57 protein-coding genes (2 of these 57 only partly in view) are annotated in these 55,582 nt (G+C 61.6%); 24 read left to right on the forward strand and 33 right to left on the reverse strand.

All coding sequences use genetic code 11. The features are described from left to right. The 5 genes from PRZ01_RS12520 to PRZ01_RS19265 form a co-directional block, all read left to right on the forward strand. Window positions 1-521, forward strand: the 3' portion of a protein-coding gene (locus PRZ01_RS12520; RefSeq protein ID WP_273597130.1) for a TVP38/TMEM64 family protein. 250 nt of this gene lie to the left of the window's left edge; 521 of the gene's 771 nt are visible here — the last part of the coding sequence; the start codon falls outside the window, past its left edge; its stop codon occupies window positions 519-521. A 112-nt stretch (window positions 522-633) separates the two neighbouring features. Beyond that, on the forward strand, window positions 634-1,155 hold the full coding sequence (locus tag PRZ01_RS12525; protein ID WP_273597131.1) for a protein-tyrosine phosphatase family protein: 522 nt from the start codon (window positions 634-636) through the stop codon (window positions 1,153-1,155). Between the two features lie 15 nt (window positions 1,156-1,170). Continuing rightward, entirely contained in the window at window positions 1,171-1,785 is a 615-nt protein-coding gene (locus tag PRZ01_RS12530; RefSeq protein WP_273597132.1) for an RluA family pseudouridine synthase, read from the forward strand. Window positions 1,786-1,834: 49 nt separating this feature from the next. Next, window positions 1,835-2,599: an SDR family NAD(P)-dependent oxidoreductase gene (locus PRZ01_RS12535; protein ID WP_273597133.1), complete on the forward strand. Its 765-nt coding sequence runs from the start codon at window positions 1,835-1,837 to the stop codon at window positions 2,597-2,599. Between the two features lie 163 nt (window positions 2,600-2,762). After that, a complete protein-coding gene (locus tag PRZ01_RS19265; protein ID WP_273597134.1) occupies window positions 2,763-3,719 on the forward strand; it encodes a Tim44 domain-containing protein in 957 nt (318 codons plus the stop codon). Between the two features lie 85 nt (window positions 3,720-3,804). On the opposite strand, the gene PRZ01_RS12545 is transcribed toward PRZ01_RS19265, so the two are convergent. From PRZ01_RS12545 to rpsP, 7 genes are all read right to left on the reverse strand, one after another. Continuing rightward, a complete protein-coding gene (locus PRZ01_RS12545; RefSeq protein WP_273597135.1) occupies window positions 3,805-4,419 on the reverse strand; it encodes a hypothetical protein in 615 nt (204 codons plus the stop codon). Between the two features lie 236 nt (window positions 4,420-4,655). Then, on the reverse strand, window positions 4,656-5,645 hold the full coding sequence (locus PRZ01_RS12550) for a CobD/CbiB family protein (RefSeq protein WP_273597136.1): 990 nt from the start codon (window positions 5,643-5,645) through the stop codon (window positions 4,656-4,658). A 28-nt stretch (window positions 5,646-5,673) separates the two neighbouring features. After that, on the reverse strand, window positions 5,674-6,375 hold the full coding sequence (locus PRZ01_RS12555) for a CoA pyrophosphatase (RefSeq protein ID WP_273597137.1): 702 nt from the start codon (window positions 6,373-6,375) through the stop codon (window positions 5,674-5,676). Between the two features lie 111 nt (window positions 6,376-6,486). Then, window positions 6,487-6,840, reverse strand: coding sequence for a 50S ribosomal protein L19 (rplS, locus tag PRZ01_RS12560; RefSeq protein WP_273597138.1), 354 nt, complete (start codon window positions 6,838-6,840; stop codon window positions 6,487-6,489). Window positions 6,841-7,032: 192 nt separating this feature from the next. Further along, entirely contained in the window at window positions 7,033-7,839 is an 807-nt protein-coding gene (gene trmD, locus PRZ01_RS12565; protein ID WP_273597200.1) for a tRNA (guanosine(37)-N1)-methyltransferase TrmD, read from the reverse strand. Between the two features lie 24 nt (window positions 7,840-7,863). Continuing rightward, window positions 7,864-8,481, reverse strand: coding sequence for a ribosome maturation factor RimM (gene rimM, locus PRZ01_RS12570; RefSeq protein ID WP_273597139.1), 618 nt, complete (start codon window positions 8,479-8,481; stop codon window positions 7,864-7,866). Between the two features lie 11 nt (window positions 8,482-8,492). Then, entirely contained in the window at window positions 8,493-8,750 is a 258-nt protein-coding gene (rpsP, locus tag PRZ01_RS12575; protein WP_273597140.1) for a 30S ribosomal protein S16, read from the reverse strand. 293 nt (window positions 8,751-9,043) lie between these two features. On the opposite strand from rpsP, the gene PRZ01_RS12580 reads away from it, so the two are divergent. Both PRZ01_RS12580 and PRZ01_RS12585 read left to right on the forward strand, forming a co-directional pair. After that, complete coding sequence (locus PRZ01_RS12580; RefSeq protein ID WP_273597141.1) at window positions 9,044-9,613, forward strand: GNAT family N-acetyltransferase; 570 nt, start codon at window positions 9,044-9,046, stop codon at window positions 9,611-9,613. Continuing rightward, entirely contained in the window at window positions 9,610-10,086 is a 477-nt protein-coding gene (locus PRZ01_RS12585) for a TM2 domain-containing protein (protein ID WP_273597142.1), read from the forward strand. Before PRZ01_RS12580 ends, PRZ01_RS12585 begins: the two co-directional genes overlap by 4 nt. Window positions 10,087-10,176: 90 nt before the next feature. Here PRZ01_RS12585 and PRZ01_RS12590 read toward each other — a convergent pair whose 3' ends face one another. From PRZ01_RS12590 to murJ, 8 genes are all read right to left on the reverse strand, one after another. After that, window positions 10,177-11,187: an inorganic phosphate transporter gene (locus tag PRZ01_RS12590; protein WP_273597143.1), complete on the reverse strand. Its 1,011-nt coding sequence runs from the start codon at window positions 11,185-11,187 to the stop codon at window positions 10,177-10,179. 11 nt (window positions 11,188-11,198) lie between these two features. Beyond that, window positions 11,199-11,849: a DUF47 domain-containing protein gene (locus PRZ01_RS12595; RefSeq protein ID WP_273597144.1), complete on the reverse strand. Its 651-nt coding sequence runs from the start codon at window positions 11,847-11,849 to the stop codon at window positions 11,199-11,201. Between the two features lie 187 nt (window positions 11,850-12,036). Next, a complete protein-coding gene (gene folK, locus PRZ01_RS12600) occupies window positions 12,037-12,555 on the reverse strand; it encodes a 2-amino-4-hydroxy-6-hydroxymethyldihydropteridine diphosphokinase (protein ID WP_273597145.1) in 519 nt (172 codons plus the stop codon). 60 nt (window positions 12,556-12,615) lie between these two features. Next, entirely contained in the window at window positions 12,616-14,313 is a 1,698-nt protein-coding gene (pcnB, locus tag PRZ01_RS12605) for a polynucleotide adenylyltransferase PcnB (RefSeq protein WP_273597146.1), read from the reverse strand. Continuing rightward, window positions 14,310-14,978 carry a histidinol-phosphatase gene (locus PRZ01_RS12610; protein WP_273597147.1) on the reverse strand — a complete coding sequence of 223 codons (669 nt, stop codon included), beginning with the start codon at window positions 14,976-14,978 and terminating at the stop codon, window positions 14,310-14,312. The genes pcnB and PRZ01_RS12610 overlap by 4 nt, the downstream gene beginning before the upstream one ends. Then, window positions 14,978-15,670, reverse strand: coding sequence for a DnaA regulatory inactivator Hda (gene hda / locus PRZ01_RS12615; RefSeq protein ID WP_273597148.1), 693 nt, complete (start codon window positions 15,668-15,670; stop codon window positions 14,978-14,980). Before hda ends, PRZ01_RS12610 begins: the two co-directional genes overlap by 1 nt. A gap of 91 nt (window positions 15,671-15,761) precedes the next feature. Beyond that, window positions 15,762-16,631 carry a SirB1 family protein gene (locus PRZ01_RS12620; protein WP_273597149.1) on the reverse strand — a complete coding sequence of 290 codons (870 nt, stop codon included), beginning with the start codon at window positions 16,629-16,631 and terminating at the stop codon, window positions 15,762-15,764. A gap of 83 nt (window positions 16,632-16,714) precedes the next feature. After that, window positions 16,715-18,277 carry a murein biosynthesis integral membrane protein MurJ gene (gene murJ, locus PRZ01_RS12625; RefSeq protein ID WP_273597150.1) on the reverse strand — a complete coding sequence of 521 codons (1,563 nt, stop codon included), beginning with the start codon at window positions 18,275-18,277 and terminating at the stop codon, window positions 16,715-16,717. A gap of 199 nt (window positions 18,278-18,476) precedes the next feature. Here murJ and rpsT point away from each other — a divergent pair, with 199 nt between their 5' ends. Further along, the gene (gene rpsT / locus PRZ01_RS12630; RefSeq protein WP_273597151.1) at window positions 18,477-18,770 is read left to right on the forward strand and encodes a 30S ribosomal protein S20; all 294 of its coding nucleotides are present in this window, start codon (window positions 18,477-18,479) and stop codon (window positions 18,768-18,770) included. Window positions 18,771-18,863: 93 nt separating this feature from the next. Here the strand turns inward: rpsT and PRZ01_RS12635 are convergent, their stop codons facing one another. The 3 genes from PRZ01_RS12635 to PRZ01_RS12645 form a co-directional block, all read right to left on the reverse strand. Further along, window positions 18,864-19,685, reverse strand: a complete 822-nt coding sequence (locus PRZ01_RS12635) for an alpha/beta fold hydrolase (RefSeq protein ID WP_273597152.1) — start codon at window positions 19,683-19,685, stop codon at window positions 18,864-18,866. Next, entirely contained in the window at window positions 19,682-20,713 is a 1,032-nt protein-coding gene (locus PRZ01_RS12640) for a M14 family zinc carboxypeptidase (RefSeq protein ID WP_273597153.1), read from the reverse strand. The genes PRZ01_RS12635 and PRZ01_RS12640 overlap by 4 nt, the downstream gene beginning before the upstream one ends. A gap of 344 nt (window positions 20,714-21,057) precedes the next feature. Then, window positions 21,058-21,399: a DUF3579 domain-containing protein gene (locus tag PRZ01_RS12645; protein ID WP_273597154.1), complete on the reverse strand. Its 342-nt coding sequence runs from the start codon at window positions 21,397-21,399 to the stop codon at window positions 21,058-21,060. A gap of 287 nt (window positions 21,400-21,686) precedes the next feature. Between PRZ01_RS12645 and PRZ01_RS12650 the strand changes: the two genes are divergently transcribed. From PRZ01_RS12650 to PRZ01_RS12670, 5 genes are all read left to right on the forward strand, one after another. Continuing rightward, window positions 21,687-22,904 carry an aspartate aminotransferase family protein gene (locus PRZ01_RS12650; RefSeq protein WP_273597155.1) on the forward strand — a complete coding sequence of 406 codons (1,218 nt, stop codon included), beginning with the start codon at window positions 21,687-21,689 and terminating at the stop codon, window positions 22,902-22,904. Beyond that, window positions 22,901-23,863 carry an ornithine carbamoyltransferase gene (gene argF / locus PRZ01_RS12655; RefSeq protein ID WP_273597156.1) on the forward strand — a complete coding sequence of 321 codons (963 nt, stop codon included), beginning with the start codon at window positions 22,901-22,903 and terminating at the stop codon, window positions 23,861-23,863. Before PRZ01_RS12650 ends, argF begins: the two co-directional genes overlap by 4 nt. A gap of 448 nt (window positions 23,864-24,311) precedes the next feature. Then, entirely contained in the window at window positions 24,312-25,055 is a 744-nt protein-coding gene (locus PRZ01_RS12660; RefSeq protein ID WP_273597157.1) for a metallophosphoesterase family protein, read from the forward strand. A gap of 62 nt (window positions 25,056-25,117) precedes the next feature. Then, window positions 25,118-26,641, forward strand: coding sequence for a serine/threonine protein kinase (locus PRZ01_RS12665; RefSeq protein ID WP_273597158.1), 1,524 nt, complete (start codon window positions 25,118-25,120; stop codon window positions 26,639-26,641). Window positions 26,642-26,647: 6 nt separating this feature from the next. Further along, window positions 26,648-26,986, forward strand: coding sequence for a YkgJ family cysteine cluster protein (locus PRZ01_RS12670; RefSeq protein WP_273597159.1), 339 nt, complete (start codon window positions 26,648-26,650; stop codon window positions 26,984-26,986). A gap of 21 nt (window positions 26,987-27,007) precedes the next feature. On the opposite strand, the gene PRZ01_RS12675 is transcribed toward PRZ01_RS12670, so the two are convergent. Further along, a complete protein-coding gene (locus tag PRZ01_RS12675; protein WP_273597160.1) occupies window positions 27,008-28,189 on the reverse strand; it encodes a tetratricopeptide repeat protein in 1,182 nt (393 codons plus the stop codon). Window positions 28,190-28,323: 134 nt separating this feature from the next. After that, entirely contained in the window at window positions 28,324-29,346 is a 1,023-nt protein-coding gene (gene glk, locus PRZ01_RS12680; protein WP_273597161.1) for a glucokinase, read from the reverse strand. Window positions 29,347-29,738: 392 nt separating this feature from the next. Here glk and PRZ01_RS12685 point away from each other — a divergent pair, with 392 nt between their 5' ends. The 3 genes from PRZ01_RS12685 to PRZ01_RS12695 all read left to right on the forward strand — a co-directional run bounded on the left by PRZ01_RS12685 (window position 29,739) and on the right by PRZ01_RS12695 (window position 32,864). Then, on the forward strand, window positions 29,739-31,682 hold the full coding sequence (locus PRZ01_RS12685; RefSeq protein ID WP_273597162.1) for a glucokinase: 1,944 nt from the start codon (window positions 29,739-29,741) through the stop codon (window positions 31,680-31,682). A gap of 162 nt (window positions 31,683-31,844) precedes the next feature. Then, a complete protein-coding gene (locus PRZ01_RS12690) occupies window positions 31,845-32,417 on the forward strand; it encodes a GGDEF domain-containing protein (protein WP_273597163.1) in 573 nt (190 codons plus the stop codon). Between the two features lie 108 nt (window positions 32,418-32,525). Next, window positions 32,526-32,864, forward strand: a complete 339-nt coding sequence (locus PRZ01_RS12695) for a DUF6172 family protein (RefSeq protein WP_273597164.1) — start codon at window positions 32,526-32,528, stop codon at window positions 32,862-32,864. 29 nt (window positions 32,865-32,893) lie between these two features. Here the strand turns inward: PRZ01_RS12695 and PRZ01_RS12700 are convergent, their stop codons facing one another. Beyond that, the gene (locus PRZ01_RS12700; protein WP_273597165.1) at window positions 32,894-33,340 is read right to left on the reverse strand and encodes an SRPBCC family protein; all 447 of its coding nucleotides are present in this window, start codon (window positions 33,338-33,340) and stop codon (window positions 32,894-32,896) included. Between the two features lie 78 nt (window positions 33,341-33,418). Beyond that, window positions 33,419-34,120 carry a type IV pili methyl-accepting chemotaxis transducer N-terminal domain-containing protein gene (locus PRZ01_RS12705; RefSeq protein WP_273597166.1) on the reverse strand — a complete coding sequence of 234 codons (702 nt, stop codon included), beginning with the start codon at window positions 34,118-34,120 and terminating at the stop codon, window positions 33,419-33,421. A gap of 520 nt (window positions 34,121-34,640) precedes the next feature. On the opposite strand from PRZ01_RS12705, the gene PRZ01_RS12710 reads away from it, so the two are divergent. From PRZ01_RS12710 to PRZ01_RS12725, 4 genes are all read left to right on the forward strand, one after another. After that, a complete protein-coding gene (locus PRZ01_RS12710; protein ID WP_273597167.1) occupies window positions 34,641-35,345 on the forward strand; it encodes a serine O-acetyltransferase in 705 nt (234 codons plus the stop codon). A gap of 33 nt (window positions 35,346-35,378) precedes the next feature. Next, window positions 35,379-36,137 carry an alanyl-tRNA editing protein gene (locus PRZ01_RS12715; RefSeq protein ID WP_273597168.1) on the forward strand — a complete coding sequence of 253 codons (759 nt, stop codon included), beginning with the start codon at window positions 35,379-35,381 and terminating at the stop codon, window positions 36,135-36,137. Between the two features lie 17 nt (window positions 36,138-36,154). Then, window positions 36,155-37,375: an MFS transporter gene (locus PRZ01_RS12720; RefSeq protein WP_273597169.1), complete on the forward strand. Its 1,221-nt coding sequence runs from the start codon at window positions 36,155-36,157 to the stop codon at window positions 37,373-37,375. A 93-nt stretch (window positions 37,376-37,468) separates the two neighbouring features. Beyond that, window positions 37,469-38,338, forward strand: coding sequence for a pyridoxal-phosphate dependent enzyme (locus PRZ01_RS12725; protein WP_273597170.1), 870 nt, complete (start codon window positions 37,469-37,471; stop codon window positions 38,336-38,338). Window positions 38,339-38,432: 94 nt separating this feature from the next. Here PRZ01_RS12725 and PRZ01_RS12730 read toward each other — a convergent pair whose 3' ends face one another. From PRZ01_RS12730 to PRZ01_RS12765, 8 genes are all read right to left on the reverse strand, one after another. Then, the gene (locus PRZ01_RS12730; RefSeq protein WP_273597171.1) at window positions 38,433-39,614 is read right to left on the reverse strand and encodes an acyl-CoA dehydrogenase; all 1,182 of its coding nucleotides are present in this window, start codon (window positions 39,612-39,614) and stop codon (window positions 38,433-38,435) included. A 110-nt stretch (window positions 39,615-39,724) separates the two neighbouring features. Continuing rightward, window positions 39,725-40,141: a RidA family protein gene (locus tag PRZ01_RS12735; RefSeq protein ID WP_273597172.1), complete on the reverse strand. Its 417-nt coding sequence runs from the start codon at window positions 40,139-40,141 to the stop codon at window positions 39,725-39,727. A 30-nt stretch (window positions 40,142-40,171) separates the two neighbouring features. Next, window positions 40,172-41,788 carry an AMP-binding protein gene (locus tag PRZ01_RS12740; RefSeq protein ID WP_273597173.1) on the reverse strand — a complete coding sequence of 539 codons (1,617 nt, stop codon included), beginning with the start codon at window positions 41,786-41,788 and terminating at the stop codon, window positions 40,172-40,174. Window positions 41,789-41,890: 102 nt separating this feature from the next. After that, on the reverse strand, window positions 41,891-43,051 hold the full coding sequence (locus tag PRZ01_RS12745) for an acyl-CoA dehydrogenase family protein (RefSeq protein ID WP_273597174.1): 1,161 nt from the start codon (window positions 43,049-43,051) through the stop codon (window positions 41,891-41,893). A 1-nt stretch (window position 43,052) separates the two neighbouring features. Then, window positions 43,053-43,898, reverse strand: a complete 846-nt coding sequence (locus PRZ01_RS12750; protein ID WP_273597175.1) for an enoyl-CoA hydratase family protein — start codon at window positions 43,896-43,898, stop codon at window positions 43,053-43,055. After that, complete coding sequence (locus PRZ01_RS12755) at window positions 43,895-44,506, reverse strand: MarR family winged helix-turn-helix transcriptional regulator (RefSeq protein ID WP_273597176.1); 612 nt, start codon at window positions 44,504-44,506, stop codon at window positions 43,895-43,897. The genes PRZ01_RS12750 and PRZ01_RS12755 overlap by 4 nt, the downstream gene beginning before the upstream one ends. After that, window positions 44,506-45,303: an SDR family NAD(P)-dependent oxidoreductase gene (locus tag PRZ01_RS12760; RefSeq protein ID WP_273597177.1), complete on the reverse strand. Its 798-nt coding sequence runs from the start codon at window positions 45,301-45,303 to the stop codon at window positions 44,506-44,508. The genes PRZ01_RS12755 and PRZ01_RS12760 overlap by 1 nt, the downstream gene beginning before the upstream one ends. Before the next feature lie 22 nt (window positions 45,304-45,325). Next, entirely contained in the window at window positions 45,326-47,698 is a 2,373-nt protein-coding gene (locus PRZ01_RS12765; RefSeq protein WP_273597178.1) for a bifunctional salicylyl-CoA 5-hydroxylase/oxidoreductase, read from the reverse strand. A gap of 201 nt (window positions 47,699-47,899) precedes the next feature. Between PRZ01_RS12765 and kynB the strand changes: the two genes are divergently transcribed. The 4 genes from kynB to PRZ01_RS12785 all read left to right on the forward strand — a co-directional run bounded on the left by kynB (window position 47,900) and on the right by PRZ01_RS12785 (window position 52,711). After that, window positions 47,900-48,544 carry an arylformamidase gene (kynB, locus tag PRZ01_RS12770; protein ID WP_273597179.1) on the forward strand — a complete coding sequence of 215 codons (645 nt, stop codon included), beginning with the start codon at window positions 47,900-47,902 and terminating at the stop codon, window positions 48,542-48,544. A 17-nt stretch (window positions 48,545-48,561) separates the two neighbouring features. Next, a complete protein-coding gene (gene kynU / locus PRZ01_RS12775) occupies window positions 48,562-49,863 on the forward strand; it encodes a kynureninase (protein WP_273597180.1) in 1,302 nt (433 codons plus the stop codon). Then, entirely contained in the window at window positions 49,860-50,783 is a 924-nt protein-coding gene (kynA, locus tag PRZ01_RS12780; RefSeq protein ID WP_273597181.1) for a tryptophan 2,3-dioxygenase, read from the forward strand. The genes kynU and kynA overlap by 4 nt, the downstream gene beginning before the upstream one ends. Before the next feature lie 119 nt (window positions 50,784-50,902). Further along, window positions 50,903-52,711 carry an aminopeptidase P family protein gene (locus PRZ01_RS12785; RefSeq protein WP_273597182.1) on the forward strand — a complete coding sequence of 603 codons (1,809 nt, stop codon included), beginning with the start codon at window positions 50,903-50,905 and terminating at the stop codon, window positions 52,709-52,711. A gap of 32 nt (window positions 52,712-52,743) precedes the next feature. On the opposite strand, the gene PRZ01_RS12790 is transcribed toward PRZ01_RS12785, so the two are convergent. The 3 genes from PRZ01_RS12790 to PRZ01_RS12800 form a co-directional block, all read right to left on the reverse strand. Continuing rightward, a complete protein-coding gene (locus tag PRZ01_RS12790; RefSeq protein ID WP_273597183.1) occupies window positions 52,744-53,601 on the reverse strand; it encodes a LytR/AlgR family response regulator transcription factor in 858 nt (285 codons plus the stop codon). Further along, entirely contained in the window at window positions 53,598-54,701 is a 1,104-nt protein-coding gene (locus PRZ01_RS12795) for a sensor histidine kinase (protein WP_273597184.1), read from the reverse strand. Before PRZ01_RS12795 ends, PRZ01_RS12790 begins: the two co-directional genes overlap by 4 nt. Window positions 54,702-54,851: 150 nt before the next feature. Further along, window positions 54,852-55,582: the 3' portion of a carbonic anhydrase gene (locus PRZ01_RS12800; protein ID WP_273597185.1), read on the reverse strand. 55 nt of this gene lie beyond the right edge of the window; 731 of the gene's 786 nt are visible here — the last part of the coding sequence; its start codon lies off the right edge, out of view; the stop codon is at window positions 54,852-54,854.

Genomic DNA, 55,582 nt, shown 5'->3' on the forward strand with positions numbered 1-55,582 from the left:
TGCTCACCCTGCTGGTGATCGCCGCCATGGGGCCGCTGCCCGGCTGCTTGTACGCGCTGGCGGGCGCCTTGGCGGGTGCCACGATCAGCCACGGCATCGGGCGGCTGCTAGGGCATGAGGCCTTGCGCCGGCTCGGCGGGCCGCGTGTCAATCAGCTCAGCGACACCTTGGGCCGGCGCGGCCTGCTGGCCGTGATCGGTCTGCGGCTGATGCCAATCGCACCCTTTGCGGTGGTGAATATGGTGGCCGGCGCCACCCACATCCGCTTGCGCGACATGCTTTTGGGCACCGCCATCGGCATGTCGCCCTCCACCCTGGTGATGGCCTTTTTTCTGGACCGCATCACTGCGGCTCTGGCCCACCCCGGACCACTGGTCTGGGGCTTGGTGGTGCTGGGGCTGTGCCTCGTGCTCGCTGGCACATGGCTTTTTCGGCGTTGGCTGAGGCGCAACGACTTGCTGGCGTGTCCATCGGCCCCTGCCGTGAGTCAAGACACTGACCGGACCTCATCGACACAGTGATCAAAGGCTCCTTGTGCCGCAGACCGGCGCAGAGTCTTCAAACTGCTTGTCAATTCAACGCAGGCACAATCGGTTTCGACGTCCAAACAAGGTATAGCCCCACCTCACAACCATGCCTTTTCGCCCCCTCCCCCTCACGCTGATCCATGATGCGCCTGCGCCTGCGCCGGCGCCGTCGGTACCACCGGCATCAGCTGGCCGCCTGTACCTTCACTCCATGCCCGGGCGCCTGGAGTCATGGGGTGCTTTTCTCGATGAAGCCAGGTTGCATCAGCTGCATCTGGTGGTGTGCATGAATCCCTTGGAAGAGGTGGCGCAACTCTCGCCGCAGTACCACAAGGCGATTGCCGAGGGACGTTTGCCCTTTCGTTGGCAGCATTTGCCGATGCGGGATTTCGGCCTTGGCGCCGACCCTGCCGCTTTTACGCGCGGCGTCGAGCAAATTGCGCACAGCCTGCGCCTGGGTGAGCGGATCTTGCTGCATTGCGCGGCAGGTATTGGGCGTACCGGCACGGTTGCAGCGTGCGTACTCAAGAGCCTCGGGCAGTCGCGTGAACAGGCGTTGACGGCGGTGCGTGCGGCGGGCTCCAACCCGCAGTCGGCCTTGCAATCCGGTTGGGTCGATCGGTTCTGAACGGCATCGCCACGCATGCCCTCGTTCGCCCCCGTTTTCATCAACGACGATTTGCTCGTGATCAACAAGCCAAGCGGCTTGCTGTCGGTACCGGGTCGTGGCGAGGACAAGCAAGATTGCGCCATCCACCGTGTGCAGCTGCACTACCCCGAGGCCTTGATCGTCCACCGGCTGGACATGGCAACCTCGGGGCTGCTGTTGATGGCCCGAGGCCCGGCCATGCAGCGCCGCTTGAGTATGAGCTTCGAGGCCCGCAAGGTTCACAAACGCTATATAGCGCTGGTGGCCGGGCGGCTCGCCGCGTCAAACCTCGCCGACTGGCAAGAAATTGACCTGCCACTGATTGCAGATTGGCCCAATCGCCCTCGCCAGAAAATTGACTTTGAAACCGGCAAGCCCTCAATCACCCGCTACCGGGTGCTGTCAACTAACAACGAAACCACACGGGTCGAGTTGGAGCCCGTCACCGGCCGCACGCATCAACTGCGCGTGCATATGGCCACCCTGGGGCATCCCATTGTGGGGGACGGCCTGTATGGGACGTCAACGCAAGAATCCATGCGTTTGCATGCCTGGCAACTGACCCTGGCCGAGATGGACCTTCGATTTGAATGTGCGCCAGACTTTTAAAGCCTGGATACTTCTCCAACTACCCTGGCTCGTTGCCGAAGGAATCCCCATGAAACCTCACGCGCTGTACATCATCACCGGCGCCTCCCGTGGCATGGGCGAAGCCATTGCCGCGCAGTTGCTGGCCCCCGAACATTTGGTGATCGGCATCTCACGCAAGCACAGCGCGGCCTTGACAGAGGCCGCTGCCGCAACCGGCAGTGCGCTTGAACAATGGACCTGCGACTTGGCAGACCCGTTGCCCACGGCCCAACGCCTGCTGGCTTGGCTACAAGTTCAGGCGCCGGGTCAATTCAGCCACGCCACGCTGATCAACAACGCCGGCGTCGTGGCCACGCCGGGGCCCGTGGACGAAGTATCGCTGGAAGAGTTGTCTAGTGCCTTGCGCGTCGGCCTGGAGGCCTGCCTGCTGCTCAGCAGTGCGTTTTTGCGCGGCACTGCGGCGCTAGGCGGTGCTCGGCGCATCTTGAATATTTCCTCCGGCCTGGGGCGCCGCGCCATGGCAGGCTCGGCGGCCTATTGCGCGGCCAAGGCGGGGATGGACAACCTGTCTCGCGCCATGGCGCTCGATGAAGCCGCCAAACCCCAAGGCGGCGCGCGTATCGTGTCCCTGGCGCCCGGCATCATCGACACTGACATGCAATTGCAGCTGCGCAGCGGTGATCCCGCGAAATTCCCGGACGTGGCGGTGTTTGCCGATTTCAAGGCGACAGGCCAATTGACCAGCCCGGCAGAAGCGGCCGCCCGTGTCCTGCGCGTACTTCAACGCGAGAATTTCGGCATCGAGCCCCTGATGGATGTGCGGAGCGACTGAACGTCAGTATTCAAACACTCATGCATGGGCGATTTGCGCACCCTGCTGGCTTGAAAAACCAGGGCAAGCCCCCATCTCACTGCAGCGGCGAGTTCTTTGAACATCCGCGAAAGGCCCTTTCGGGGGCGAGAAACCAGGCCTAAAAGGCCATAGAGGAGAATCTGTGAAACGTGTTCTTGTGTCTGCCCTCATCGCGGTTTGCGCGCTCAGCGTCGCATCGTTCGACGCCCAGGCCAAGCGCTTGGGCGGTGGCGCCTCGTCCGGCATGAAGCGGGCCACGCCCACGCAAAGTCATGACGCCAGCAAAGCCACGCCTGCGCAACAAGCAGCGCCCGCCCCCCAGCAAGCTGCCCCCGCCACGCCGCCGCCTGCACCCGCCGCCGCGCCCAAGCGCAGTTGGGCCGGCCCCTTGGCTGGTTTGGCCGCTGGATTGGGCATTGCCGCACTGGCCAGTCATTTCGGCATGGGCGGGGCCCTGGCCAATGGCATGACGATGCTGCTGCTGGCAGGCTTGGCCTTTGTGGTCTTCGGTTTTGTCATGCGCCGTTTTGCAGCATCCAAGGCACAGGATGCAGGCTTGCAATATGCGGGCGCAGGTTCGGGTACAAGCATGGGCACGGGCGCGACGTTCAACACCGCAACGCCGCCTCAAACCGCTACCGCTTCGCCGGCACCCGCTGTACAGGCAGCTGCATCCACCCAAGCACCCACCGTGGCGGGTGCGGCCATCGCATCGGCACCCGCTGCTTCAGATGGGTTTGACGCCGCCGGGTTCGAGCAATTGGCCAAGCGCGTCTTCATCCGCCTGCAAGCGGCCAATGACGCGGGCGACCAAGCCGACTTGCGCCGTTTCACGACGCCGGAAATGTTCGGTGTCGTGCAACAAGAGTTGCTGGACCGCAAAGGCGCAGCCCAGCGCACCGATGTGCTGCAACTGGATGCCAAGGTGGTGGATCGCGCCCAAGAAAATGGCCAGCAGATCGTCAGCGTGCGTTTCTGGGGTTTGATCCGCGAGCAAAGTGAAGCAGCCGCCGAAAACTTTGATGAAATCTGGCACTTGGTACGCCCCCTGGATGAAAGCCGCGAGTGGGCCATCGCCGGGATTCAAATCGGCGGCTGAATGCTCAGCACCCGATAGTTCAAAACAAAGGCCCGCTGCTGCGGGCCTTGTTTATGCGAACGGCATGATGACCGTATTGACGGTTTCAGGCGCTGGAAGCCCCACTGGTCACCGCAGTGTTCGGGTTCGCGCCCTGATGTACGCCGTTTTTGGTGCTATTGGCGCTGTTTACGTTGTTTGCATGACTTTGGCCTGCTCGCGCCAACGCCTCATACACCTTCACCTCGGCATTGGCTGAACGGCCTTTTGCAGGCGCGCCGCCAAAATCGGGCGCCGGAATACTGGGGTGCTTGAAGTCGTAGGCCCGGGCTTCAAGCACACTGACCACGCCGTCATGGTTGGTGTCAGCGTCTTGGTACTGTTTGCTGCCGCCCGTGCTGGACGTGTTGTTGGTGGCCGTTGTTGCCGAAGCGGCCGATGCGGTTGCGGCAGACACCTGGATGGCTTGGCCCGACGATGCGGCCGAAGCAGAAGCGGCATCGGAAGAATCTGTCGCCGTCGCCCCGGCGCTCTGGGCCTTGATGGCTTGGGCGGCGCGCCTTGCGCCTTCGCTCGAAATTTCAACCACGGCCGAATTATTGCCCTCTGCCGACGGTGCGGTGGCGGGCGCGGTGTCTCGTCTGCGAATAGACTCGTCAACTGCAGGGCGCACAGACGAAGCCGCCACTGAGTCAGTCACATTGGAAATCGAAGCAATCATGGCAAACCTCCACGAGGAAGACTTTGCGAGTGCCGCCCACCTGACAAAGATGTCGACAACGACATCTGGCGGAAATTGATGGCGCTCGCCCAGTTTTCGACCAGTTCACAGCAAACTTTAGGCGCTAGGCAGGCCAGTGTCACGCTGACAGAGCTATGTTCGACATTGTGCACCTGCCGCAAGTCAATCCCAAGCTTTATAAAGGGTTTTTCAAGCGACTCCGGGGCAAATATCCGTCAACCCAGCAAATTGGCCAGCGTCAGCAAGGCCAGCAACAGCATCCAGAGCACCACCGAGCGCCAAATCAGGCCCACCACGCTCTGCAAGTGCCCCAGCTGAGGGGGTTGACCGGGTGTGGAGCCGTCCGCACCGGTGGCATCGGCGTCCACCCCTGATGAAAAGGTCTTGCTGCGGTCGGGTGTCACACCTGGTGCCGCCACGCCACCCAGTTGCAGCCCCAAAGCGCCAGCGGCAGAAGCCAAGATGATGCCTTCATTGGGGTGCAACCACAGGCGAGCGTCGCGCCGCCAGCCGTTCACCGCCTCCTCGAAATTGCCCACGATGGTGAACCCGGTTGCCGTCAGGCGGGCCGGCATATAGTCGATCAGGCCGAACAATCGGCGTGACAACTCCATCAAGCGCTGATTGGTGGGCGCATCCAGGGTGCGGCTCTTGAAGGCCCAATAGCGCCCAGCAAATTCAGCCATGCGGTACAAGACCGCGCCCGCCGGCCCCAAACCCAGGGTCGACAGCAAGATGAACCAGAAGAACACCCCAAACACATGGCGATGCGCCGCCAACAGCGAATGCTCAATGGCGTGCCGGACCAATTCTGTGCGCGGCAACTCGCTCGCATCCAAGTGACGCCATTCAGACAAAAGCCGGCGGGCCTCCAGGTCGTCGCCTCGCTCCAAGGCATCACGGATGTCTGTGAAGTAGTGGCTGAATTGGCGAAAGCCCAAGGTCAGGTACAACACCGCCACGTCGATCACCAAGGCCAGCAGCAGGCTGAAGTGTCGCACCGCGAGATATACCAGCGCGGTCAGCAGCGCGGGCCCCAGCACGGTGATGACCCACACCACTTTGGAGTGGTTTTCCCGGCCTGCGTCGAAGTTGCGCCCGGTCCAGCGGACCCAAGCAATCACGCCTTGATGGATGCCATTGCCATGGCGAAGGGGTTTCAGCTGCTCACACAGCAAGGCCAGAAGGACCGCGAAGAAGTTCATGGCCGGAGATGATAGCGGGCACTTCGCCCTACGCCGAAAGGAAGCGATAGAAGTTGCGCAAGATCGCCGCTGTGGCACCCCAAATGAAGTACTCACGCAACGCCCCCTGCGAGTCTTCTTGCGTCCACGGCATCGAGTAGAAAAATCGCTCGCCGCCCTCAAACACCATGCGATGGCGTTGATGGTGAGCGGGTGTCATCAAAAACGACAGCGGCACCTCAAAGGCCTCGGCCACCTCGAAGGCATCAAGCGTCAGCGTGAACTCCGGCTGAACCAGGGCCACGACCGGCGTCACTTGAAATGAAGTAACGGTGGTGTAGAGCGGCAGGCGCCCAATCACTTCGATGGCCGCGCGGTCCAACCCAATTTCTTCCTGGGTTTCACGCAAGGCGGCCGCCTCGACACCCGCATCCTCAGGCTCGATCCGCCCGCCGGGAAAACTGATCTGACCCGCGTGGGAGCGCAGATGTTCGGTACGTCGGGTCAGCAACAGTTGCAGACCCTGGGGCCGCATCACCAAAGGCACCAAGACCGCCGCGGAGGCGGCTTGGCGGCCCTCAAATCCAGGCACCGGGCCGTCGCCCTGGAATTCAGGCGCCCACTCCGGCGGTGCGGCAAACCGCGCGCGCACCGCATCGGCCTGCATTAACGCGGGCGCTACAGGGGGTAAATGGCTGTCCCGACTCAAGACGGGGACGACTTTAGGGTTCAGGATCGGGAGCCGGGACATAGAAATTCATGATGGCAGACAAACGAGCCATAAACCCAAGAAAAAACCGCCGGGAGCTTGCGCATCCGGCGGTCTTTTGCAGGGTTTGAAACGGGATCAAAGATCCGCGATTCAGCCCAATTTTTCCTTGATACGAGCCGACTTGCCCGAACGCTCGCGCAGGTAGTACAGCTTGGCGCGACGGACGTCACCGCGGCGCTTGACTTCGATCGAAGCGATCAAAGGGCTGTACAGCTGGAACGTACGCTCAACGCCTTCGCCGTTCGAAATTTTGCGAACGATGAAGCCGGAGTTCAGACCGCGATTGCGCTTGGCAATCACGACGCCTTCGAAAGCCTGAACGCGCTTGCGTGTGCCTTCAACAACGTTCACGCTCACGATGACGGTGTCACCAGGAGCGAAAGTCGGGTATGTCTTGTTCAGACGAGCAATTTCTTCTTGCTCAAGGGTTTGGATCAAATCCACAGGGTTCTCCTAATGATCGTGGCGGCGCCAGCGCCTTGGAACCGTCGACATTGACAGCCAAAGCCCAAAAAACCAACTTGTACAGGCTTGCAAGTTCGCGAAATTCGCAAAAACTCCCAAGCCAAACCAAGTCAATTTGACCCGCCAGAGGATCGGACAGCCCGCCAGTATAGCGCGCCTTGCAACACTTGCCTAGTCAGTTTGGGCTTTTTGGGCCAGTTCACCGAGAAAGCGTTCGTCGGCCTTGCTCAAAAGCCCCGCCGCCCGTGCAGCCGCGATCAACTCAGGCCGTCGCTGCCAAGTAATTTCCAGCGAACGCTCACGGCGCCAGCGGGCGATGTGCGCGTGATGCCCAGACAACAGCACCGCCGGCACCGGCAAGTCTTGCGTTTGCCCAGGCAGGCCGGTCAACACTTCGGGCCGGCTGAAATGCGGACAATCAAGCAAGCCGTCAGAGAAACTGTCCTGCTGGTGGCTTTCGGCCGTGTGCAGCACACCGTCCTGCAAGCGGGCGATGCCGTCCAGCAAAGCCAGTGCGGGCAATTCACCGCCCGACAACACAAAGTCACCCAGGCTCAACTCCAGCGTGACGTGGCGATCCAGAAAACGCTGGTCCATGCCCTCGTAGCGCCCGCACAACAAGACACCGCCCGCCCCTTGCGCCAACTCTTGCAGCAAGGCTTGATCAATGCGTCGCCCGGTCGGGCTGAAGTGGATCACAGCAGGAACACCCCCCGCCGCAGCCTGATCAGCCCCAACCACTTGGCGCTGCGTTTTGACGGCCGCCAACGCGCGCTCGAGAGGCTCAACCAGCATCACCATACCGGGGCCGCCGCCATAGGGTCGATCGTCCACACGGCGATAGTTGTCGTCGGCAAAGTCCCGCAACTGCCACAGCTGGGTTTCGACCTGGCCGCTCTCAAAAGCCCGGCGGGTAACGCCTTGGCTGAGATGTGGCCCGAACAGGTCGGGAAACAAGGTGATGATGTCGAAGCGCATGGTGCGCTGGCGGCTCAACGGACTTTAGAAGTCCAGGCCCCAGTCCACGGTGATGACGCGCTGATCGAGGTCAACGTCATCCACAAAGGCCGAAACAAAAGGCACCAGGCGCTCTTGATCCGGCTTAACGGGCGCGGTCAGGCCCGGCGGGATGATGCGCAGCACGCTGTGCGGACCTGCATCGATCAAGCCCTCGACCTGCCCCAGGGTCTCACCTTGGCGGTTGACGACGGACAGGCCGATCAGGTCTACCCAATAGTATTCATCGGGGTCAGCGGCCGGAAAAGCCGAACGGGAAATGAAGATGCGCGCGCCGCGCAAGCCTTCAGACCCGTTGCGATCCGCGATATCTTGTGCGTTGGCCACGAGGCCTTCGCCATGCTCGCGAATCGAGAGAATTTTCAGCACCCGCGGCAGCGCTTTCGCACCCGCCGCGGAGGCAACGCCACCCTCGGGCCACCGCAAAAACCAACGGCGGGACGAGAACAGCGCCTGGGGGTCGCTGGCGTAGGCTTGCACCTTGAACCAGCCCTTGACACCCCAGCCATCCACGATATTCCCGACCTCAATCGCGTCTTCGGGCCAAGCGAGATCTTCAGCAGCGCTTGGCGTCACGCGGGAATCAGCGGGAATACGTGTCATGGCCGAGTCACTCAGGCAGCGACGACAGCCTTCTTGGCCTGAACAACCAGGCGGTCAACCGTGGGCGACAACTGGGCGCCAACGCCAACCCAATAGTTCACACGGTCAACGGCAACGCGCAGCGATTCAGCAGCGCCGGAAGCCACGGGGTTGTAGAAACCGACTTTTTCGATGAAGCGACCGTCACGGCGCTGTTGGCTGTTGGCCACGACGATGTTGTAAAAGGGACGCTTTTTGGAGCCGCCGCGGGCCAGACGAATAACAACCATGATGTTTCCTAAGATGAATTTTGTTGTCCACCGCACCAGGAGACACTCAGGGCGAGTAGATCGGAATGTGGCGCTTGGCCTGATCAATGTGGCGGACAATGCCGTGCTGAAGTCCCATGGAATTCATGAGACGGCACACGAACTGCGACCCGCGTCGACTGTTCAAACCCAAGCACCCTGCTTGGCCCTGTAGATACGCCGGAAAAACCGAAGAATTCACAAGAACCCTTCCGCCCAACCGACCAGCGCCAAAACCCAGCATTATAAACTCGGCTGAGCGGATCACGACAAATATGCCAACAGAAAACCCAATAATCCTCAACAGCACCCTCATTCGGCCTAGCACGGAAGCCGATATGCCCGCCATTCAGGCCATTTACGCCATTGCGGTACAAGAAGGAACCGGTACTTTCGAGACCGAAGTGCCGGATATCGCTGAAATGGCGCGACGCCGGACCGAGGTGCTGGGTCGCCAGCTGCCTTGGCTCATCGCGGAGCAAGCCGGTGAAGTCATGGGTTATGCCTACGCCAACTACTTTCGCCCTCGCCTGGCCTACCGTTTCTGCGTGGAAGACTCCATCTATCTTGCCCCCCAAGCACAAGGCAAAGGTGTGGGCCGCCTGCTGTTGGCGGAACTGATCGCCCGGTGCGAGCAAGCCGGCGCACGACAAATGCTGGCCGTGATTGGCGACTCCGCGAATCTGGGCTCAATGGGCTTGCACAAGGCACTAGGCTTCGAGCACAAGTGCGTCTTGAGCGACGCGGGCTGGAAGTTCGGCCGCTGGCTCGACGTAGTGATGATGCAGCGCCAACTGGGCCTGGGCAACGCCGGCAACCCGGAAAACCTGGAGGGGCAGGCATGAGCAGGCAACCCGCATCTGCATCCCCGGCCCACGCACCGCTCAAATCCAAAACCGTCGCCACTTGGGCGGCACTCTTGCTCGGCAGCGTGGGCATGCACCGCTTTTACCTTTACGGCAGCTCTGACCGCCTGGCATGGCTGTTTCCATGGCCCACGCTGGTGGGGCTCTACGGCGTGCGTCGCATGGGCGAGTTGGGGCAGGATGACCGGTTGGCCTGGTTCTTGATGCCAATTTTGGGCGTGATGCTGGTCATCGCCATGGCCAGCGGCATCATCTACGGGCTGACCGCTGACGAAAAATGGGACGTTCAGCACAACGGCGGCAACAAGTCGCCCGCCAGCGGCTGGGCCGTCATCATCGGCGTGGTGTTGTGCTTGCTGATCGGCGGCACCTGCCTGATGAGCACGATTGCCTTCAGCGCCCAACGCTACTTTGAGTCCCAGGTCGAGGCCGCTCAGGCCATCAGCCAGTAAACTCCACACCCTTCAGGCCGCGGAATGAAAAAGGGCAACTGGATCCAGCTGCCTTTTTTTTGTTCATTGAACGTTTAACAAGCGCGCCAATCAGAACAGCATGAACCCCAGCCAGTAGAAAATGCCAGCCACCAACGCCGCCGCAGGAATGGTGAAGATCCAGGCCCAGATGATGTTGCCCGCCACACCCCAGCGCACGGAAGACGCCCGCTGAACCGAGCCGACCCCCACGATGGCACCCGTGATGGTGTGCGTGGTCGAAACCGGAATGCCCAGCGAGGTGGCCAGGAACAGCGTGATCGCCCCGCCGGTTTCTGCGCAAAACCCGCCAACCGGCTTGAGCTTGGTGATCTTCTGACCCATCGTGCGCACAATGCGCCAGCCGCCAAACATGGTGCCCATGCCGATGGCGACGTAGCACACAAAAATCACCCAGTTCGGGGGCGCCACAGCCTCAGCCGACAAAAAACCGGAAGCCACCAAGAGCATCCAGATCAAGCCGATGGTTTTCTGCGCGTCATTGCCGCCATGGCCCAGGCTGTACAGCCCGGCAGACACCAATTGGAGGCGCCTGAACCAGTTATCCACCCGAACCGGCGAGCTGCGGCGGAACAACCACGCCACCATCACCATCATCAAGGAGCCAAGCAAAAAACCCAGCAACGGCGAGACGAAAATAAAGGCCACCGTCTTCAAGATGCCGCCCATCTGCAGCGCGCCAAACCCGGCCTTGGCCAATACCGAACCGCAAATGCCGCCGATCAAAGCGTGCGAGGAGCTGGAAGGAATGCCGTACCACCAGGTGATTACGTTCCAGGCGATCGCGCCAATCAACGCGCCAAAAATGACGTGATGGTCCACCACACCAGGGTCAACAATGCCTTTGCCGATGGTCTTGGCCACCTGCAAATGGAAGATGCTGATCGCCACGATATTGAAGAAAGCGGCAAACATGACCGCCTGCTGGGGCTTCAAAACCCCGGTGGACACCACGGTTGCGATGGAGTTGGCGGCGTCATGAAATCCATTCATGAAGTCGAACAGAACCGCCAGCACCACCAACAAGGCAACCACCCAGAAAGAAACCTGAACTGCATCCATCTCGTTCAAACTCAGGCGTTTTCGAGGACGATGCCCTCGATCAGGTTGGCCACGTCTTCGCAGCGGTCGGAAATGGATTCCAGCTGTTCATAGATGGTTTTGAGCTTGATCAGTTCACGCACATCTTCCTGTTCACGGAACAGGCGTGACATGGCGGCGCGCATGACACGGTCGGCATCCGACTCCAGGCGGTCGATTTCCTCGCAGACCCGAATGGCAGCTTCGCCAGCCTCAGCCTCACGCAACTTGGGCAGCAAAGACACGGCATGTTGCACTCGCTCACAGCAACGCGAACTCAACTCACCCAGTCGCAATACTTCCTCGGGGATGCTGCGAACATCGTACAAAGACATGGTTTCGGTCGCGTCTTGCAGCAGGTCGAGAATGTCGTCCATGCTGTTGATCAAGCCGTGAATCTGCTCCCGGTCCAGTGGCGTAATGAAGGTCCGGTGCAGCATGCGGTTGACCTCGGCGGTCACACGGTCGGCATGGTGTTCGGCCTTGTTGACCTCATCGGCGTAACGCTCCCGCAACACGGGGTCGTTGTAGTTCTGGATCATCAACATGAAGGCACGAGCGCCCTCGCTGATCTGCCCAGCGTGCTCATTGAAGAGCTCGAAAAAATTTCCCTCGCGGGGCAGCAATTTTGAAAAGAAAGACACGCCAACTCCAATCGAGCCAAGACCCTGGATTCAGGGAAACTTCGCACAAATTTCATAAATAATTCATCGCTGCGACATTTGCAGCAGGCGCGAAGTGTAGTTGGAGTGCGCACACCCGGGAATTCGCAGCCACCCTCGGTCGGCAAGAATGCCGCAAAACCGAGGCGCTGTCGCCCAGGGAGGTGCCTCAGTCTTGCAGCCGCTCGATGGGCTGATCCTGCACCGCGGCGAGATGATCCCGCAAGGCCCCCAGGCCGGGCACGAACAGGTTTTCCTGCAACTCCAGCAACGGCCGTAAAACAAAGGCGCGTTGATGCAGGCGCGGATGCGGCAGGGTCAGCCGCTCGGTTGTTATGACCGTGTCGCCGTAAAGCAGCAGGTCCAGGTCCAGGGTACGCGGTGCGTTGACATAGGGGCGCAGCCGCCCATGTGCCTGCTCGATGCTTTGCAAGCGATCCAGCAGGTCCAGCGGGGCCAAGCCGGTTTCCAGGCGAGCCACTGTATTGAGGTAATCCGGCCCGCCGGCGTCCACCGGTGCACTGCGGTAGCGGCCAGAAACCGCCAGCAAGCGGGTGGCCGGCAGCGCCGCCAGGTCATGCAAGGCCAGCGCCAGGGTGCGGGGCAAATCGCCGAGATTGGCCCCCAGGCCCACATAGGCAAGGTGACTCCCCCCCCCTGCCTGAGCCGCAGCTTTAGCCGCAGCCACTGAGGCTGGAACCGGCGGGTTTGCATCGCCCCTGGACACGAATTCAGCGCACCCGCAATTTCAGGACGCGGCGCCGTTGCGCCCACCACCGCCATCAGCAGCGGCAACCGTCTCGGCGGAACCCGCTCCGGCCGAAGGTCCTGCCGATGCCCCGGCAGAAGCGCCCTTGCCCGCCGGCTTGCGGCGACGGCGGCGCTTCTTGGCGGGCGCCGCAACGGCGTCGAACTCCGGTTCGAATGAATCATCCTCGGTAGCCGCAATCGCGCCCTCAGCCGCCGGCTTGCGGGGCAGTTGATGAACCTTGCCACCCCGGCGCTGCGACTTTTCAGACTCGCGCACCTCGTCGATCAAGGCGGCGCGGTCGTCGTCGCTGCCCAGTGCAAAGTCTTCCCACCAGTCGGCCAGCACGGGGCTGATTTCACCCGCATCGGCCCGCAAACGCAGGAAGTCAAACCCCGCACGGTAACGAGGCTGCTCAATCAACGTGTAGACACCGCTGCCGGTGCGCCGCTCGAAACGAGGCTGCATCATCCAGATTTCGCGCATGTCCGTCGCCAACTTGCCACGACCGGAAATATCGCCAATGCGGGCATCAAACACCGCATCCACCGCCTGCGCCAAGGCTGGCACAGATCCCTCTCCGCTGTCGCGAATGCGCGCCCAGCGTTCACGCACCTCAAACCACAGCATGCAAGCCAGCATGAAGCTCGGAGACACGCCGCGGCCTTCGGACACCCTCAGGTCGGTATCTTCAAGCGCCATGCGCACGAAGTCGCCGCGCACGCCTTCATGCAATTCGCCGCGCTCATTCAGCATCGCGTCAAGAATGGGAAACACACCGCGCGCCAAGCCCTGCTTGCGCAACTCGGCCAGGCTGGCCAATGAGTGCCCCGTCTGCAACAGCTTGATCATTTCGTCGAACAAGCGCGAGGCCGGCACGTTGGCCAACAACTGCGCGCAGGCCTTGATCGGCGCACGGGTCTTGGCCTCCAACTCGAACCCTAACTTCGCGGCGAAGCGTACCGCGCGCACGATGCGAACCGGGTCTTCCTTGTAGCGGGTCTCGGGGTCGCCGATCATGCGCAGCACGCGCTTCTTGGCGTCAGCCAGGCCGCCGTGATAGTCGACCACCAGTTCTCGCTGCGGGTCGTAATACAGAGCGTTGACCGTGAAATCGCGGCGCGCCGCATCTTCAATCTGCGGCCCCCAGACGTTGTCGCGCAGGACGCGACCGCTGGCATCCACCACATGGCTTTTGCCGGCCAACTCTTCTTTGGAGGTCTTTTCGTTACCGGCCACCTGATCGGCATCGTCATTCACCAGCAAGGCGCGAAAGGTCGAAACCTCAATCACCTCATGCTCGCGCCCGCGCCCGTAAACCACGTGGACAATGCGAAAGCGACGGCCAATGATGAAGGCCCGGCGGAACAAGCCCTTGACCTGCTCCGGCGTGGCATCGGTGGCCACGTCAAAATCTTTGGGGCGCATGCCCAGCAACAGGTCCCGCACCGCGCCGCCCACAATGTAGGCCTCATAACCCGCGTCGCTCAACGTCTGAACCACGCGCACCGCACGCTCATCCAGTAGATTGGGATCAATGCGGTGTTCCCCGACCTGAACCTCCGATCGTTTGCCCAACGGACTGCCCGAAGTTTTACCCGCTTTGGCTGCGGCAGGTGCCTTGTGCGCCTTGGCGGCGCCAGCCACCTTCGCGACCGAAGGTTTGCCAAGCAGCTTGTCTAAGAATTTTTTGATCATGGGAACAACTTCAAGGTGGTCCAGCCGTGCGCCGAGGCGATCTCGGCCAAAGCTGGCGTGGGATTGGTGGCAACCGGATGGCTGACCAACTCCAGCAAGGGCAGATCATTGGTCGAGTCGCTGTAGAACGTGATGCGCTCGAAATCCTCCCATTGTCGCCCCAAGCCGGCCAACCAGTCCCGCACCCGCGTGATCTTGCCCGCCTGGAAGGACGGCACCCCTTGCACTGCGCCGGTATAGGCGCCTTGCGCGTCGCGCTGCAACTGGACGGCAATCAAATGCTCGACGCCAAACTCAGCGGCGATGGGTGTTGTCACGAATTCATTGGTGGCCGTGACGATCGCCACCAAGTCGCCTGCCCGCTGATGCTGCTGCACCAGTGCCCGCGCCACCTCCTGGATTTGAGGCTGCATCACCTCGTCCATGAAGCGCTGGCGGGCCGCATGGGCCTCGGGCAAGGGGCGATTGCGCCAGACCGAGGTGGCGAATTCGACATAAGCACCCAGATTCAGCTGACCCGCCTGGTATTGGGCAAAAAATTCGTCGTTGCGGGCCCGCCACTCATCGCCGTTGGCCCAGCCAATGTCGATCATGAAGCTGCCGAACGCATGGTCTGAATCGGTCGGGATCAAGGTGCCGTCGAGGTCAAACAGAGTCAAATTCATCAAGTATTCAATCCTTCATCGGCCAACATCTGGCGCAACAGCGGCACGGTAACCGCTCTCTTGGTAGACATTGCAAACTCGTCCAGCCGGGTCAGCAAGCGCATCAAGTGCTTGAGATCGCGTGCAAAACGGGTGAGCAGATAATCAATCACGTCATCGGACAAATGAATGCCCCGGCGCTCCGCCTCCTGGCGCAACGCGGCCCGCATGTCTTGTTCGGACAAGGGCTGCAACTCGTAGGTCGGCCCCCAGCCCAAGCGAGTGCGCAAATCTTCACGCAAGCTCAGGTCCACCGGCGGCGCGTTGCCGCTGGCCACGATGGTCAAGCCCTGAGTGGCAGCCTCCACAAACAAGGCAAAAGCGGCATGCTGCTGGCCGGCATCAAAGCGTTCGCAATCGTCCAGCAGCAGCAGGCTGGGCTGGCTGGGCAACTCCCAAGGCAAGGGCGTTTCGGCGTCGTACCACCCCACTTGAAGCCCGGCCGACTGCCAGCTTTCAGCCAGGGCCTTCAGCAAATGGGTTTTGCCACAGCCGGAACCACCCCAGACAAAAATCGGCGGCACGGTGGCGGCAAAGGCAGCGCCCGGGCGGAGCGCCCGCAACTCCGCCAAGGCTGCGGTATTGGCGCCGGGCAAAAAGTTGTCAAAGGTGAACATCGGCTCAGGGCCGATGGCGAGTGGGATCTGCTTCAAACAAAAAATCCTGTGACCTGACCAGCGTCAGGAGTGGGCACGGGAGCGCGCATCTGTGCCCCCGGCGGCGGCGATTCTAGTGCGCAAAGGGTCAATGCAAAGGCGGCGCTCCACGCGCCTGCAGTTGCGCCAGTCGCTGCTTCAGGCGCAAACGGTCTTGTGCCTGCGGTTCATGCTGCAGATAAAAGTCCAAATCTTCCGCCGCCGCCTGCCAGTGCCCCAGGGCTTCAAGCACCAGGCCACGGTCGCGGCGTTCGGCTGCGGAATTTGGCAGAAGCACCACCAGGCGCTGCTGCACGGCCAGCATGCGCGGCAAGTCGTCTGCCGCGCGATGAATTTCTTTCAAATTACGCAGCATGCGAGCCAAGATTTCCCGCGGCTCGGCAGCTTGCATAAACAACTCAACCGGCAGATCAACTGCGCCCGTCAAACCCGAGCTTTGCCGAAAAGCCTGCAAAAACTCGTCAAGCCGGTTGCGCGACAAAGTTTTACCGGTAAAGGGGTCCAGCACAAGTTCACCGTTACCTAAAAGCAGCTTGATCAGAAAATGCCCCGGAAACGCCAAGCCCTGAACACGCAAACCAATTTGAGTCGCGAGTTCATTGAAGATCAGGGCCAGCGTGATCGGAATGCCGCGACGGGTCGCCAGCACGTGATGAACAAAGCTGTTGCCGCTCTCGTAATAGTTGTTGATGTTGCCGCCGAAGCCCAATTCTTCATAGAAATAGCGATTCAACATCTGCAACTTGTGCCGGGCCGAAGCGTCGGACGGCAAGCGCGCGCGCAAACGCTGCGCCATGGCGTCGATTTCAGCCAATGCCGCCTGCACGTCCAGCGTCGGCACTTCGTCCTGCGCAATCGCGATGGCAGCCTCAAGCAGGTTCAGCCCCGCATCCTCGGCAACCAGGCTGCTGAAATACTCCAAGGGTGACGGCGTGTGCAGGCGCAAATGGTGCGGCATGATCGAAGTTTAGAGGGGTTTGAACCAAGCTTGGCGCAGTGCGTCGTTACAGCAAACACCCCAAACGCCGAAAACACACAGACTCAAGCGCGCCGCATGAATTGCCGCAAGCGCAGGCCGAACACGGCCAGCACGGCGAAATAGATCACGGCCGAAGCTCCCAGGCTGCCCGCCATCCACAACGCCCGAAGGCCCTCGGTCTTGCCCAGGGCAATCCAGTCCACCCGCTGGGCCAACAGGTATTGCAAACCGCCCATAGCCGCGCTGGCGACGAGCACTTTACCCGTCAGCCCCCACCACCCCGCCTCGGGCGAATAACTACCCAGCTTGCGCAGGCCGCGCAACAACCACAGCGCATTGACGATGGCACCCAGGCCGATCGACAAAGCCAAGCCAGCCACCCCCACCCACGGCACCAGCACCAGATTGAACAGCTGCGTCAAGATCAAGACGCCCACGGCGATGCGCACCGGTGTGCGCATATCCTGTCGGGCATAAAAGCCCGGCGCCAGCACTTTGACGGCCAGCAGCCCCATCAGACCCACGCCCCAACCCATCACTGCTTGCCCGGTTTGCGCAACGTCCACCGCATGAAAGGCGCGGCGGTGATACAGCACGGCCACCAAGGGATCTGCAAACACCACCAAGGCCACCGCGCAAGGCAGGCCGAAGACCAAGACCAAGCGCAAGCCCCAATCCAGCATGCCCGAATACCGGGCACGATCCCCCACCGCTTGCGCGGCGGACAATTGCGGCGTGAGCAGCGCACCCAGGGCGACACCCAGCAAGGCCATTGGAAACTCCATCAAGCGATCGGCGTAATTGAGCCATGAGGTGGCTCCCACCGCGATGTGGCTGGAGATCTGCGTATTGATGACCAGCGACAACTGCGCCACACCCACCCCAACCAAGGCGGGGCCCATTTTCTTCAACACTGCGCCTACGCCCGGATGGGTCACCGCCTGACGCAGCTTGCGCAGGGTCAGACCGAACTGGGGCACGACGCCGATGCGCTTCAAGGCCGGCAACTGGACCGCCATCTGCAAGCCCCCCCCCAGCACCACACCCAGAGCCAGCGCGTAGATCGACGGAAAACCATGCCGCGCCATCACCGGCGCCAAGCCATAGCCGAGGCCGATCATGGAAAGATTCAACAACACCGGCGTCGCGGCTGGCACCAGAAAGCGCCCCCAAGTATTCAAGATGCCAGCAGACAGGGCCACCAAGGACATGCAACCGATGTAAGGGAACATCCAGCGCGTCATCACCACGGAGGCCTCCCGGCCCTCAGTTGGCATGCCCGACCCCAGCAACCACACCAGCAAGGGCGCCCCCAGCACGCCCACGATGCAGGTGGCCAACAAGGCCCACAGCAGCACGGTAGCCACGGCATCAATCAACGCATGGGTCACCGCCTCACCATCTTTGGCCCGCGTCGCCGCCAGCAAAGGGACAAAGGCTTGGGAGAATGCGCCTTCGGCAAACAAGCGGCGCAGCATGTTAGGAATCCGGAAGGCCACCAGAAAAGCGTCGGAATAAATTGACGCTCCGAACAAGGCCGCCGTCATCTGTTCTCTGACCAAACCGGTGATGCGCGACGCCAGGGTCAATGCGGAAATCAAGGAAGCAGTGCGCAACAAATTCATGGGCAGATCATTTAGGCCGAAGTTCGTGGGGTTTGAACGCAAGTTCGCCAAACGCCAATAGGCGCAAGGGGCGCAGCATTATCAGGGTCGCACAAGACAAAATTGAGGCCAAAACAGTAACATTGCGACCCAAACCTTGATGAGCCAACATTTAAGTGCTACACTCGCGGTCTTTGCACCAACTGGGTAGAATCACAGCATGGCAACTAGCTCCAAAGTTAAGAAGACAGTCCGTTCGGCATCCGGCCTCAAGCGCGCCCGCCAGGACATCAAGATCAACGCAGCCAACACGGCTTTGCGTTCCAAATTCCGCACGGTCATCAAGAACGTGCAAAAGGCTGTCGTCGCTGGCGACAAGGCCAAGGCTGCTGAACTGTTCGCAAGCGCCCAAAGCGTGATCGACTCGGTGGCTGACAAGGGCATCTTCCACAAGAACAAGGCTGCTCGCCATAAGAGCCGCCTGTCGGCGAAGATCAAGGCTCTGGCCGCCTAAATACCAGTACTGGTGCAATGGACAAGGGCTCGCTGGATGCAAATCCAGCGGGCCTTTTTCTTGATAACCGCTCAGACCTCTCGGCTTGGCCCTTCAATCCCATCGGCCCTCGCCCAAGCCATTCATCCGACGCATCTTCAGCCAATCGGCCACAGTGTGCGCCACCCACGCGCCATCATCCAGAGGCAAGTCATGCCCGGCCTGCGCGTGCAGACGCAAGGGCGCACCCCAGGCACGGCTGATCGCCTGAGAGCAGCGCCAATCCACCAGGCCATCCGTTTTGCTGCACAGCAACAAGACCGGTGATTCCGGACGCGACACCTCGGCCTTGAAACGCGAGGCCGCCCACAGTTGGCGTGCCGTATTTCCCAACCCCACCGGGTGCAGGCTGCGCAGCGCCACCCATTCATCCAGGACCATTTCGGGCCGAGCCTGAAGCCGGGTCGTCATGTCCAGCACCTTGGCCTCACGTTGACGCGCGCTCAAACGCGTCAGGCTGAGCAGGAAAAACGTCAAGTAATTGAGCGGGCGCAGGCGCCGGTAAAACGGGCTGAAGGGCCTGAAGCTGGTGTTGATCAACACCCCGGCACTCACCTCCTGCGGGAACCGGCTCAACCAGTCGCTGACCACCATTGCGCCAAGCGACATGGCGAGCAGATGAACGGGCCCCTGCACGCCCCGGCGCTTCAACTCCGCACGGCAAAAATCGACCATGGCTGACACACGCGTCGGGCTGTTCATCCGATACAAAGTGCCATTGCCTGGCAAATCCAGCATCAGCAGCTGAGCCTGCGGCTGTTCGGTATGAATCTGCCGCATCAGCAATTGAGGGAATGCCCCCCAATGCCCACTCTCACGCGCCAACCCGCGCAACAAGACCCAGGTGGGGGCTGCTAACGCCTGATTTCCACTCATTGCACCGACTCCCGCCGGTACCAGCGCAGCATGGCGCGCGCCTCGTGATCTGCCCGTTGCGCCGGCAGGGGCAGCCACCGGGGCATCCCGGCTGCTGCACGCATGATGAAGTCCATCCAGGCCACATGACGCCGCAAGACCCGCTGTTGGCGGTGAGCGATCAAGGGATTGAACATGCCGTGTTTGGAAAACAATTGGCGCGGATTCTTCTTCACCCAAAGCCAAGACCCCATCTCCAATGTCAGGGGCAGCATCACCCGCCCCGGCTGCGTACAGGCCTGCGTATAAAGGAAATCCCACAGATCGCCGTGGGTCAGATACTGGCGGCTCTGCGGCTCAAACACATAGGCATGCTGGGCATGGGTTTGATCGAGAATTTCACACAGCGCGTGCATCTCGGCGAGATGCTCAATCGGCTTGGCCGTGTGCGCAAATGGAAACCAGATGCGGTCACTCAAGCCAAAACCCGAATGGCAGTCCAGGGTCAACACATGCGCATGCGAGAGCAACTCCCGCTGCACGCAATCGCACAAGGCCTGGCTCTCAGCCTCCATGGGCGCCCCCGCCTCGCCCCGGTACCAAGGCAGGCTGGCGCTGAGACGCTGCCCACCCAGCAAAGGCGGCACGCTACCCGCTGATTCAAGCGGCGCATTGCGCATCAAGTCAACGCCACGCGGATTGGCCCGGGTGCCCCGCAGCAACCCGCCCGGATTGACCAGAGGCATGACAACGATCCGCAAGGACTCAAGCAACCGATGCAAACTGCTATCCCAGCGCAGGCGAGACACCAGGCTGGCAAGAAACGCCATCACCAATTCCGCCCCGATGCGCTCTAGGCCATGCACGCCGCCAAAGAAACCGACCGCCGGCACCGCCGGACTCGGATTGCCCAGGGTGACCGCCACCACGGGCAGTTCACGCCCGCCTGCCTGCACGTCACACAGGTGGTGGCGCTGCAAATACGGGGCGCCTTGCTCACACAAGCGATCCAGTGCCTTCAGTTCGGGCAATTCAGCGACGGGGCTCACGCGCAGGGCTCTCCAGTGGGTGTCTGGCTCCCACACAGGGTCAAGCCGGGCGGAAGCATAGCCTCAATCGAGAGCGCAACCGTTGCGCACTTACCCCAGCGCCTGACACAGAAATGTCACAGCTAATGCTTAGTCTGCGCGGATTGGTTCACGCACCATCCCACCTCATGCCCAATTTCAAAAAGAATTCATCGCCGCGTCATCCGCAATCCTGGATTGTCTGGCGAGATTTATTGTTAGGCTTGGGAGAGCTGGTCGCGCTGTGGCTTGCACGCAGGGCACGGCCACATTGATTTTGACGCGCAACTAACGCGGTATCCCTACGGCAAGAACTGCAAGAATTTTCAGGGCGTCGAGGGCGCGTCCGGCAGCAGGCAAGCCTCGGCCACTTGCAGATTGTTGTCGCGTGCGAAGTTCATGACAAAGTCCCAAGCCATGGGCTCCAACTTTTTCAGCTCTTCATTCACGATCACGCACTTCACGCCGTTGATGACTCGGGGCACACACAAGGGTGAATAACCGATGTAGTCGCCAATGCCGCCGCGCGCGCCGCCCGGGCGGAAACAAGACATCGCCCCTGCCAGACGCTCAGCCCAATCACTGGGGCGAAATGTCCGGCCATCCGCAGTCAGGCCTTGGATGAAGACTTCTTTCGGTTTTTCAATCGGCTTCAGGGGCTGACTCATGGGTGTGGCGGCTACTGCAAAAGACTCGGCTGCCGCGAGAACCTCTGTTTTGCAGCAGATTCGGCGACGGCCCGTATTGTGCCTTGGATGTGTTGCATTGCAGCACGCGCCATGCGCAAAGTGCATGCAAGCATGTGCATTGCCACCGCGACCGTGCAAAGCTGCACCGTAGAATCAACCCAGCTCCGGACCCCTCAGGCATCGCCTGCCCCCGAAAAACAGGCTGCGGCAAACCGCCACCGCCCGAGCTATCCACCCTTTTTCACCTTCTCAATTTTGGAGAGCTGATGAACGCGCCCGTCGCCGCACCGTCCGAACCTCATGTCATGCAAACCTATGGCCGCCTGCCCATTGCCTTGTCGCATGGTCAAGGCTGCTGGGTCTGGGACGTGAACGGCCGACGATACCTTGACGGGCTTGGTGGCATTGCGGTCAACACGCTGGGCCACGCCCACCCGCGCTTGGTGCCAGCCCTGCAGGAGCAGGTTGCGCGAATGATGCATTGCAGCAACTACTACCACGTCCCCCTGCAGGAGCAACTCGCCGCCAAGCTGTGCGAGTTGTCGGGATTGGACGTTGCCTTTTTCTGCAACAGCGGCCTGGAGGCCAATGAAGCCGCGCTGAAGATCGCCCGCAAATACGGCCACGACCGAGGCAACCATAACCCCGAGGTGCTGGTGTTTGAAGGCGCCTTCCACGGCCGCTCCATCGCCACGCTGTCTGCCACGGCCAACCCCAAGATCCATGCGGGTTTCGGCCCCCTGGTGGGCGGATTCGTGCGGGTGCCGCTGAACGATATCAACGCGGTTGAAGCAGCACTCAAAGCCCACCCCGACATCACCGCCATCTTCCTGGAAACCATCCAGGGTGAAGGCGGCGTCAACCCGGCGCGCATTGAATTTCTGCAAGCGCTGCGTCGGGTTGCCGACGCGCACGACATCTTGTTGATGCTGGACGAAGTGCAGTGCGGCATTGGCCGCACTGGCAAGTGGTTTGCACACCAATGGGCGGGCATTCAACCCGATGTCATGCCGCTAGCCAAGGGCCTGGGTTCCGGCGTGCCGATTGGCGCGGTGGTCTGCGGCCCACGCGCGGCCAAAGTCATGCAGCCCGGCAACCATGGCACCACCTTCGGCGGCAATCCACTGGCCATGCGAGCCGGCGTTGAAACGCTGAAAATCATGGTTGAAGACGACTTGATGGCCAACGCAGCCCAAGTCGGCGCCGAGTTGAAAGCCGCCCTTCAGCAGGGCTTGGCAAACGTGGCTGGCGTGGTGGAAGTGCGCGGCCAAGGCCTGATGCTGGGCATTGAGTTGGACCGCCCCTGCGGCGCCCTGCTTGCCCGCGCAGCCGAGGCAGGCCTGATGATCAGCGTGACCGCCGAACGCGTCGTTCGCCTGGTGCCCGCGCTGATCCTGAGCAGCGATGAAGCTGCACAGATTGCCGCCATCCTGTGTCCTTTGATCAAGGCCTTTTTGTCCGACGCCGAAGGGGGCCAGCCATGAAGCCCGGAGCCAAGCTGATTCGCCATTACCTGCAATTCAAAGACCTGCGGGCCGAAGAGTACGCCCACCTGTTCGAACGCGTTGCCATCATCAAGCGCCGCTTCAAGAACTACGAGCGCTACCAGCCCCTGGCGGACCGCACCCTGGCCATGATCTTCGAAAAAGCCAGCACCCGCACGCGGGTCAGCTTTGAGGCGGGCATGTACCAGATGGGCGGCTCGGTGGTGCACCTGACCACGGGCGACAGCCAACTGGGTCGCGCCGAGCCCATCGAAGACAGCGCTCGGGTGATTAGCCGCATGGTCGACATCGTGATGATCCGCACCTTCGAGCAGACCAAGATCGAGCGCTTCGCGGCACACTCGCGCGTGCCCGTTATCAACGGCCTGACCAACGAGTTCCACCCCTGCCAGATCCTCGCCGACTTGTTCACCTTCATCGAAGCCCATGGCATGAACCGCCGCGGCATCGTGGACGTGGACTGCCTCAAAGGCCGCGTAGTTGCTTGGGTGGGTGATGGCAACAACATGGCCAACACCTGGCTGCAGGCCGCCGAGATTCTGGGCTTCACCGTCCACGTCAGCACGCCTAGTGGCTACGAAGTCAATGCAGAAGTGGCGGGCATCACGAACAGCGACTGCTACAAGGTCTTCAACAACCCCGTGGACGCCTGTCGCGGCGCTGACCTCGTCACCACGGACGTGTGGACCAGCATGGGCTACGAGGCCGAAAACGACGCCCGCCGCAAAGCCTTTGCCGACTGGTGCGTGGACGCAGAGATGATGAACGTCGCCAAACCCGACGCCCTCTTCATGCACTGCCTGCCCGCCCACCGCGGCGAAGAAGTCACCGCCGAAGTCATCGACGGCCCCCAATCCGTCGTCTGGGACGAAGCAGAGAATCGCATGCACGTGCAAAAGGCACTCATGGAGTACCTTTTGCTCGGCCGGATCGGCTGAAGGCCGAGACAGACGCCCACCAGGGCGCGCAGACCGTTCGGGGGCCGCTCACTTGGCGCAGCCAAGTGAAGTCACGCCAGTGACGGGCAGCCACCAGAATCGCATGCACGTGCAAAAGGCACTCATGGAGTACCTTTTGCTCGGCCGGATCGGCTGAAGGCCGAGACAGACACCCGCCAGGGCGTGCAGACCGTTCGGGGGCCGCTCACTTGGCACAGCCAAGTGAAGTCACGCCAGTGACAGGCAGCCACCAGAATCGCATGCACGTGCAAAAGGCACTCATGGAGTACCTTTTGCTCGGCCGGATCGGCTGAAGGCCGAGACAGACGCCCACCAGGGCGTGCAGACCGTTCGGGGGCCGCTCACTTGGCGCAGCCAAGTGAAGTCATGCCAGCGACGGGCAGCCCACCATCAGCCCGCCGTCAGGGTTTCATGGCATGCTTGGCGCATGAAAATTGCGTTGATTTCCGACCTGCATGCCAACCGTGAAGCCTTCACTGCGGTGTTGGAGCATGCCCAAGGCCAAGGCGTGGGCGATTACGCCCTGCTGGGTGATTTTGTCGGCTATGGCGGGGACCCGGCTTGGGTGGTGGACCGGGTACGCGCCTTGGTGGACGCAGGTGCCATCGCCGTAATGGGCAACCACGACCAAGCTGCCATCAAGGGCGCTGCGCCCACCATGCATGAAGAAGCCCGCGAGGCAGTGGCCTGGACCCACGCGCAACTGAGCGCCGAACAACGCGACTGGCTGGCCCAACTGCCCATGAGCGTCATCCGGGACGACCGCCTGTACGTGCACGCCAACGCCTACGCCCCCTCTGGCTGGGAATACATTCAGGGCCGCATGGAAGCCATGCGCAGCCTGCAAGCCACCGAGTGCCGCTACACCTTCTGCGGCCACATGCACGAGCCCATGCTCTACCACCTCTCCGGCACGGGCAAGGCGGGTGAATTCACGCCCGCGCCGGGCACCCCCATTCCGCTGCTGCCCAATCGCCAATGGCTGGTGGTGCCGGGCTCTTGCGGCCAGCCACGAGACGGCAACCCAGCGGCTTGCTACGCCATCTTCGACAGCGTCAGCAGCGAGCTGAGCTTCCAGCGCGTACCCTACGATATTGAAGCTGCGGCCCAGCGCATCCGGGCCGCCGGCCTACCCGAACGATTGGCTCAGCGCCTGAGCCAGGGGCAATAAGCGAGAAGACCTGTCAAATCCCAACAACGTCAGTCCGATTGAGAGTCAGGGAGACAAGACCCATGCCCGACAGCAAGGCCGGCCCCATCAGCCAACTCCCCCCCATCAGCAGCCTGGAACCCGGTTTGGTTCTGGACGGCTTTCGCCTCGAAGAGCGCCTGCACCAAGGTGGCATGGCCAATTTGTGGAGCGTCACGCGCCTGGAGCCGCTGCCCGGTGAGACCTTTCCGCTGATGATGAAAGTGCCCCGCATCAAGGGTGGCGAAGACCCCGCCACCATCGTCGGCTTCGAGGTCGAGCAGATGCTGATGCCCGCACTCAAGGGGCGCCACGTGCCGCGCTACGTGGCGCGAGGCGATTGGACACGCCAGGCCTACATCGTGATGGAGCGGGTTGAAGGCCAATCGCTGCGCCCGCGCCTCGACGAAGCGCCGCTCTCGTTGGATGAGGTGGTGCAGATCGGTATCCTGGTCTGCACCGCGCTGCAAGACCTGCACCGTCAGCACGTGGTGCACCTGGACATCAAGCCCAGCAACATCTTGCTGCGCCCACTCAAGTCCAGCGATGGGCGCCCGCTCAGCGCCAGCAACGTCAACGGCGGCTTGCTCGCCAATTGCGAAGCGGTACTGGTCGATTTCGGCCTGTCGCGCCACGAGCACTTGCCCGATCTGTTGGAAGAAGAATTCTCCCTGCCGATGGGCACCGGCCCTTATATGTCGCCCGAACAGGTGCAATTCATCCGCAACGACCCTCGCAGCGATCTGTTCGCCCTTGGCGTGATGCTCTACCACCTCGCCACCGGTGAGCGCCCCTTCGGACAGCCCAACTCCGTGCGCGGCCTGCGGCGCCGGCTTTATATCGAGCCCGTTCCACCCCGCGCCATCAATGCCGATCTGCCCGCATGGTTCCAGGAGGTGGTGCTGCGCTGCCTGGAAGTCAAACCCGAGCGCCGCTACCAAAGTGCCGCCCAACTGGCGCTGGACTTGCAGCAACCCGATGGCGTCGTGCTGACCAAGCGCGCCGAACGCATGCACACCAGCAACAGCGTGAAGACGCTCAAGCGCTGGTTCTTTGCCCTGGGTGCGGAACCCAGCATTCAAGTCAGCCCTAGCAGCCAAGTCTCTCGCAGCCCCATCATCATGGCCGCTGTCGACATCGAGCACGCCACGGCCGCCCTGCTCGAACAACTGCGTGAAACCGTGCGCCGCATCGTGCAGACCGAACCTGGCGCCCGCCTGGCCTGCGTCAGCGTGATGAAAACCGCGCGCATCGGCATGGACGAGTTGACCGACAAAGAAGGCAAAAGCCTGCACGTCAAGCAGCTGATTGCGCTCAAGCATTGGGCCCGGCCGATCAGCAAGGCACTGGCACTCGAAGACGGGCGGCTGACTTTTCATGTGCTGGAAGCCCCCGACGCAGCCACCGCCATCATCGATTTCGCTGCCAAGAACGGCGCCGACCACATCGTCATGGGCGCACGAGGTGCCTCGGCGCTAAGGCGTTACTTGGGCAGCGTCTCGGCCCAAGTGGTGACCCAATCCGACTGCAGCGTGACCGTAGTGCGCGAGCCCGCAACATCTAACTGAGCCCTCATGACTGAAAACGCCAATCCCTGCACCCAATGTGGCGCCTGCTGCGCCAGCTTTCGGGTCGACTTCGCTCGCCAGGAGTTGCAAAGCGAAGGCGGCTGCGTTCCGGATGGCTTGAGCGTCGAGCTGAACGGTAGCCTGGCCCGCATGCGGGGCACCGACCACCTGCAGCCGCGATGCGCGGCGCTGACCGGCCATGTTGGCAGCAAGGCGTCTTGCGGCATCTACGAGTGGCGTCCGGCCCCTTGCCGTGAATTCGGCTTGCGTGCGCCCATGGGCATCGGCGACGAGGCCTGCGCCCGGGCCCGCGCCCGCCACGGTTTAGCCCCCTTGCCGGGCTGAACCCCATCACTTTCATAACGTTCAATGCACGCGGACACGCTGCGCATTCAGCCAATTCAGTTTGGCCGAGTAGGTCGCCTTTTCCTTGGGTGAATTGCTGTTCTCCAGCGCCAGCGCCATCTGCTCGCGGGCCGCAGCCACATCGCCCAGACCGAAGTTGGCCAAAGCGGCCCAAAAATGAAATTCGGCCACATATGCTGAGCGCGCAATCTCCTGCTCGAAATACGATTTGGCCGCCTTGAAATCCGCCGCATGCATGGCGAGGATGCCCAGATCGAAATAACGGTACGGAGGATAAGGCTGCAACTCCTTGACGCGCGCAGCCATCTGCTCACTCTCGGCAACTTGACCAAGGTCGCTCAAGATCAGCGACAGATTGGACAGCGCCTGCAAGTTGGCGGGCTCCTGCGACAGCACATGGCGCAGTGGCCATTCGGCCTCGGCAGAATGACCACTGCGCCGGTAGATCACCGCCAAGGTGTTGTATGCAGACAGCATCTTGGGGTCTTGCACCAACGCCTCCCGCGCCCACCAATACGCAGTGTCCTGACGCCCGTCCAGCAAGTTCTCGGCCGCCCGATTGTTCATGTACATGGCCACAATGGTTTGCTCACCCAGCAGCTGCGTGCGCTGAAAGCGGCGATCTTCCGGGGGCAGAAAATCGACGGTCAGCACATCCGGCTCACCAAGTATCTGACGGTAGTCGCTCAATCGTTTGCCCAGGCTTACGTTGACATGACCGCTGAGCACATAAGCGCCGCCGCTGCGCGTCCAGAACTCGTCCACGTAAACGCTTTGATAGCGCAAAGGAATGTTCAACTGCTGGGCCAGTGCCGCCGTCATGATCACCAGCGACAGGCAATTGCCGCGCTTGGCAGCAAAGGCCTCGGCCGCATTGCGGGTGTAGCTGGCGTCATACTCCAGCTGCAATTCGCTCTTGAGGTACAGCGCGTCCAACAGCCCTTTTCGGCGCCCTTTGTCGCGCAGCTGCGGCGCGATTTCTACCGCCAGATAGTGCTGCATCGCCGGGCTCAGCGCAAATACCTGCTCGGCACTAACGGGCTGGTCCAGCGGCTTGAACAACTCGTCGTGAAAAAAGCGCTTGCTGACAGGCGCGGCCGACTCGGCAGGAACACCAGCACAGCCGCCCAGCAACACAAGGGACAGCACAGACCACAACAGCAGCAAGGCGCGCGCAACCATGACAACTCCTGCTCGGGCAGGCCGGAGGGTGATCAATCAATCTTATCGCTAACGCCCAATCAACCCGGTGTGCCGAAAGTCAACACCCCTGAAGCCAACTCAGGGTAATACGAACACCCGCGCCAGGCGGCACCTCACGCCCGGTGCTGCTCAATGGCCAGCGCCGCACCGGTCAACGCCGCCAAGGTATCCGTGACCAGCGCGGTGGGAATTGGCGCCAGGTAGCTGCGAAAACGCCCCTTGGCCTCAAAACGCTCCCGGAATTGCGAGGAGAAAAATCGCTCACCCAAGCGCGGCACGATGCCGCCACCGATATACACCCCCGCGCGGGCCCCCATAATCAGCGCTACATTGCCGGCAAAACTGCCCAACAAGGCGCAAAAAGTATCGAGGGTTTGGGCACAAATCGAGTCCTCACCACTCAGTCCGCGCGCCACAATCATCTCGGAGCTCAAGCCTGCCGTAGGCTGTTTCTTGACCGCAGCAACCGCCGCATGCAGCACAGGAAGACCAATGCCGGACAACAAGCGCTCGGCGGAAACATGTGGAAATTGCCGCCGGGCCTCGTTCAAAATTTCGCTCTCAAAGTCATCCGCCGGCGCAACCGTGGCGTGCCCACCTTCACTGGGCAAGGCCGCCCAAGTCCGATCAATTCGCGTCACTCCCGCCACACCAAGTCCGGTGCCTGGCCCGATCACCGCCAGGGTACACATGCCCCTTTGCGAAGTCACGGCATCCGACACCTGGGAGCCCTCCCAAAAACGCAGTTGGGCAAGGTTCAGGCGCGGCAAGGACAGGGCCAAAGCCTCAAAATCATTCAGAACCAACAACAAGTCCAAACCCAGATCGCGTCGCAGTTGTTGTTGTGAAAAACTCCAATGGCTATTGGTCAGCATCACGTGATCCCCCTCCACCGCAGTGGCCACGGCAAAGGCGGCAGAACGCGGCACGAAGGGATGGGCACCCGACAAACCGCCCCAATCCCCTCTTTGAGCCAAGTGCGCCAAATAACTGGTCACTGCGGCAGCCGGCCCTACGTGATCGCGTACCGGCAACACGGCCACATGCTGCACGGGTGAACCCGGCGCCGTGACCCAACCGAAACGCGCATTCGTTCCACCTATGTCCGCGACCAAGCAGGGGTAGCCCGCACTCATTGCGAAGCTCCGAAGCGACGATTGGGGGCAAGCACAAGCGCTCCAAACAGACTGGGCGAACAAAATGTCAGGCGGAGGTGAACTCGCACGTCGTTGCTCACTAAAAGTAGTAAAACTACATTTTATTCACAAATGCAGTCAGCCATGAAATAGAACGAAAATTGGCAGCTCATCTCACACACCTGATCGGATCAGTGTTTAGATTTTCAACAAATCGGTTCCGCATTTGTAGTTCAGATACAATTTTTGGTCGTTTCATGGACAAGTCAAGATGGGTGCTATTCGTCTCGGTGCAAGCTGCCATGCCAGCCGGCAGGACCGCATAATGCGTCGCGCCGCCCGGCTTTGCTCATCGCTTATTTCATGCAGCCCTTGGACTGCACCACATCGACATGTCGCGTCAGCCCAGCTTTGACAGCCCTCGTTTGATTGCCGCCATTGACGGCAGCGAGGCCCGTTTCGCACGGGAGTCCGCCCCTGGCCACTTCAGCCAGATTACCTCGCTGCGCTGTGCAGACTATGCCGATTTCCATGCGGCGGTCAACGCCTATCTACAGGGCTCGGGCGCCAATCGACCCGAGGGGGGGCACAACATCCTGCATGCGGCCATCGCCATCGCCAATCCGGTTGAAGGCGATCAGGTGCGCATGACCAACTGCCACTGGCATTTCTCCATTGAAGAGATGCGCCAGCGCCTGGAACTTGAAACGCTGGTGGTGGTGAACGACTTCACCGCGCTGGCGATGGCGCTGCCTACCCTGGGTCCGGGCGATGTGCGGCAGATTGGCGGCGGCGAGGCGCGCATGCCCAGCGTGATTGGCCTGCTGGGCTGCGGGTCGGGCCTGGGCGTGTCGGGCTTGATTCCTGCGACCGAAGGCTGGATTGCCCTGGGCACGGAAGGCGGCCACACCCATTTTTCACCCCGTGATGAACGCGAAATTGCCATCCTGCGCCACGCCTGGAAGCAGTTCGAACATGTGTCCTTCGAGCGCTTGGTTTCCGGCCCCGGCCTCGAATTGATCTACCGCGCCCTGGCCGAATTCCACCATCAAACGGCCGAAGACCTGCAAGCCCCTGAAATCACCCAGCGCGCCCTCGACCGCAAGGAGCCGCTCTGCATCGAGACGCTAGACGTGTTCTGCGCCCTGCTCGGCACCGCCGCGTCGAACCTGGCCGTCACCCTGGGCGCCCTGGGCGGTGTCTATATCGGGGGCGACATCGTGCCGCGGCTGGGTGCATATTTTGATCAATCGCTATTCCGCACCCGCTTCGAGGACAAGGGGCGATTCAGCGCCTATGTGGCGGCCATTCCGACCTTCGTCATCACCGCCGAGCACGCCACCTTCAAGGGGGCCTCGGCCATCCTGAAGTCGCAATTGCAGACATTGGAGGCTTCGCCCGGCTCGGCCATCCTCGGTCAGATCCGGCGCGCTTGCACGGAGCTTTCACCGGCCGAACTGCGGGTGGCGAAACATGTGCTGGCGCGTCCGCGTACCGTGCTCAGCGCCCCCATCGTGGAGATCGCCCGGGCCGCCCAGGTCAGCCAGCCGACGGTAATCCGCTTCTGCCGCTCAATGGGCTGCGAGGGTTTGTCTGATTTCAAACTGCGGCTGGCCTCGGGCCTCACCGGCACGGTGCCGCTCACCCACACGCAGGTGAATCTTGAAGATTCAATGGACGAACTGGGTGCCAAGGTACTGGGCAATACCGCCTCGGCCATCCTGCAGGTGCGCAACCAACTGAACCGGGAGATGATTGACCGCGCCATCGACCTGCTGCTGGGCGCCGGCCATATCGAGTTCTACGCGGTCGGGCATTACGGCGTGGTGGCGCAGGATGCGCAGTTCAAATTCTTGCGCTTTGGCATGTCGGCCACGGCGTACACCGACACGCGGCTACAGGCGCTGGCCGTCAACGTGCTCAAGCCGCGCGATGTGGTGGTCATCATCAGCAGCGGCGGCCAGCTCAGCGAATTGCTGGGGGTGGCCGAAAAGGCGCAACAGCGCGGCGCCTATGTGGTGGCTATCACGGCCGGCCAGTCCCCGCTGGCCAGAAATGCCGACGCGGCCCTGATCGTCGACCACGTGGAAGACGTGGCCTCGCACCTGCCTATGATCAGCCGCATCCTGCACCTGCTGATCATCGACATTCTGGTGGTCGGCGTGGCCATGCGACGCAAGCCCGAGAGCGGTGATTTGTTGACGCGTGCACCTCAACAAGCCCTGGATGACCAAGAATTGCAAGGCAGCGCAGGTGGCACCACGGGTGCCCGGCGTGCGGCGCTGGGTGTCAGCCTGGCGTCGCCCCTGTCGAGGTTGACCTCGCACAGCCGCTGAACGGGCGGCTGTGCGAGGCACCCAACACGTACGGTCGTCCAGGTTTCATGCGATGCATCAAGCTTGATCCCGCAAAGTGCCTGAAAAAGGCGGCCTTGACGGCCGGGCCGGGGCTGGCAAGTCGCATACTATGGGGACGCAACTCTCACAACGGAGACCTCAATGCCCAAGCTCGTAGCCGAGAAGATTGAACTGAGTGGATTGCTGGATCGCAGTGCCCTGCAGGGCCTGCTGGATCAGGCGGCGGCGCAAGCCATCGCCCAGTCGCAAGCACTGGCCGTGCTGACCCTTGACGTGGACCATTTCAAGGACTACCAAGACGATCAAGGCTTGGCGCAGGCCGAAGCCGCCTTGCTGAGCCTGGCCAAGTTTCTACAAACCCAACTGCCCGCAGGTGCAAGCTTGGCGCATTTAGGCGCCGACAGCTTTGTGGCCGTGCTGCCGGGCCAAGACATCACCGCAGCGCTCGCCAGCGCCGAGTCCTTGCGTGAAGCCGTGGCCCTTGAGCTTTCATCTTTGGCCAGCCCGACGCCCTTGACCATTTCACTGGGTGTTGCAGCCAGCCCGACGGGCGGCAACTGGTCCGCTCGCGGCCTGCTGTCTCTGGCAGATACCCGCATGACCTTCGCCAAAAAGCGCCTGTTGCCCCACCACAACCACAGCTGGGCAGGCAACCTTCCCTCAGACTGGTACGCCCGCATGGACATCGAGCCGGGCTTTTGGCCCAGCGTTTAAGCGTCCTCGGGGGCCCCGCTGGGTGGGAATGAGCAGCCGACAAGCGCCATTTCACCCGGCGGACTGCCAATGCGTGGACAATTCAGGCTTACATACTGAAAGCCCGCTTTGAAAAAGACCTACTCCCTGCGCGTCGAGGGCAAGCACCCTGAGCGCTTGCTTGAAGCCATCAAGTACGAAATCCGCAAGTACATCAAACGCGAGCAAGGCAAACCCCTGCCCAAGGGTGCCGACATCTGGGACTTCGATTGCCGCATCGGCCTCACGCCCGACGACGCCAAGAACACGCATCCAGCAGAGATCAATCTCGCCATCAACGAATTGGTGCAAGGCGGCGCTACCGCCTTCTACGTCGAATTGCAGGCCAAGCCCGCATTGCGCCGGCCCCGCACCGCACCCCAGGTCATTCCGCGCAATGACGAGAGTGGTGGCGCCGAACTGAGCTGATCCGTTCAGCTAGCGCTGCAGCGTTGCAGTCAGCCCGGAATTTCGGGCTCGACCAAGTTCGCCAGCTGCGCCAGCGACTCCTGCCACCCGAGATAGCACATCTCAAGCGGAATGGTCTGTGGCAAGCCGGACTGCTCGATGCGAAGCTCAGTTCCACACAACACCGGCTTGCATTCAATCCTGACCTGGATGACACCCGGCAGATTGGGGTCATCAAACTTGTCGGTATAACGGATCAACTCACCTGGAATCAGTTCCAGGTACTCGCCGCCAAAGCCATGCTGGGTGCCGGTCAAAAAATTCTCGAACGACATCTTGAACCTACCGCCCACTTGCGCATCCAGTTGATGAACTGTGCAGACAAAGCCGTAAGGCGGCAGCCACTTGGCCAGGGCGCCGGCTTCCAAAAAAGCGCGATACACCTTCTCCGGCTTGGCCTTCAACACGCGATGCAATTGAACCGTTCCGCTGGACATGCCTTGACTCCTTGACGGGCTCATGGGGCGTTTCACACGAGCGATGGATTGTCTTGTCGCCAGGGCCCATGCGCTGCATCAGCCTTTGACCAGACTGAGCCCCTTGTGCGCGAGTTTATCCACCTCGCCACTGATGCGCGACAAAGTGCCCGCCACAACAGAAAACTCGCGCCCCACCACACCCGCCCGCGCCGCAATCACCTGAGCGTTGAAGGACACCACCTTGGCCTCACGCGCAACCAGCCGGATCTCCTCCACGATCTCACCAATCTGGCGCACCAAGGTGGCCTCATTGCGCGTGTTGATTTGATCCAGCGCCTGCGTGGCCCGATTGAGTGCAGCAAGCACCACATCAATGCGGCTAACGACACATTCAAGCGCATCCGCACGATCCGCCACCCCACCGCCTTTGCATAGATCCAAGGCCCGGCGGCAATCGGTAATGAACCCCGTCACCACCTCGCTCACCCCTGCGGGCCCCAAGTAAACGTCCTGCATCAGTTGCGTGTCAGTGGCCGGCATGCCTTTGTCTCGCAGCACCCGCAGGATGCTCGCTTGGCTGTCGGTGAACAAGCGCAGCGTCGACTCAGCCGCCTCGGCCTTTTCAACCTGCCCCTGCGCCGCCAGCAAGATCAACAACACCAACCGCTGCGACAGCATGCGTTGCCGTGCAGCGAGATTGATGATGGACATCTCTGGAGAATCCGCAGGCGACGCCAAGGCCGGCCGATTCGCGTTTGCACTTGCGCTTGCGCTTGCGACATTCAAAGGATGGGACATGGCGTGACTCCAATCAGTGGGAAACAAATCTCCCACGGATAAGAGCAAGCTCCATGCCATGCCAGCCCTCGCAGGGGTGACCTGCCCAATCGGTTGGGGTCAGAACAACTCAACTCGCCGTCACGAACTGTGCTGATATTTTCAGCGCATCCTTTGTCCTCCAAATGCGGCTCATTCGTTCTACCAAGGTTGACCTTGAGAAACATGGGGAATAACGACAAATTCGTATTGCGCCGTGCCCTCTAAATATGGGACAAGGTCATGAAAATCACGACATCGCAACCAGTTCATGTTTTGAGGCTGCTAGCATAAAGAATAAATCCAGCACAAACACAGGTACTTGATAGACTTACATGCAACAACAAATAATGCCAAGCCGTACGCATCACCGTCACACCACAATCAACAGCACTATTTTTATCAAAAAATAAATATAAAACAAACCATCTCACAGGCATTCAAAAATAAACTTCAATTAAATGAATCAACGCACATCGCTTCACCGCTCTGGAGTACAGGTATGGATCCAACAAGGATCTTAGACAACCAGTTGCGCGCCGCGTTATATGACAGCTGTGACCCTGTATTTACAGACTGCGTGCTTTCAACTGTTGACTGGCAGCGCTTGCATACCCTACTGAGTAGTGACCTCGCAGCATTTTCAAGCAAAGACCCTGCTGCACATGGCGACCCTTTACTCGTCCTGCAAAGTTACACCGCCTTCAAGGCGGTACTTCATTACCGTCTATCCCATGCCATTCTGACCGCCCAATACCCCATTGAGTTGTCGGCACTTCGACTTGGCTATGCCTATCAATTGGCCAATCGCGGAAAGATGCAATCCGGTATTGAAATTCACCCCAACGCAAGTATTGGCGAACGATTCATCCTTGATCATGGTTGGGGCACAGTGATCGGAGAAACCGCAGAAATTGGCGATGATTGCTACATTCTTGGAGGCGTCACGCTCGGCGCCAGAGGCATCTTCGATAATTCGGACGACAAACGCCATCCGACTCTTGGAAATCGCGTTCAGGTAGGTGCATTCGCTCGATTATTTGGACGCATCCACATCGGCGACGATACCTTCATTGGTCCCAACTGTGTCATCAAAGATGACATACCATCAAATTCCGTCGTCACGATTCGATCCGAACTACAACTGGTGCGGCAACGAAAAAAAGATACCCCAAAAACAAGTAATTCATTGATTCACAATCACTGACAAAAGCCTCCCCACTCAATTCCTGGAATCCCTATGCTGGACAGAAAAACGCTGAAGCTGTATTACGACCAACCCTACGCCTCCACTTGCGGTGCAACGGTCGTGCGCGTCGGTGCCGACTACATCGAGTTGGATCAAACCATTGCATTTCCAGTCGGTGGCGGCCAAGAAGCGGATCAAGGCGTCATCATCGTCGCCGGCGTATCCATGCGTTTCATGGAAGTTAAAGCCGTGTATGGCACGCCCGCATATGGCAGTGAATTTCCTGACGTCAAGGTCGGGGGCGTCATCTGGCACATGATTGCAGGCGAAGACCAGGGGCTGCTTCCAAGGGTTGAGGTGGGGCAGCAAGCCTGCGTACGCATCGATGTACGCCGACGTGGTGCACTCGCGTTGAGTCATACCGCGTCGCACCTTGTCTATCTTGGCATATTGAAGCAACGGCCTGACGCGATCAACGCAACCTTGGGTTGCCACATCGGGACGACTGCTGCGCGTTTTGACTTCTCGATAAAGCGCCGTTTTGAGCCGGACGACTTGTTGGCGATCACCCAAACTGCCAACGAATTGGTCGCCCGTGCACTCCCCATCGAAACCTTTGCACACGAGGCGGTGCCCGATGCTCGCATCTGGCTTTGCGACAACATGACCATTCCCTGCGGTGGTTTGCACCTGAGCAATACAGCACCCGTCGGCGAACTTGTTGTACGTCGCAGGAGCCTGGGTGCTGGCAAGGAACGCATTGCCTGCGAATTTCCAGCCGCCACCTTCGCGGTTGATGCCTACATTTAGTCAAGAAAAAGCCCTCGATGACTGCAATCAACAGGCAGGGACGACTGCCCATTTCCACCTATCTGCTGGTGCTGGCGCAAGCGATCAATCTCACCGCGGCGGTGCTGTCGGTCACAATTTCAGCGCTGGTTGGCGTCAAAACTGCACCCAGCCAGGCATGGGGTACGGTGCCCTACGGCATGCAATTCGCAATGGTGATGCTTTGCACCTACCCCGCTGCGATGATCATGCGCAAACATGGTCGCCGGTTCGGCTTTGCGACAGGTGCCGCAATGCTTTTCTTCGCCGGCGGGGTCGGCTATCTGAGCGTCGTGCACCAGAGCTTTCTCGGCTTGATTCTGGCCCACGGTCTCCTGGGCATGTATATCTCTTGCGCCAACTTCTATCGCTTTGCAGCGGTGGACAACATCGCAAACGATCAAATGCCCCGCGCGTTGTCATTGGTGGTGTCGGGCGGTGTGCTGGCTGCTCTGGTGGGGCCCATATTGTCCACGGCCCTGCGGGAAATCGCAGGATTCGTCGAGTTCTCACTCTGCTATGCGGTACTTAGCCTGCTTGCCATGCTGACCTTCGCCATCCTGGCCTTCTGGAAGCCGACGGAGTCCAAGGCAAAGCCAGCGCAGCCCTCGTCCGGCAAGCTCAACAACGGCAACTCGAGCAATGGCGTCATCTACATGGGCATCACCAGCGCCGCGATAGCCTACCTAGTCATGAACCTGCTGATGGTGCAATCGTCGCTGGTCATGAAATCTCTGTGCAGTTTCAACGCAGCCTCCATGGCAATTCAGATGCATGTGCTGGCCATGTTTTTGCCCTCATTCATCACTGGCAAGCTCATTGCAAAGATTGGCGTACGGTGCGTGCTGGGGTTGGGATTTACATCCTTGGCGATTGCGGCAGGCATTGCGGTGTTCTTTCCCACCGACTACCCGTTCGTCCTGGGCGGTCTACTCGCACTGGGTTTGGGCTGGAACCTTGCTTATGTCGGTGGCGGGTCGCTTCTGACAGAGCATGTGCAACCCGATAAGCGCCACACATGGCAAGGCATCAATGACACAGCCATCGCGGCCTGCGCGACCTTGGGCGCATTCATGCCATCGCCACTGCTCTCTCTGATGGGATGGGAGGGCAGCAACGCCCTGGCACTGGGCCTGTGCTTGGCAACAGGTATCAGTGGCTGGATTTACCTTTCACCCAGAAGAAAATTCGCACCTGCCGCCAAGGCCAAAGCACGGTGAAAGCCATGCAAAAAACTGCCCTTTAATTCCTCAGGATGAGCGCAATTTCTCATCGTTAACTGAACTTTACCCAGGCTTGCTCGTCAAGTTGGAATGCAACAACCCAGGCGCAAGTCACAAGGCCAGGGCGGCGCGTCGCGTCGCGTCGTAAAGAACGCGCTCGAGATTGGGGGCATCGTGCCCGGCGAAACCACGGTGATCGAAAAAACCGGCGGCAATTTCGGTTTCGGCCTTGCACTTGCTTGTGCAGAGATAGGGGTATCGGTTGAACTCGTCGTCGGATTGAGTTTCAGTCCGGTCAAACGGCAATGCCTTGAATTCTTCGGCGCCAAGCTCATCGGCATCGACATGTTGAAAAAAGGTGCCGCGCCACGCGAGGTGATTTTGCGGTACCTGGTGAACGCAGAATCGATGGGGAAGCGCTACTTCTACACAGACCAATTCAACAACATAGGCAGCCTGGAGGCTCATTTAGAGGAGACTGGCCCCGAATTGAGCCGTCAATTGGCAGTTGGCTTTCCCCACGTTAAACGGCTGAGTTTTGTCGCCTGTGCCGGCACGGGCGCCAGTCTGACCGGCATCGCAAGATCGCTGCGGGCATCAGGCTTTCAGATTGACGTGGTGCTTGTGGAGCCGGAAGGCTGCGATTCCAGCACAGGAAAGTTCTGTGATCATCCTTTCGAGGGCATGTCCGTCGGCGTCAGCCCGCCTTTCTTGGATTGGACCCACATTAACCAGACGCAGTGGGTAAGATTTTCAGATGTAGTGAAGACGCAGCGGCGAATTTCCGTTGAACGAGGATTTTTTGTTGGCAATACCTCGGCGGCCTGCCTCCATGTGGCTATGCAGATGCGAAACCATCTCGCAGCGGACCACAAAGTACTGACGATCGTTTATGACCACGGGCTGTGGTATCTCAATACAATTTTTGCAGACCCAACGTTGACGCTCCGCGCAGATTGACCACGCATCCAATGGGGGAGTATCAGTTGGGGGCAAAGCTACTCGCCTCGCGGCACTCAGCTCGGGCGGTCTGCCCCCCAACCCGCGCAGTCAGTTAGAAGCTCGCGATCCCCGTCATCGCACGGCCCAGAATCAGGGCGTGGATGTCGTGGGTGCCTTCGTAGGTGTTGACCACTTCAAGGTTGACCAGGTGGCGGGCGATACCGAATTCGTCGCTGATGCCGTTGCCGCCGAGCATGTCGCGGGCCATACGGGCGATGTCCAGGCTTTTGCCACAGCTGTTGCGCTTCATGATGGAGGTGATCTCAACCGCCGCAGTGCCTTCGTCTTTCATGCGTCCCAGACGCAGGCAGCCTTGCAGGCCGAGGGTGATTTCGGTCTGCATATCGGCCAGCTTTTTCTGGATCAACTGATTGGCTGCCAGCGGCTTGCCGAATTGCTGCCGATCCATCGTGTACTGGCGGGCCTTGTGCCAGCAGTCTTCTGCGGCGCCCAGTGCCCCCCAGGCAATGCCGTAGCGGGCGCTGTTGAGGCAGGTGAATGGGCCTTTGAGGCCGCGCACCTCGGGGAAGGCGTTTTCTTCAGGGCAGAACACCTCATTCAGCACGATTTCGCCGGTGATGGAGGCACGCAAACCGACCTTGCCGTGAATGGCCGGGGCGCTGAGGCCCTTCCAGCCCTTTTCGAGCACGAAGCCGCGGATGGCACCTTCATCGTCTTTGGCCCAGACCACAAACACGTCGGCAATCGGGCTGTTGGTGATCCACATCTTGGCGCCGCTGAGTGCGTAGCCACCCGCCACTTTTCGGGCCCGTGTCACCATGGAACCGGGGTCTGAGCCATGGTTGGGCTCGGTCAGGCCGAAGCAGCCGATCCATTCGCCCGAGGCCAATTTAGGCAGGTACTTCTGCTTGGTAGCCTCATTCCCAAACTCGTTGATTGGCACCATCACCAGCGAGCTTTGCACGCTCATCATCGAGCGATAGCCAGAATCCACGCGCTCCACCTCACGCGCGATCAAACCATAGGCCACGTAGTTGAGGCCCGGGCCACCGTACTCCGGCGCAATGGTCGGACCGAGCAGGCCGATGGCGCCCATTTCACGGAAGATGCCGGCGTCGGTGCGTTCGTGCCGAAATGCCTCCAGCACGCGAGGCGCCAAGGCGTCTTGGCAATACGCGGTGGCGGCATCGCGCACCATGCGTTCGTCGTCGCTGAGTTGTTCGTTCAGCAGCAGTGGGTCGTCCCAGTGGAAGGAAGCTTTGGATGAACTCATGAAAGGATTCTCTTCAGTAATTTCAGTAGATATCAGCAGATTTCAATCGATCTCAGCACAGGCTGAGCTAAACATACCTCAAGCCACGTGGGGCAGCAGTCGCCCAGGAGTCAAGCCCCCAACACGGCGGTAACCTCGATCTCGACCTTGGCGCGGTCTTCCATCAAACCGGCCACTTGCACCGCGCTCATGGCAATCTGATAGTCGCTGCCCAGCACCTCGCGATAGACCTGGCCCACCTCGCGGCCACGGGCCAAGTACTCGCGCTTGTCCAGCAGGTACCAGGTCATGCGCATGATGTGCTCGGGTGTGGCGCCCGCCTCCGCCAGCACCGCGCGCACGTTCAGCAGCGCTTGGCGCACCTGCGCCACAAAGTCATCGCTCTCGAATTGGCATGCCGCATTCCAACCAATCTGCCCAGCCACGAAGACTAAACGCCCGGTGGCCACCACGCCATTGGCATAACCACGGGGCGCCGCCCAGCCGGGCGGTTGCAGCACTTGCTTGTGTAAATTTATCGGGTTCATCGTCGCGTCACTCCATTTTTGGATCGCCCCTCACGGGCCATTTTCCCGCAGGCGAAAACGTTGCAGCTTGCCTGTCTCGGTGCGCGGCAAGGTGGCGCAGAACTCAATGACCCGGGGGTATTTGTAAGGGGCCAAGTGTGCCTTCACAAAGTCCTGCAGCGCTTGCACCAAGGCATCGCTGGCGACCTCTCCGGCTCTCAGCACCACAAAGGCCTTGACGATCTGCCCACGTGCTTCATCGGCCTGGCCCACCACGCCGCACTCCGCCACCGACGGGTGCAGCAGCAGGCAGGCCTCCACCTCCGGCCCCGCGATGTTGTAACCGCCGGAGATGATCATGTCGTCGGTGCGGGCCTGGTAGATGAAGTAACCGTCTACGTCAACGCAATAGGCGTCGCCGGTCAGGTTCCAGCCATTCAGCACATAGGCCTGCTGGCGATCGTCCGCCAGGTAGCGGCAACCCGTAGGGCCCTTCACCGCCAGGCGGCCCACCTGCCCGGCTGGCAACACGTACCCGGCATCGTCCAGCACCACCGCTCGGTAACCCGGCACTGGCACCCCGGTGGCACCCGGTTTAGCACGCTCAGCCTCATGAGAAATGAAGATGTGCAGCAACTCCGTAGCACCAATGCCGTCGATCAACTCGATGCCCGACGCCGCCTTCCACAAGGCCCGCGTGGCGGCCGGCAGGGCCTCCCCGGCGCTGACGCAGCGCCTCAGGCAACTCACATCATGCCCGCCCAGCTGTGGCGACATGACGCGGTAGGACGTTGGGGCGGTGAAGCAGATCGTGGCGCGATAGGTTTCAATCGCCGCCAGCAAAGCCTCGGGTGAAGCCTTTTCGAGCAGCACGGTGGACGCACCCACCGTCATCGGAAACAGCAACAAGCCACCCAAGCCGAAGGTGAAGGCCAGCGGCGGGCTGCCGATAAACACGTCCTCAGGCAGCGGCTTCAGCACATGTGGGGGCCAGCAACGGCAAATCGCCATCACATCCCGATGAAAATGCATCGTACCCTTGGGCTTGCCGGTTGTGCCGGAGGTAAAAGCGATGAGGCTGCAATCCTCCGCACCCGTGTCAACATTGCGAAAGGTCCCTGGCTTGTTCGCGGCACGCGCCTCCAGGCCGTCGCTGGCTTCGCTGTGGAACAGCAGTACTTGCCGCAAGGTCGGGCACTTCGCCTGCGCGCTGCGCAATTCGGCGATCAGGCGTTCATCGCACAAGGCATGGCTGACCTCGGCTTTTTGTATCACCTGAACCAATTCTCCACAGCGCAACAGCGGCATGGTGGCTACAGCGATACCGCCTGCTTTTTGAATGGCAAACCAGCAAGCCGCCAGATACGGCGTGTTGGCGCCACGTAGCAACACCCGATTGCCCGGCACCAGCCCGAGGTCTTGCACCAGCACATGCGCCATGGCGTTCGCCTGGGCCTGCAGGTCGGCGTAGGTCCAGCGCAGGCCTTCGCCCTGTATGCACAGGCGGTCACCCTGCCCGGCCTCAACCCAGCGGTCCAGCAGTTCGGTGGCGCAGTTCAGCCGCTCAGGAAACTGCAGCTCGGGCAATTCAAAAATCAACTCAGGCCACTGCTCGCGCGGTGGCAGATGATCGCGTGAGAAGGTGTCTTGGTGGGCGGTGTAGCTCATGGTGATGTGCCTGACCTTGCGGGGTGGGTCGTGGTTGACGACTTGCGTTGAGCCTCCTTGATAGAGAGGCCCCTGTACGCGGCATGACGGCGGGCTGCCGGGTTATTTCAACAGGTCCCGTCCGATGATCAATTGCTGGACTTCGCTGGCGCCTTCATAGATGCGCAGGGCCCTGATTTCACGGTACAGGGACTCCACCACCTCGCCGGTCTGCACGCCGCGGCCGCCATGCAATTGCAAGGCTGCATCGATCACGCGTTGCGCCCCTTCGGTCGCCATCAGCTTGGCCATCGCCGCCTCACGGGTCACCGTTTGGCCTTGATCGCGCTGCCAAGCAGCCCGGTACACCAGCAAGGCGGACGAGTCCACGGTGCAAGCCATGTCAGCCAGCTTGGCCTGCGCCAGCGGCATATCCGCCAGCGCGCCGCCAAACATGGCACGCCCCTTGGCCTGCGCCAGGCCTTCTTGCAGGGCGCGCCGCGCAAACCCCAGGGCCGCAGCGGCCACCGAGGTGCGAAACACATCCAGCGTGCGCATCGCCACTTTGAAACCCTCACCCGGCGCACCAATCAGGGCTGACCTGGGCAGGCGGCAATCGGTGAATCGCAAGCGCGCCAGTGGATGCGGGGCGATCACTTGGATGCGCTCGGCAATCTCGAAGCCGGGCGTTTGCGCGTCCACAATCAAGGCGCTAATGCCCCGCGCCCCCGGCGCCTCGCCGGTGCGGGCGAACACCACGTAGAAATCGGCAATGCCGCCGTTCGAGATCCAGGTCTTCTCACCGTTTAGCACGTAGTGGCCGCTGGCCTCATCCCACCATGCACTGCACTGCAGCGCAGCCACGTCGGACCCGGCTTGTGGTTCAGACAATGCAAATGCAGCCAGAGCGTCACCCCGGGCCACAAGCGGCAGATAACGCGCACGTTGCTCAGAGCTACCCGCCAGCGAAATGGCGCCCGAGCCCAACCCCTGCATGGCGAAGGCGAAGTCGGACAAGCCGCTGTAGCGGGCCAAAGTTTCCCGCAGGATGCACAGCGCCCGGGTGTCGATCACGTCTGCAACGCCGCCCAAGGCTTGCCCCGCCACGGCATGGCGCAACCAGCCGCCTTGCCCCAGGCGCTTGACCAGGGCCAGGCATTCAGCATCAACATCGCTGCCATGCGCATGCGTCAGCTCGCGGGCACACCAAGCGTCCAGCTCGGCGGCCAGGCGCCGGTGCTTGTCGTCAAAAAAAGGCCACTCCAGATGTTTGAGCTGTCCCATCTCAGTCTCCCTTGAACTCAGGCTTTTGCTTGGCCGCAAAGGCCTGGTAAGCCCGGTGAAAGTCCTGCGTCATCATGCAGATGGCCTGGGCCTGCGCTTCGGCCTCAATGGCTTCGTCGACCCCCAGGGCCCACTCCTGGTGCAACATCTTCTTGGTCATGGCATGTGCAAAGCTGGGGCCAGCGGCAATCTCCTGGGCCCATTGCACGCTGGTGTCCAGCAGCACCTCCGGCGCCACCAGCCGGTTCAAAAACCCCCAGTTCAAGGCCTCGTCTCCGCCGAGGCTGCGGCCGCTGTACAGCAGATCCGACGCACGCCCTTGCCCAATGATGCGCGGCAAAATGCTGCAAGCGCCCATGTCACAGCCAGCCAAACCCACCCGCGTGAACAAAAACGCCGTCTTGCTGCGCGAGGTACCCACCCGCAGGTCAGACGCCATCGCCATGATGGCGCCCGCACCGGCGCACACGCCGTCGATGGCGGCGATGAGTGGCTGCGGGCAGGCACGCATCGCCTTCACCAGATCGCCCGTCATGCGGGTGAAGGCCAGCAGATCCGGCATGCTCATCTGCGTGAGCGGGCCGATGATTTCATGCACATCGCCGCCGGAGCAAAAGTTTTCACCCGCGCCTTGGATGACCACGGCACGCACCGCGTCAACCTGGCACAGGGTACGAAACAAATCGCGCAACTCGGCGTAAGACTCGAAGGTGAGCGGGTTCTTGCGCTGCGGCCGGTTCAGCGTGATCACGCCCACCGCGCCGCGCTGCTCCCAATTGAAATGCCGGGGCGCAAAGCCCTGCAGACTCTGCCGATTGCCCGCGGCAAGCGGTGATTGCTGATTCATCGATTCTCCTTGGAATGCCTAGCCGGCGCAGCGGCCCCGGGGTCAAAGGCGGTGAGGTGCGTTTTCAGGCCCGCCAACAGGCCCTGCACCTGTGCTTGCTGCTCCGGGCTCCAACCCGCCAGCAACTCCAGCACCCATTGCTCATGCGTGCCCGCCATGCGCTTGAAGGTGCGCCGGCCCAATGACGTGAGTTTGACGGAATAACTGCGGCGATCCGTGGGGTGAGCCGTGCGCAGCACCAGCCCTTCAGCCTCCAATTGGTCGGTGAGGCCGGTGATATTGCCGCCGGTCACCATCAATCGCTGCGACAGCTCGCGCATGCTCAAGCCTTGCGGATGGCGCTCCAGCTGCGCCATCAGATCAAAGCGCGGCAAGGTCGTGCTGAACTCCTGATGCAGCCGGCGGCGGATCACGCCCTCGATCCGCGTGGTGCAGCTGAGCAACCTCAGCCAGAGCCTGAGTGCTTGATGGTCCTCGCCGCGCAGGCGTGATTCGAGGTCGGGCGAGGCGACGCGCTCCACATTGACGACGGGGCTTGCTGCTGCGGATGTCGTTATGGCAGCCTCAGTCGCGGCTTCAACGCGGGGCTTGCGACGGGCCGTTGCCATTACATCAACTCCCCACCACACACGGCGATGGCCTGCCCGTTCATGGCTGCACTCTCGCGCTGCGCCAACCAGATCACCGCTTGGGCCACCTCTGCAGGCTGAACCAGCCGCCCTTGTGGATTGCTGGCCGTGAAGGTGGCACGCGCCGCTTCAACGCTGCGCCCGGTTTTTTCAACCAGAGTGTCGACGGCGCGGTGCATGATGTTCGTCTCGGTATATCCCGGGCACACGGCGTTGACGGTCACCCCGCGCTTGGCCACCTCCAAAGCCAGGGCACGGGTCAGCCCCACCACCCCGTGCTTGGCGGCACAGTAGGCAGCCACGTAGGCATAACCCGTTAGCGCGGCGGTGCTGGCCACGTTGATGATGCGGCCAAAGCCGTTGGCGAGCATGCCAGGCAGCACCTCGCGGCTGCACAAAAAGGTGCCGGTCAGATTGACATTCAGCAGTTGCTGCCATTGCGCCAGGCTGGTGCGCTGCAAAGGCGCCGTCTCCACCTGCCCGGCGTTGTTGGCCAAAATATCCACCGGCCCGAAATGCGCCGCCACCGCCGCAAACGCCTGCCGCACCGACGCTTCATCACCCACATCAACGCAGCTGAAGCTCACGCGGCCCGTATCCGCCCAAAGCGCCGCCTGCACTTGAAGGCGCGCCGCATCCCGCCCCATCAAACTGACCTTGGCACCCGCCGCCAGCAACTGGCCCGCAATGGCCGCGCCAATGCCGCTGCCCCCGCCCGTAACCACGGCGTGCAGGCCCGCCAAGGCGCCCGGTGCCAATGTGCTGCTGCCCGTCATTGCGTGCGAACCTTCCATTTCGTCAGACCCCCATAGCCTTCAAGGCCGCTTCTTGCGCACCCGCCGCGGCGCCCGCCTGGGCCCGCTGCCGCTCAAAGTCACGCTCCAGAGGCGACTTGCCCGACAAATAGGTGCGCGGCCATTCCAGCCCGACCGGGCCCGCGTAGCCAATGCGCGCGGCCTCGAACAAGGTCCAGGCAGGGTTCGCCAAATGAGGGCGGGCAATGGCACACAGATCCGCCCGACCCGAGGCGATGATGCTGTTGACATGATCGGCTTCTGAGATGGCACCCACCGCCATCGTGGCGATGCCCACCCGATTGCGGATGCTTTCCGACATAGGCGTCTGCCACATTCGCCCGTACACCGGCCGCTCCTGCTTGCTGACCTGGCCCGACGACACGTCGATCACGTCCGCCCCAGCCGCCTTGAATTGCGCGGCAATTTCCACGGCGTCTTCAGGCGTGGTGCCGCCCGCCACCCAGTCGTGGGCGGAGATGCGCACCGACATCGGCCGCGCCTCGGGCCAGACTTCACGCACCGCGCGAAACACCTCCAGCGGGAAGCGCAAGCGGTTTTCAAGCGAGCCCCCGTAGGCATCGCTGCGGTGATTGGTCAACGGAGAAATAAAACTCGACAAGAGGTAGCCGTGTGCGCAATGCAATTCCAGCCAATCGAACCCCGCCTCGGCAGCGCGCCGCGCCGCGACCCGAAAATCAGCCAGCACTTGGTCCATGTCCTCTCGGCCCATGGCCCGCGACACCTGGCTCACACCGTCCAGATATTGCTGGGGCGAGGCGGACATCAGCGACCAGTTGCCGGTCTCCAAGGGAAGGTCGATGCCGTCCCACGCGGGCCGGGTGGAGCCTTTGGCGCCCGCGTGGCCCAGTTGCATGGCGATCTTGGCGCTGCTGTGGGTGTGCACGAAATCGACGATTCGGGCCCAGGCCAGTCCCTGCTCATCGGTGTACAGCCCCGGGCAGCCGGGCGTGATGCGGGCGTCGACCGAGACACAGGTCATCTCCGCGAACACCAAGCCCGCGCCGCCCAGGGCCCGCGCCCCCAAATGGCTAAGGTGGTAGTCGCCCGGCAGGCCGTCGACACAGCTGTACTGCGCCATAGGCGACACCACCACCCGGTTCTTCAGCGTCAGCCCACGTACCGTAAAGGGCGTGAACATGGGTGGCACCGCCGCTTGCTCCGCCGGCAAACCGGCGCGCTCGCCCAGCCATTGCTCGAAGCGAGCCACGTAGCCAGCGTCGCGCAGCCGCAGATTCTCGTGCGAGATTCGCTGAGAGCGCGTCAGCAGGGAATAGGCAAACTGCTCGGGCGCCAACTGCGCATGCCGGGCCACGTTCTCAAACCATTCGGTAGAGTTGCGGGCCGCATTTTGAATGCGCAAAACTTCGACCGCCCGGGTCTGCACGTAATGCGTCAGCGCAGCGGTGAGATCGCCCGGCTTCTCGGCAATGCAGGCGGCCAGCGCAATCGCGTCCTCCAGCGCGAGCTTGGTCCCCGAGCCGATCGAAAAGTGCGCCGTGTGCGCCGCATCGCCCATCAACACGATGGGCGTAGGCGCGGCACCTGAAGCAAGCGGCGCGCGAACATGCACCCAGTTCTTGCACACCACCCGGGGAAAGCGAATCCACTGCGCCGAGCCCCGCAGATGGCTGGCGTTTGAGTGCAGCGCGTGCCCACCCAGAATCTTGGCAAACAAGCGCTCGCAAAAGGCAATGCCCTCTTCCTTGCTCATGGCCTCCAAGCCGGCGGCCCGCCAAACCTCCTCCGGCGCCTCCACGATAAAAGTGGAGGTGTGTTCATCAAATCGATAGGCGTGGGCCTGGAACCACCCCCACTCGGTCTGCTGGAAATCAAAGGTGAAGGTGTCGAACCTGCGATGCGTGCCCAGCCACACAAACCGGCACTGGCGCAGGTCGATATCCGGCTCAAACGTGGCGGCGTACTTCTGGCGAATGCGGCTGTTCAAGCCGTCTGCCGCAATGATCAGATCGGCGTCTATCGTCGCGTCATCTTGCAACTCGCATCCGAAGCGCAAGTCCACCCCCAAGGCCTGGCAGCGCGTTTGCAGAATGCGCAGCAAATGCATGCGGCCAATGCCGCAAAACCCGTGCCCGCCCGAGCGCATGCGGCGGCCCTTGATATGAACGTCAATGTCGTCCCAATGATTGAAGGCGGCCAAAATTTCATCGGCCGTTTGGGCATCGGCGGTACGCATGGCCGCCAGGGTTTGGTCAGAGAACACCACGCCCCAGCCAAAGGTATCGCCCGCCTGGTTGCGCTCCAGCACCGTCACTTCATGCGACGGATTTTGCTGCTTCATCAGCAAGGCGAAATACAGGCCGGCCGGACCGCCGCCAATGCAGGTAATGCGCATGATCATGCCTCTTTTTTGCAAAACAACTTTATAACCATATAGTTTAGTAGTCAATTACTTTGATACCACTTGCCGGCCTGACTTGCCCGATCGAAAATGCCAGCCAGCGAGATTGAGGCCTTGTTGGAATTAACCGACACCACGTACCCTTGAGCCTTGCTAACGTGCCGCCCGCAAGGACGCCTTGGTCCAGGAGTAGCAATGAGCACAAGCGCACAAGACCACCGCCGGATCTGGGACATATCGCCCTCGGTGTCGCCCGATTCCCCCATTTTTCCGGGTGATGAGCCCTACGCACTGCGCTGGACGGCGCAGCTCGCCGCCGACTGCCCCGTCAACCTGAGCGCCATCACGCTGTCGCCTCACGTTGGCGCGCATGCCGATGCGCCGCTGCATTACGCGAATGGCGCCGCCAGCGTGGGCGAGCTTGATCTGGCGCCCTACCTCGGGCCTTGCCGGGTGATTCATGCGATTGATTGCGGGCCGCTGATCCACATCAATCATCTGCAACACGCGGCGCAAGCGTTGCCCGCACGCGTGCTGGTGCGCTGCTGCACAAAGGCCAGCGAAACCTGGCAGCCCGAGTTCAGCGCCTTCGCCCCGGAAACCGTGGCCTGGTTGGCACAGCAAGGCGTGCGCCTGATCGGCTTGGACACACCCTCCGTCGACCCTGCCAGCAGCAAGAGCCTCGACAGCCACCAGCAATTGCTGCGCCTGAACCTGCGCGTGCTGGAAAACCTCGTGCTGGACGAGGTGGCCGAAGGCGACTACGAATTGATTGCCCTGCCGCTGAAGTTGAGCGGCGCCTGCGCCTCCCCTGTGCGCGCCATCTTGCGGGCATTTTGACCCCACTGGACAAAGCCATGACACTCCAACGACACGACTGCCGGGCCCTTGATCAAACCGATCCACTGGCCGCCCTCAAAACACAATTCGACCTGCCGCCCGGCGTGATCTACCTGGACGGCAACTCGCTCGGCGTATTGCCCCGCGCCACCGCCACGCGGGTTCAACAAGTGATCCAGCAAGAGTGGGGCCAAGACCTGATCAAAAGCTGGAATACCGCCGGCTGGATTGACCTGCCCGAGCGCATCGGCAACAAGATCGGCCGCCTGCTGGGCGCCGCACCCGGCCAAACCCTGGTAGCCGACAGCACCTCGCTGAACCTATACAAAGTGCTCTCAGCGGCCCTGTCCCTGCAGCAGGCTCGGGACGGTGCGCGCAAGGTGATCGTTTCCGAGCGCAGTAACTTCCCCACCGACCTCTACATCGCTGCCAGCCTGGCCGCGCAATTTGGCGCGCGCCTGCAACTGGTGGACAGCCCGGAAGAGATCGCCCCGTTGCTGAACAATGAGCTTGCCGTGCTGATGCTCACCCAGGTCAACTACCGCAGCGGCTATCTGCACGATATGGCCGCAATGACCCAGGCGGCACATGCAGCCGGCGCCCTGATGGTGTGGGACTTGGCCCATTCGGCCGGCGCCATTCCTGTCGACCTGAATGCGGCGGACGCCGACTTCGCCATCGGCTGCGGCTACAAATACCTCAACGGCGGCCCCGGTGCGCCGGCCTTTGTATGGGTGCATGCGCGTTGGATTGAATCATGCCGCCAGCCCCTGGCCGGCTGGATGGGGCATGCATCGCCCTTCCAGTTCACCACCGACTATGCGCCGGCCCCGGGCATTCGCCGCTTTGCCTGCGGCACGCCCGCCCTGCTTTCACTGGCGGCGCTGGAGTGCGGCGTCGACACCCTGTTGGCGGCCGAGCCCCTCGGCGGCATGGCCGCACTGCGGCAAAAATCGGTGGCCCTGACCGAACTCTTCATCGCACTGACTGAGGCACGCTGCGGTGAACTTGGCGTTCGACTGGCTTCACCACGGGACGCAGCCCAACGCGGCAGCCAGGTCTGCCTGAGCCTGGCGGCGCCCCTGGAACATGCCAGTTATGCCGTGGTGCAAGCGCTGATTGAGCGCGGCGTGATCGGCGATTTCCGCGCCGGTGATCCAGCCCGGCTGGAGGCCGTGCCGCACATCCTGCGCTTCGGTTTCACCCCGCTGTACCTCAGTTTCACCGAGGTCTTCGATGCCGTTGAACACCTCTACCAAGTCCTGAAACAACAAGAATGGCAAGCCCCCCGCTTTGCCGCCAAAGGAAAAGTCACATGAGTTGCCCCTACCAACCCGAAGGCGCGAACGCCATTTCAACCGCTTCAGCCACTGCAGGTACGGCAGGTACGGCAGGTACGGCAGGCAGCACCGAACAAATCGTCAGGCAAGAAGGCGCCCAGCTCGACTTCTCCAAAGACATGAGCTACGGCGACTACCTGCACCTCGACCAAGTCTTGAGCGCGCAGCACCCGCTCTCGCCCGAGCACAACGAGATGCTCTTCATCGTCCAGCACCAGACCTCCGAGCTGTGGATGAAGCTGATGCTGCATGAAATGCAGGCTGCGGTGGAAAAATTGGCTGCCGACCAGTTGCCGGAGTCGTTCAAGATGCTGGCCCGTGTCTCGCGCATCATGGAGCAACTGGTGCACGCATGGGACGTGCTGGCCACCATGACCCCGCCTGAATATTCGGCCATCCGTCCCTATCTGTCGAACAGCAGCGGCTTTCAGAGTGCACAGTACCGCCGCATCGAGTTCATGCTGGGCAACAAAAATGCGGCCATGCTCAAACCCCACGCGCACCGGCCCGACTTGCTGGCCGAGGTGCAAGCCGCGTGGCGGGCGCCCTCGCTCTACGATGAAACCTTGCGCCTGATGGCGCGGCGCGGAATCCGTGTACCTGCCGAGTCACTTGAGCGGGATTGGACGCAGCCTTACCAGGCGCATGAGGGCGTCAAGGCCGCCTGGCTGGAGGTCTACCGCCAACCCCAGGCGCACTGGGACCTCTATCAAATGGGTGAAGAACTGGTGGACCTTGAGGATGCGTTCCGCCTATGGCGCTTCCGCCATGTCACCACGGTGGAGCGGGTCATTGGCTTCAAGCGCGGCACCGGCGGCACCTCCGGCGTGGGCTATCTGCGCAAGATGCTGGACGTCGTGCTGTTCCCTGAGCTTTGGGCCTTGCGCACAGAGCTTTGAGAGGCCCGGTGCGGCAAGGCATTGGCGACAAAGCCCTACAATTCCGCACCCCTCCGACAGGCGCCGACACACCCTATCCGGGCGAGGCCCTTCATTCACAAAATCGCTGGAGACATTGCATGGATTCCCGTACATCCACCATCACGCTGCGCATTGAACAGATGCGCGATGCCATGAAAGCCCAAGGTGTGCACGCCGTGCTTGTGCCCTCCAGCGACCCCCACCTGTCTGAATACCTGCCCGAGCGCTGGCAAGGGCGCCAATGGCTGTCCGGCTTCACCGGCTCGATGGGCACGCTGGTGGTGACGCTCGACCGGGCGGCGATCTTTGCCGACACCCGCTACTGGACCCAGGCCGAGGTGGAGTTGGCGGGCACCGGCATCCAGTTGGAAAAAATTACCAGCGCGGTTTCGCCTCAATTCATCGACTGGATCGCCGCGCAATTGAAGCCCGGCCAATGCCTGGCGGTGGACGGCCAGGTGCTCAGCCTCGCACTGGCGCATCAACTGCGTGCGGGCATGGCACGTGCTGAAGTCCAGTTGCGCACCGACCTTGATTTGATCGACGCCGTTTGGGCTGGACGCCCGGTCCTGCCTGGCGCCGCCGTCTTCGAGCATTTGCCGCCGCAGGCCACGGTGAGCCGGGCCGACAAATTGGCGCAGGTGCGTGCCGCCATGGCCACGTTGGGGCAAAGCCACCATTTCATCTCCAGCGTGGACGATGTGGCCTGGCTGCTGAACCTGCGCGGCTCGGACGTTGAATACAACCCCGTGTTCATGGCCCATGCGCTGGTGAGCCTGCAGGGCGCCACCTTGTTCGTGGGTGCCGGCAAGATCGACGCGGCATTGCAGGCCCGTTTGCAGGCCGATGGCGTGCAACTGGCTGATTACGTCGACGCCGCCCAAGCCCTCAAGGCCTTGCCGGCCGGCGCCACCGTGCTGATGGACCCGCGCCGCGTCACCCTGGGCCTGCGCGAGGCGGTACCTGCCCACGCCAAGGTGCGCGAAGCCATCAACCCCAGCACCCTGGCCAAGAGCCGCAAGACCGAGGCCGAAGCCTCATTTGTACGCGAAGCCATGGCCCAGGACGGCGCGGCGATGTGCGAGTTTTATGCCTGGTTTGAACAAGCCCAAGGCAAAGAGCGCCTCACCGAGCTCACCGTCGACGAAAAGCTCAGTGCCGCCCGCGCTCGCCGCGCTGGCTTCGTTGGCCTGAGTTTTCCCACCATCGCGGGCTTCAACGCCAACGGCGCCATGCCGCATTACCGCGCCACGCCCGAGTCACATGCGGTGATTGAGGGCAATGGCTTGCTCTTGATCGACTCCGGCGCGCAATACCTGGGCGGCACGACCGACATCACCCGAGTCTGGCCGATTGGCCAGGTCAGCGCGGCGCAAAAGCGCGACTACACCCTGGTGCTCAAAGGCACGTTGAGCTTGTCTCGCGCTTGCTTCCCCCAAGGTACGCTGAGCCCCATGCTCGACGCCCTGGCCCGTGCGCCCATGTGGGAGCACGGCCTGGACTATGGCCACGGCACCGGCCATGGCGTGGGCTATTTCATGAACGTGCATGAAGGCCCGCAAAGCATCTCCAAGGCCATCCCCGACGCCAATATGGCGATGGAAGCCGGCATGATCACCTCCATCGAACCAGGGGTGTACCGCCCGGGTCTGTGGGGCGTGCGCATTGAGAATCTGGTGCTCAACGTTGCCAAGGCAACGCCCGAGCAAGGCGCCTTCGGCTCGATGCTGGCGTTTGAAACCCTGACACTGTGCCCGATTGACACCCGCTGCATCGACATGGGTTTGATGCGCGCCGATGAAATCGCTTGGCTGAACGCCTACCACGCCGAGGTGCGCGCCCGCCTGCAGCCGCTCGTCAGCGGCGACGCGCTGGCTTGGCTGCTGGCACGTACCGAAGCGCTATAAAACCGGCCAAGGCCCCTGCCGAGGGGCCTTGCCTACATCTGCCGAAACAGATGCAGATAGCTGCGGCTGACCGGCAGCACTTCGGCGCGGCCGCGCAAATGCACGTCCGCCGTCTCGTTGGGGCCCCGGGTCACGTGGCTGACGGCATGCAGATTGACCACGACGGAGCGGTGCACCTGCACAAATTTTTGCGGGTCCAGCTGCGCCATCAGCTCGCGGATCGGGGTGCGGATCAAGGCCTCGCCTTCACCCCAAACCACCAGGGTGTACTTCTCGTCGGAGCGCAGGTAGGTGATTTCGTCCACCGGAATCAACTTCAGCGTGGCCCCGACCGAGGCACGAATCCACTGCAACCAAGGCGGCGAACCACCGTTGGCAGCGGGCGGCGCCTCGGCCGAGCGTGAGAGCTGCTTCATCAGCATGTCGATGCGGGCTTCAAGCGTCTCCAGCGCGTCGCCCCGGGCGGCTTCAGCGGGGGGGGCGTCCTTGTCTACCGGCGAATGATTCGAGCGCGCCAACAGGCGCTCCTGCAAGCGCTGCACGGTGTCGGCCAGCCGTTTTTCTTCCAGGGGTTTAACCAGGTAGTCGAGCGCACCTTGCTCGAAGGCCTGGACCGCATATTGGTCGAAGGCGGTGACAAACACGATCTGCGCACGCCGCGCCAGCTGCCGCGCCGCTTCCACGCCGTTGAGGCCCGGCATGTGTACGTCGAGAAACACGATATCGGGGCGCAAGGCCTCAAACATTTCCAGGGCTTCACGACCATTGCGGGCTTGGCCGACGATTTGCAATTCGGGCCAGATGGCGTTCAACGCCCGGGCCAGGCTTTCGCGCAGCAGCGGTTCATCATCGGCAATCAGGGCCGCAGGGCGGGAAGCAAAGGAGGTCATGGCTGGAACTGGATTTCGGCACGCAGGCCATGCGGAGAATTTTCGCTCAACTCCAAGCGAGCGGAGGGGCCGAAAAACACCTTGAGACGCTCGCGCAGATTGCGCAGGCCGGTGCCCGAGCCGCTGCTTTGCGTCAAACCCACGCCGCTGTCGCTCACCCAGATGCGCACCCTACCCTCCTCGCCTTCACGCGCGGCGGCCAGCTCGACACGGCCTCCGTCCTCCCCCGGGTCGATGCCATGGCGGATGGCGTTTTCCACCAGCGTCAACAAGGCCATGGGCGGAAAACGCAAACGCTGCAACTCAGCGGGCACCTCGATGTGAAAGCTCAGGCGGTCTGGCATGCGCAGGTGCATCAACTCCAGGTAGGCCTGCACGAGGCTCAACTCATCACCCAGGCTGGCCGCCTCGTTTTGCAAGCGCGGCATGGCCGCACGCAGATAGGCGATGAGGCTGCGCAAAACGGGCCCGGCTTGGGGCGAACCCGTTTCCACCAGCGCACGCACATTGGCCAGGGTGTTGAAGAGAAAGTGCGGCTCCACCTGGGCCTGCAGCAGGCGGAGTTGTGCGTCCAGGGTCTGGCGCTCCAATTCGCTGCGCTCCAGATCGAAGCGCAAGGCCTGGCTGCGCGCCTCGGCATCGCGCTGCCGGTACAGCGAGCCCATGGCCAGCAGCGGCGCCAGCACCAGGCCTGAGCCTGAGATGAAGATGAAGCCCATCACCTTGGCTTCATTGTTGAACAGGGACTCAAGATCGCCGCCGACGGCCACCATATACACCACCAAGGTGGCCAAGGGGACTGTCAGCACCACCACCACCACCTGCAAAAACCAACGCCCAATCCACACGGGCAGGCGGCGCGGCCATTGCCCGGCGGCGGCAAAGGCCAACAAACCCAGCAAGCCGACGAACAGGGTGCGCCCCAGCAGCACCACAAAAGGCGTGATGAAGACGATGTCCAACGTCAAGGCAGCGAGAAAGGCAAAACCCATGGCCATGGCCACGCGCGGGAATGTCAAATAAGCCAGAAACTGGCGCCAGGCCTCGCGATGGCTGGGTACGGTTTGGGAGGCGGCAGACGGTGGCGATGGAGACAACATGCGCCAAGGGTAACGGTTCACCCGCCTTTGCTGAAGCCCTTGGCGTAAGCAAAGCGACGAACAACGGTTTGACGGCCCCAAGCGACCTCCCGGACACCCGCAGCTCAGCCGGCCTGAAGCTGAAAAAGAATCAACCGCTCTGTTTCGACGTTAGCTACCAGACCTCGGCGCCCAGGCGGCATCGATTTCATTGAAGAGCGGGGAGTCCTCTTCAGCATGCTCGCGATAGGGGCCGGTGCCGCTGTGCTCGGCGCTTGACGCGGGCACAAAATGCCCCAGATTGACGTCGAACACATGCACCTCGCCGGCCTCGATCACGTAGTGCCAGCCGTGCAAGGATATCTGGCCCCGCTCCACCCGCGCCCGCACCATGGGGTAGTCCATCAGGCGCTCCAGTTGCAGGACCACAGAGCGCTCTTCGGTGCGGCGCAGCGCCTCCTCCGACACCTGCACCGGCAGTGCGGCCTCGCGGCCCAGGGCCAGCCAGGCTTTGAGATTGGGGGCCTCGTCAGGCACTTCGCCATACAACGCGCGAACGCCGCCACAGTGGCTGTGCCCACAAACAATGATGTGCTGCACGTTCAAAGCCAACACCGCGTACTCGATGGCCGCGGCCGTCCCGTGCAGGCCCACCCAATGGCGGTTGCCCTCCGGTGCACGCGGCCCCTCGCGCAATGGCGCGCCGCCGTCAAGCGCCCGCGCCCCCGCCAACATGCCGTCGTACGGCGGCACAAAGGCGCCGACATTGCGCACCAGAAACAACTCGCCCGGCCCCGCACCGGTGAGCAAATGAGGCACCAGGCGTGAGTCGGAGCATCCAATGAACAGCGTAGTGGGGTGCTGCCCCTGCTCGACCAGGTCCTTGAATTGAGACTGGTACT

Source organism: Roseateles koreensis (genome assembly GCF_028595305.1).
Taxonomy (GTDB): domain Bacteria; phylum Pseudomonadota; class Gammaproteobacteria; order Burkholderiales; family Burkholderiaceae_C; genus Paucibacter_A; species Paucibacter_A koreensis.

Excerpts from the sequence above, each read along its gene's own strand:
- PRZ01_RS12525 (WP_273597131.1), top strand. The coding sequence starts at position 634 with ATGCCTTTTCGCCCCCTCCCCCTCACGCTGATCCATGATGCGCCTGCG.
- PRZ01_RS12530 (WP_273597132.1), top strand. The coding sequence starts at position 1,171 with ATGCCCTCGTTCGCCCCCGTTTTCATCAACGACGATTTGCTCGTGATC.
- PRZ01_RS12535 (WP_273597133.1), top strand. The coding sequence starts at position 1,835 with ATGAAACCTCACGCGCTGTACATCATCACCGGCGCCTCCCGTGGCATG.
- PRZ01_RS12545 (WP_273597135.1), bottom strand. The coding sequence starts at position 4,419 with ATGATTGCTTCGATTTCCAATGTGACTGACTCAGTGGCGGCTTCGTCT.
- PRZ01_RS12550 (WP_273597136.1), bottom strand. The coding sequence starts at position 5,645 with ATGAACTTCTTCGCGGTCCTTCTGGCCTTGCTGTGTGAGCAGCTGAAA.
- PRZ01_RS12555 (WP_273597137.1), bottom strand. The coding sequence starts at position 6,375 with ATGTCCCGGCTCCCGATCCTGAACCCTAAAGTCGTCCCCGTCTTGAGT.
- trmD (WP_273597200.1), bottom strand. The coding sequence starts at position 7,839 with ATGCGCTTCGACATCATCACCTTGTTTCCCGACCTGTTCGGGCCACAT.
- rimM (WP_273597139.1), bottom strand. The coding sequence starts at position 8,481 with ATGACACGTATTCCCGCTGATTCCCGCGTGACGCCAAGCGCTGCTGAA.
- rpsP (WP_273597140.1), bottom strand. The coding sequence starts at position 8,750 with ATGGTTGTTATTCGTCTGGCCCGCGGCGGCTCCAAAAAGCGTCCCTTT.
- PRZ01_RS12580 (WP_273597141.1), top strand. The coding sequence starts at position 9,044 with ATGCCAACAGAAAACCCAATAATCCTCAACAGCACCCTCATTCGGCCT.
- PRZ01_RS12585 (WP_273597142.1), top strand. The coding sequence starts at position 9,610 with ATGAGCAGGCAACCCGCATCTGCATCCCCGGCCCACGCACCGCTCAAA.
- PRZ01_RS12590 (WP_273597143.1), bottom strand. The coding sequence starts at position 11,187 with ATGGATGCAGTTCAGGTTTCTTTCTGGGTGGTTGCCTTGTTGGTGGTG.
- pcnB (WP_273597146.1), bottom strand. The coding sequence starts at position 14,313 with ATGATCAAAAAATTCTTAGACAAGCTGCTTGGCAAACCTTCGGTCGCG.
- PRZ01_RS12610 (WP_273597147.1), bottom strand. The coding sequence starts at position 14,978 with ATGAATTTGACTCTGTTTGACCTCGACGGCACCTTGATCCCGACCGAT.
- PRZ01_RS12620 (WP_273597149.1), bottom strand. The coding sequence starts at position 16,631 with ATGCCGCACCATTTGCGCCTGCACACGCCGTCACCCTTGGAGTATTTC.
- murJ (WP_273597150.1), bottom strand. The coding sequence starts at position 18,277 with ATGAATTTGTTGCGCACTGCTTCCTTGATTTCCGCATTGACCCTGGCG.
- rpsT (WP_273597151.1), top strand. The coding sequence starts at position 18,477 with ATGGCAACTAGCTCCAAAGTTAAGAAGACAGTCCGTTCGGCATCCGGC.
- PRZ01_RS12635 (WP_273597152.1), bottom strand. The coding sequence starts at position 19,685 with ATGAGTGGAAATCAGGCGTTAGCAGCCCCCACCTGGGTCTTGTTGCGC.
- PRZ01_RS12645 (WP_273597154.1), bottom strand. The coding sequence starts at position 21,399 with ATGAGTCAGCCCCTGAAGCCGATTGAAAAACCGAAAGAAGTCTTCATC.
- PRZ01_RS12650 (WP_273597155.1), top strand. The coding sequence starts at position 21,687 with ATGAACGCGCCCGTCGCCGCACCGTCCGAACCTCATGTCATGCAAACC.
- argF (WP_273597156.1), top strand. The coding sequence starts at position 22,901 with ATGAAGCCCGGAGCCAAGCTGATTCGCCATTACCTGCAATTCAAAGAC.
- PRZ01_RS12660 (WP_273597157.1), top strand. The coding sequence starts at position 24,312 with ATGAAAATTGCGTTGATTTCCGACCTGCATGCCAACCGTGAAGCCTTC.
- PRZ01_RS12665 (WP_273597158.1), top strand. The coding sequence starts at position 25,118 with ATGCCCGACAGCAAGGCCGGCCCCATCAGCCAACTCCCCCCCATCAGC.
- PRZ01_RS12670 (WP_273597159.1), top strand. The coding sequence starts at position 26,648 with ATGACTGAAAACGCCAATCCCTGCACCCAATGTGGCGCCTGCTGCGCC.
- PRZ01_RS12675 (WP_273597160.1), bottom strand. The coding sequence starts at position 28,189 with ATGGTTGCGCGCGCCTTGCTGCTGTTGTGGTCTGTGCTGTCCCTTGTG.
- glk (WP_273597161.1), bottom strand. The coding sequence starts at position 29,346 with ATGAGTGCGGGCTACCCCTGCTTGGTCGCGGACATAGGTGGAACGAAT.
- PRZ01_RS12685 (WP_273597162.1), top strand. The coding sequence starts at position 29,739 with ATGTCGCGTCAGCCCAGCTTTGACAGCCCTCGTTTGATTGCCGCCATT.
- PRZ01_RS12690 (WP_273597163.1), top strand. The coding sequence starts at position 31,845 with ATGCCCAAGCTCGTAGCCGAGAAGATTGAACTGAGTGGATTGCTGGAT.
- PRZ01_RS12700 (WP_273597165.1), bottom strand. The coding sequence starts at position 33,340 with ATGTCCAGCGGAACGGTTCAATTGCATCGCGTGTTGAAGGCCAAGCCG.
- PRZ01_RS12705 (WP_273597166.1), bottom strand. The coding sequence starts at position 34,120 with ATGTCCCATCCTTTGAATGTCGCAAGCGCAAGCGCAAGTGCAAACGCG.
- PRZ01_RS12710 (WP_273597167.1), top strand. The coding sequence starts at position 34,641 with ATGGATCCAACAAGGATCTTAGACAACCAGTTGCGCGCCGCGTTATAT.
- PRZ01_RS12715 (WP_273597168.1), top strand. The coding sequence starts at position 35,379 with ATGCTGGACAGAAAAACGCTGAAGCTGTATTACGACCAACCCTACGCC.
- PRZ01_RS12720 (WP_273597169.1), top strand. The coding sequence starts at position 36,155 with ATGACTGCAATCAACAGGCAGGGACGACTGCCCATTTCCACCTATCTG.
- PRZ01_RS12725 (WP_273597170.1), top strand. The coding sequence starts at position 37,469 with ATGCAACAACCCAGGCGCAAGTCACAAGGCCAGGGCGGCGCGTCGCGT.
- PRZ01_RS12730 (WP_273597171.1), bottom strand. The coding sequence starts at position 39,614 with ATGAGTTCATCCAAAGCTTCCTTCCACTGGGACGACCCACTGCTGCTG.
- PRZ01_RS12735 (WP_273597172.1), bottom strand. The coding sequence starts at position 40,141 with ATGAACCCGATAAATTTACACAAGCAAGTGCTGCAACCGCCCGGCTGG.
- PRZ01_RS12740 (WP_273597173.1), bottom strand. The coding sequence starts at position 41,788 with ATGAGCTACACCGCCCACCAAGACACCTTCTCACGCGATCATCTGCCA.
- PRZ01_RS12745 (WP_273597174.1), bottom strand. The coding sequence starts at position 43,051 with ATGGGACAGCTCAAACATCTGGAGTGGCCTTTTTTTGACGACAAGCAC.
- PRZ01_RS12750 (WP_273597175.1), bottom strand. The coding sequence starts at position 43,898 with ATGAATCAGCAATCACCGCTTGCCGCGGGCAATCGGCAGAGTCTGCAG.
- PRZ01_RS12755 (WP_273597176.1), bottom strand. The coding sequence starts at position 44,506 with ATGGCAACGGCCCGTCGCAAGCCCCGCGTTGAAGCCGCGACTGAGGCT.
- PRZ01_RS12760 (WP_273597177.1), bottom strand. The coding sequence starts at position 45,303 with ATGACGGGCAGCAGCACATTGGCACCGGGCGCCTTGGCGGGCCTGCAC.
- PRZ01_RS12765 (WP_273597178.1), bottom strand. The coding sequence starts at position 47,698 with ATGCGCATTACCTGCATTGGCGGCGGTCCGGCCGGCCTGTATTTCGCC.
- kynB (WP_273597179.1), top strand. The coding sequence starts at position 47,900 with ATGAGCACAAGCGCACAAGACCACCGCCGGATCTGGGACATATCGCCC.
- kynU (WP_273597180.1), top strand. The coding sequence starts at position 48,562 with ATGACACTCCAACGACACGACTGCCGGGCCCTTGATCAAACCGATCCA.
- kynA (WP_273597181.1), top strand. The coding sequence starts at position 49,860 with ATGAGTTGCCCCTACCAACCCGAAGGCGCGAACGCCATTTCAACCGCT.
- PRZ01_RS12785 (WP_273597182.1), top strand. The coding sequence starts at position 50,903 with ATGGATTCCCGTACATCCACCATCACGCTGCGCATTGAACAGATGCGC.
- PRZ01_RS12790 (WP_273597183.1), bottom strand. The coding sequence starts at position 53,601 with ATGACCTCCTTTGCTTCCCGCCCTGCGGCCCTGATTGCCGATGATGAA.
- PRZ01_RS12795 (WP_273597184.1), bottom strand. The coding sequence starts at position 54,701 with ATGTTGTCTCCATCGCCACCGTCTGCCGCCTCCCAAACCGTACCCAGC.